At 71.1% G+C, this 56,989-nt stretch carries 49 protein-coding genes and 1 pseudogene (2 of these 50 only partly in view); 31 read left to right on the top strand and 19 right to left on the bottom strand.

All coding sequences use genetic code 11. The features are described 5' to 3' along the window. A protein-coding gene (locus O7616_RS23790) for a PepSY domain-containing protein (RefSeq protein WP_282304017.1) crosses the window boundary here: on the top strand, positions 1 to 319 show its 3' portion. The gene continues 197 nt to the left of window position 1, outside the view; only the last 319 of its 516 coding nucleotides appear in the window; its start codon lies off the left edge, out of view; it ends in the stop codon at positions 317 to 319. Between the two features lie 156 nt (positions 320 to 475). On the opposite strand, the gene O7616_RS23785 is transcribed toward O7616_RS23790, so the two are convergent. The 5 genes from O7616_RS23785 to O7616_RS23765 all read right to left on the bottom strand — a co-directional run bounded on the left by O7616_RS23785 (position 476) and on the right by O7616_RS23765 (position 6,204). After that, positions 476 to 2,362, bottom strand: coding sequence for an ABC transporter ATP-binding protein (locus tag O7616_RS23785; protein ID WP_282307709.1), 1,887 nt, complete (start codon positions 2,360 to 2,362; stop codon positions 476 to 478). 334 nt (positions 2,363 to 2,696) lie between these two features. Beyond that, positions 2,697 to 3,947, bottom strand: coding sequence for an HNH endonuclease signature motif containing protein (locus tag O7616_RS23780; protein WP_282304016.1), 1,251 nt, complete (start codon positions 3,945 to 3,947; stop codon positions 2,697 to 2,699). Between the two features lie 110 nt (positions 3,948 to 4,057). Further along, a complete protein-coding gene (gene trxA, locus O7616_RS23775; RefSeq protein ID WP_282304015.1) occupies positions 4,058 to 4,405 on the bottom strand; it encodes a thioredoxin in 348 nt (115 codons plus the stop codon). Further along, on the bottom strand, positions 4,375 to 4,767 hold the full coding sequence (locus O7616_RS23770) for a MerR family transcriptional regulator (protein ID WP_282304014.1): 393 nt from the start codon (positions 4,765 to 4,767) through the stop codon (positions 4,375 to 4,377). Before O7616_RS23770 ends, trxA begins: the two co-directional genes overlap by 31 nt. A 234-nt stretch (positions 4,768 to 5,001) precedes the next feature. Next, complete coding sequence (locus O7616_RS23765; RefSeq protein ID WP_282304013.1) at positions 5,002 to 6,204, bottom strand: chitosanase; 1,203 nt, start codon at positions 6,202 to 6,204, stop codon at positions 5,002 to 5,004. A 282-nt stretch (positions 6,205 to 6,486) separates the two neighbouring features. On the opposite strand from O7616_RS23765, the gene O7616_RS23760 reads away from it, so the two are divergent. Continuing rightward, positions 6,487 to 7,110 (top strand): hypothetical protein, encoded by a 624-nt coding sequence (locus O7616_RS23760; RefSeq protein WP_282304012.1) that lies wholly within the window; start codon positions 6,487 to 6,489, stop codon positions 7,108 to 7,110. A 45-nt stretch (positions 7,111 to 7,155) separates the two neighbouring features. On the opposite strand, the gene O7616_RS23755 is transcribed toward O7616_RS23760, so the two are convergent. Continuing rightward, the gene (locus O7616_RS23755) at positions 7,156 to 8,781 is read right to left on the bottom strand and encodes a glycoside hydrolase family 43 protein (protein WP_282304011.1); all 1,626 of its coding nucleotides are present in this window, start codon (positions 8,779 to 8,781) and stop codon (positions 7,156 to 7,158) included. A 255-nt stretch (positions 8,782 to 9,036) separates the two neighbouring features. Here O7616_RS23755 and O7616_RS23750 point away from each other — a divergent pair, with 255 nt between their 5' ends. The 4 genes from O7616_RS23750 to O7616_RS23735 are packed head-to-tail and all read left to right on the top strand — an operon-like array spanning position 9,037 to position 13,285. Then, complete coding sequence (locus tag O7616_RS23750) at positions 9,037 to 10,332, top strand: extracellular solute-binding protein (protein ID WP_282304010.1); 1,296 nt, start codon at positions 9,037 to 9,039, stop codon at positions 10,330 to 10,332. 52 nt (positions 10,333 to 10,384) lie between these two features. Beyond that, positions 10,385 to 11,383 carry a sugar ABC transporter permease gene (locus O7616_RS23745; protein WP_282258739.1) on the top strand — a complete coding sequence of 333 codons (999 nt, stop codon included), beginning with the start codon at positions 10,385 to 10,387 and terminating at the stop codon, positions 11,381 to 11,383. Next, the gene (locus O7616_RS23740; RefSeq protein WP_282258740.1) at positions 11,380 to 12,216 is read left to right on the top strand and encodes a carbohydrate ABC transporter permease; all 837 of its coding nucleotides are present in this window, start codon (positions 11,380 to 11,382) and stop codon (positions 12,214 to 12,216) included. The genes O7616_RS23745 and O7616_RS23740 overlap by 4 nt, the downstream gene beginning before the upstream one ends. 52 nt (positions 12,217 to 12,268) lie before the next feature. Then, positions 12,269 to 13,285, top strand: a complete 1,017-nt coding sequence (locus O7616_RS23735) for a LacI family DNA-binding transcriptional regulator (RefSeq protein WP_282304009.1) — start codon at positions 12,269 to 12,271, stop codon at positions 13,283 to 13,285. Positions 13,286 to 13,305: 20 nt separating this feature from the next. On the opposite strand, the gene O7616_RS23730 is transcribed toward O7616_RS23735, so the two are convergent. Beyond that, complete coding sequence (locus O7616_RS23730) at positions 13,306 to 14,013, bottom strand: ElyC/SanA/YdcF family protein (protein ID WP_282304008.1); 708 nt, start codon at positions 14,011 to 14,013, stop codon at positions 13,306 to 13,308. 221 nt (positions 14,014 to 14,234) lie between these two features. Between O7616_RS23730 and O7616_RS23725 the strand changes: the two genes are divergently transcribed. The 4 genes from O7616_RS23725 (at position 14,235) to O7616_RS23710 (ending at position 18,534) form a co-directional block, all read left to right on the top strand. Further along, positions 14,235 to 16,298, top strand: a complete 2,064-nt coding sequence (locus O7616_RS23725; protein ID WP_282304007.1) for a cellulose binding domain-containing protein — start codon at positions 14,235 to 14,237, stop codon at positions 16,296 to 16,298. A gap of 114 nt (positions 16,299 to 16,412) precedes the next feature. Further along, entirely contained in the window at positions 16,413 to 17,213 is an 801-nt protein-coding gene (locus O7616_RS23720; protein WP_282304006.1) for an SAM-dependent methyltransferase, read from the top strand. A 338-nt stretch (positions 17,214 to 17,551) separates the two neighbouring features. Beyond that, entirely contained in the window at positions 17,552 to 18,352 is an 801-nt protein-coding gene (locus O7616_RS23715; RefSeq protein ID WP_282304005.1) for a helix-turn-helix transcriptional regulator, read from the top strand. Next, entirely contained in the window at positions 18,343 to 18,534 is a 192-nt protein-coding gene (locus O7616_RS23710) for a DUF397 domain-containing protein (protein WP_282304004.1), read from the top strand. The genes O7616_RS23715 and O7616_RS23710 overlap by 10 nt, the downstream gene beginning before the upstream one ends. A gap of 68 nt (positions 18,535 to 18,602) precedes the next feature. Here the strand turns inward: O7616_RS23710 and O7616_RS23705 are convergent, their stop codons facing one another. Further along, entirely contained in the window at positions 18,603 to 21,407 is a 2,805-nt protein-coding gene (locus tag O7616_RS23705; protein WP_282304003.1) for a M14 family zinc carboxypeptidase, read from the bottom strand. Positions 21,408 to 21,549: 142 nt separating this feature from the next. Here O7616_RS23705 and O7616_RS23700 point away from each other — a divergent pair, with 142 nt between their 5' ends. Continuing rightward, entirely contained in the window at positions 21,550 to 21,945 is a 396-nt protein-coding gene (locus O7616_RS23700; protein WP_282264874.1) for a hypothetical protein, read from the top strand. A 66-nt stretch (positions 21,946 to 22,011) separates the two neighbouring features. Here the strand turns inward: O7616_RS23700 and O7616_RS23695 are convergent, their stop codons facing one another. Continuing rightward, positions 22,012 to 23,337, bottom strand: a complete 1,326-nt coding sequence (locus O7616_RS23695; protein WP_282304002.1) for a glycoside hydrolase family 18 protein — start codon at positions 23,335 to 23,337, stop codon at positions 22,012 to 22,014. 143 nt (positions 23,338 to 23,480) lie between these two features. Here O7616_RS23695 and O7616_RS23690 point away from each other — a divergent pair, with 143 nt between their 5' ends. Beyond that, the gene (locus tag O7616_RS23690; protein WP_282304001.1) at positions 23,481 to 24,365 is read left to right on the top strand and encodes a bile acid:sodium symporter family protein; all 885 of its coding nucleotides are present in this window, start codon (positions 23,481 to 23,483) and stop codon (positions 24,363 to 24,365) included. Positions 24,366 to 24,421: 56 nt separating this feature from the next. Here O7616_RS23690 and O7616_RS23685 read toward each other — a convergent pair whose 3' ends face one another. Both O7616_RS23685 and O7616_RS23680 read right to left on the bottom strand, forming a co-directional pair. Next, positions 24,422 to 24,841: a PPOX class F420-dependent oxidoreductase gene (locus tag O7616_RS23685; protein ID WP_282304000.1), complete on the bottom strand. Its 420-nt coding sequence runs from the start codon at positions 24,839 to 24,841 to the stop codon at positions 24,422 to 24,424. An 89-nt stretch (positions 24,842 to 24,930) separates the two neighbouring features. Further along, positions 24,931 to 25,428: a pyridoxamine 5'-phosphate oxidase family protein gene (locus tag O7616_RS23680; protein ID WP_282307707.1), complete on the bottom strand. Its 498-nt coding sequence runs from the start codon at positions 25,426 to 25,428 to the stop codon at positions 24,931 to 24,933. 127 nt (positions 25,429 to 25,555) lie between these two features. Here O7616_RS23680 and O7616_RS23675 point away from each other — a divergent pair, with 127 nt between their 5' ends. Further along, complete coding sequence (locus tag O7616_RS23675) at positions 25,556 to 26,455, top strand: NAD(P)-dependent oxidoreductase (protein ID WP_282303999.1); 900 nt, start codon at positions 25,556 to 25,558, stop codon at positions 26,453 to 26,455. Here O7616_RS23675 and O7616_RS23670 read toward each other — a convergent pair. Beyond that, positions 26,420 to 27,334: an NAD(P)-binding domain-containing protein gene (locus O7616_RS23670; protein ID WP_282303998.1), complete on the bottom strand. Its 915-nt coding sequence runs from the start codon at positions 27,332 to 27,334 to the stop codon at positions 26,420 to 26,422. The two genes, O7616_RS23675 and O7616_RS23670, sit on opposite strands and share 36 nt — an antisense overlap. A gap of 141 nt (positions 27,335 to 27,475) precedes the next feature. On the opposite strand from O7616_RS23670, the gene O7616_RS23665 reads away from it, so the two are divergent. Continuing rightward, the gene (locus tag O7616_RS23665) at positions 27,476 to 27,811 is read left to right on the top strand and encodes a helix-turn-helix domain-containing protein (protein WP_282303997.1); all 336 of its coding nucleotides are present in this window, start codon (positions 27,476 to 27,478) and stop codon (positions 27,809 to 27,811) included. A gap of 16 nt (positions 27,812 to 27,827) precedes the next feature. On the opposite strand, the gene O7616_RS23660 is transcribed toward O7616_RS23665, so the two are convergent. Beyond that, complete coding sequence (locus O7616_RS23660) at positions 27,828 to 28,931, bottom strand: glycosyl hydrolase (protein WP_282303996.1); 1,104 nt, start codon at positions 28,929 to 28,931, stop codon at positions 27,828 to 27,830. A gap of 361 nt (positions 28,932 to 29,292) precedes the next feature. Between O7616_RS23660 and O7616_RS23655 the strand changes: the two genes are divergently transcribed. From O7616_RS23655 to O7616_RS23645, 3 genes are all read left to right on the top strand, one after another. Next, on the top strand, positions 29,293 to 30,489 hold the full coding sequence (locus O7616_RS23655) for a low temperature requirement protein A (RefSeq protein ID WP_282303995.1): 1,197 nt from the start codon (positions 29,293 to 29,295) through the stop codon (positions 30,487 to 30,489). 158 nt (positions 30,490 to 30,647) lie between these two features. Continuing rightward, complete coding sequence (locus O7616_RS23650) at positions 30,648 to 31,544, top strand: acetyltransferase (protein WP_282303994.1); 897 nt, start codon at positions 30,648 to 30,650, stop codon at positions 31,542 to 31,544. Positions 31,545 to 31,619: 75 nt separating this feature from the next. Then, positions 31,620 to 32,585, top strand: coding sequence for an alpha/beta fold hydrolase (locus O7616_RS23645; RefSeq protein WP_282303993.1), 966 nt, complete (start codon positions 31,620 to 31,622; stop codon positions 32,583 to 32,585). A 148-nt stretch (positions 32,586 to 32,733) separates the two neighbouring features. Here O7616_RS23645 and O7616_RS23640 read toward each other — a convergent pair whose 3' ends face one another. Then, a complete protein-coding gene (locus tag O7616_RS23640) occupies positions 32,734 to 33,837 on the bottom strand; it encodes an aldo/keto reductase (protein ID WP_282303992.1) in 1,104 nt (367 codons plus the stop codon). A gap of 142 nt (positions 33,838 to 33,979) precedes the next feature. Here O7616_RS23640 and O7616_RS23635 point away from each other — a divergent pair, with 142 nt between their 5' ends. From O7616_RS23635 to O7616_RS23575, 13 genes and pseudogenes are all read left to right on the top strand, one after another. Beyond that, positions 33,980 to 34,582, top strand: a complete 603-nt coding sequence (locus O7616_RS23635) for a TetR/AcrR family transcriptional regulator (RefSeq protein ID WP_282303991.1) — start codon at positions 33,980 to 33,982, stop codon at positions 34,580 to 34,582. Continuing rightward, on the top strand, positions 34,579 to 35,331 hold the full coding sequence (locus O7616_RS23630) for an alpha/beta fold hydrolase (RefSeq protein ID WP_282303990.1): 753 nt from the start codon (positions 34,579 to 34,581) through the stop codon (positions 35,329 to 35,331). Before O7616_RS23635 ends, O7616_RS23630 begins: the two co-directional genes overlap by 4 nt. 113 nt (positions 35,332 to 35,444) lie before the next feature. After that, positions 35,445 to 35,720: pseudogene (locus O7616_RS23625) on the top strand (ATP-binding cassette domain-containing protein); the annotation flags it as partial. A gap of 244 nt (positions 35,721 to 35,964) precedes the next feature. After that, on the top strand, positions 35,965 to 37,065 hold the full coding sequence (locus tag O7616_RS23620; RefSeq protein ID WP_282303989.1) for a LacI family DNA-binding transcriptional regulator: 1,101 nt from the start codon (positions 35,965 to 35,967) through the stop codon (positions 37,063 to 37,065). Then, entirely contained in the window at positions 37,062 to 37,997 is a 936-nt protein-coding gene (locus O7616_RS23615) for a sugar ABC transporter permease (protein ID WP_278140039.1), read from the top strand. Before O7616_RS23620 ends, O7616_RS23615 begins: the two co-directional genes overlap by 4 nt. Position 37,998: 1 nt before the next feature. Beyond that, positions 37,999 to 38,838 carry a carbohydrate ABC transporter permease gene (locus O7616_RS23610; protein WP_088989072.1) on the top strand — a complete coding sequence of 280 codons (840 nt, stop codon included), beginning with the start codon at positions 37,999 to 38,001 and terminating at the stop codon, positions 38,836 to 38,838. A 39-nt stretch (positions 38,839 to 38,877) separates the two neighbouring features. Beyond that, positions 38,878 to 40,170, top strand: coding sequence for a sugar ABC transporter substrate-binding protein (locus tag O7616_RS23605; protein ID WP_282303988.1), 1,293 nt, complete (start codon positions 38,878 to 38,880; stop codon positions 40,168 to 40,170). A gap of 4 nt (positions 40,171 to 40,174) precedes the next feature. Then, positions 40,175 to 41,323, top strand: a complete 1,149-nt coding sequence (locus tag O7616_RS23600) for an ADP-ribosylglycohydrolase family protein (RefSeq protein ID WP_282303987.1) — start codon at positions 40,175 to 40,177, stop codon at positions 41,321 to 41,323. Further along, positions 41,320 to 42,684, top strand: a complete 1,365-nt coding sequence (locus tag O7616_RS23595) for an ADP-ribosylglycohydrolase family protein (RefSeq protein WP_282303986.1) — start codon at positions 41,320 to 41,322, stop codon at positions 42,682 to 42,684. The genes O7616_RS23600 and O7616_RS23595 overlap by 4 nt, the downstream gene beginning before the upstream one ends. Then, positions 42,681 to 43,619 (top strand): ribokinase, encoded by a 939-nt coding sequence (locus O7616_RS23590; RefSeq protein WP_282303985.1) that lies wholly within the window; start codon positions 42,681 to 42,683, stop codon positions 43,617 to 43,619. The genes O7616_RS23595 and O7616_RS23590 overlap by 4 nt, the downstream gene beginning before the upstream one ends. Then, a complete protein-coding gene (locus O7616_RS23585; protein ID WP_282303984.1) occupies positions 43,616 to 45,610 on the top strand; it encodes an SUMF1/EgtB/PvdO family nonheme iron enzyme in 1,995 nt (664 codons plus the stop codon). The genes O7616_RS23590 and O7616_RS23585 overlap by 4 nt, the downstream gene beginning before the upstream one ends. Further along, positions 45,607 to 46,794, top strand: a complete 1,188-nt coding sequence (locus O7616_RS23580; protein ID WP_282303983.1) for a CoA transferase — start codon at positions 45,607 to 45,609, stop codon at positions 46,792 to 46,794. Before O7616_RS23585 ends, O7616_RS23580 begins: the two co-directional genes overlap by 4 nt. Continuing rightward, positions 46,794 to 47,615 carry a CoA ester lyase gene (locus O7616_RS23575; protein ID WP_282258769.1) on the top strand — a complete coding sequence of 274 codons (822 nt, stop codon included), beginning with the start codon at positions 46,794 to 46,796 and terminating at the stop codon, positions 47,613 to 47,615. The genes O7616_RS23580 and O7616_RS23575 overlap by 1 nt, the downstream gene beginning before the upstream one ends. Before the next feature lie 107 nt (positions 47,616 to 47,722). Here the strand turns inward: O7616_RS23575 and O7616_RS23570 are convergent, their stop codons facing one another. The 4 genes from O7616_RS23570 to O7616_RS23555 all read right to left on the bottom strand — a co-directional run bounded on the left by O7616_RS23570 (position 47,723) and on the right by O7616_RS23555 (position 52,924). After that, positions 47,723 to 48,403 (bottom strand): DUF305 domain-containing protein, encoded by a 681-nt coding sequence (locus O7616_RS23570; protein WP_282303982.1) that lies wholly within the window; start codon positions 48,401 to 48,403, stop codon positions 47,723 to 47,725. A gap of 68 nt (positions 48,404 to 48,471) precedes the next feature. Next, positions 48,472 to 49,407, bottom strand: coding sequence for a DUF1996 domain-containing protein (locus O7616_RS23565; RefSeq protein ID WP_282303981.1), 936 nt, complete (start codon positions 49,405 to 49,407; stop codon positions 48,472 to 48,474). A 238-nt stretch (positions 49,408 to 49,645) separates the two neighbouring features. Further along, positions 49,646 to 50,308, bottom strand: coding sequence for a C39 family peptidase (locus O7616_RS23560; RefSeq protein ID WP_282303980.1), 663 nt, complete (start codon positions 50,306 to 50,308; stop codon positions 49,646 to 49,648). Between the two features lie 732 nt (positions 50,309 to 51,040). Continuing rightward, positions 51,041 to 52,924, bottom strand: coding sequence for a Xaa-Pro dipeptidyl-peptidase (locus O7616_RS23555; RefSeq protein WP_282303979.1), 1,884 nt, complete (start codon positions 52,922 to 52,924; stop codon positions 51,041 to 51,043). A 366-nt stretch (positions 52,925 to 53,290) separates the two neighbouring features. On the opposite strand from O7616_RS23555, the gene O7616_RS23550 reads away from it, so the two are divergent. After that, a complete protein-coding gene (locus O7616_RS23550) occupies positions 53,291 to 56,635 on the top strand; it encodes a S8 family serine peptidase (protein ID WP_282303978.1) in 3,345 nt (1,114 codons plus the stop codon). A 44-nt stretch (positions 56,636 to 56,679) separates the two neighbouring features. Here the strand turns inward: O7616_RS23550 and O7616_RS23545 are convergent, their stop codons facing one another. Further along, positions 56,680 to 56,989, bottom strand: partial view of a DUF2231 domain-containing protein gene (locus O7616_RS23545; protein ID WP_282303977.1) — the 3' portion only. The gene runs 185 nt beyond the window's last position; 310 of the gene's 495 nt are visible here — the last part of the coding sequence; the start codon falls outside the window, past its right edge; its stop codon occupies positions 56,680 to 56,682.

Here is a 56,989-nt window from a genome sequence, read left to right as displayed (position 1 = left end):
CGGCACCCCATCGGGTACGCCGTCGAGCGGCGCTCCGTCCACGGGCGGCGCTCCGGCGGGCAGTGCGGTCGACCAGCAGCGCGCCGGTGAGATCGCGCTCGCCGAGGCCGGTGGCGGTCAGATCGTCGAGGTCGAGGCCGAGGACGAGAACGGCCGTCCGGTGTGGAGCGTCGAGATCGTCGCGGGCGACACCGAGCACGAGGTGGACGTCGACCGGGACAACGGCTCGGTGGTCAAGGCCGAGCAGGAGCCGGTCGACGACGACGATGACGACGATGACAAGGACGACGAAGCGGACGACAAGGACGACGACGACTGATCGTCCGCTGCCGCCCGCTCGGGTCTCCTTCGGGCGGGCGGCTGATCGTCCGGTGCCGCCCCGGCCGGGGTTCCTGCGGGTAGGCGCCTGATCGTTTGGTGCCGCCGCCCGTCCGGGCTTTCTCCGGGCGGGCGGCGGCAGGGTTTCGGGGCCGACTCAGACGGCGACGCGTTGCTCCTGGACGGCTGGCTGGTCCTGGGCGGATGGCTGGTCCTGGGCGAACTGCGTGCGGTACAGCTCCTCGTACCGGCCACCGGCGGCGAGCAGATCACTGTGCCGCCCGCGTTCGACGATGCGCCCGTCCTCGACGACGAGGATCTGATCGGCCGCCCGGATGGTGGAGAGCCGGTGTGCGATGACCACGCTCGTCCGGCCGGTCAGGGCTTCGGCGAGAGCGTCCTGGACCGCCGCCTCAGAGGTGGAGTCGAGATGCGCGGTCGCCTCGTCGAGGATGACCACGCGCGGGCGGGCCAGCAACAGTCGCGCGATGGTGAGCCGTTGCCGCTCCCCGCCCGACAGTCGGTAACCGCGTTCCCCGACGACGGTGTCGAGCCCGTCCGGGAGTGAGCGGATCAGCTCGTCGAGCCGGGCCCGGCCCAGCACGTCCCACATCTCGTCCTCGGTCGCGTCCGGGCGGGCGAACGCCAGGTTGGCGCGGATGCTCTCGTGGAAGAGGTGCCCGTCCTGGGTCACCACACCCAACGCCGTCCGGATCGACTCGGACGACAGGTCGCGCACGTCGACGTCGGCGAGTTTCACCGCTCCGTCCTCGACGTCGTACAGGCGTGGCACGAGCTGCGCGATGGTCGACTTGCCCGCCCCGGAGGACCCGACGAGCGCGACCATCTGCCCCGCCTCGGCGCGGAACGACACACCGTGCAGCACGTCCTCGCCGCCACGCGTGTCGAGCTTCGCCACGTCCTCCAGGGACGCGAGCGACACCTTGTCCGCCGAGGGGTAGCCGAACCGTACGCCCTCGAACTCCACGGCGACCGGCCCGTCCGGGAGGGGCCGGGCGTCGGCCTTGTCGAGGATCAACGGCTTGAGGTCGAGGACCTCGAACACCCGCTCGAAGCTCACCAGCGCGCTCATCACCTCGACCCGGGCGCTGGCCAGCGACGTCAACGGCGCGTAGAGGCGCGACAGGAGCAGCGCGAGGGCGACCACGGTGCCGGCTTCGAGGCTGCCCCGCAGGGCGAAGAGGCCGCCCAGCCCGTAGACCAGGGCCAGCGCCAGCGAGCCGACGACGGTGAGCGCGGTGATGAAGACCCACTGGAGCATCGCGGTACGGATGCCGATGTCGCGGACCCGTCGGGCCCGTGCCGCGAACTCGGCGGACTCCTCGGCCGGCCGCCCGTACAGCTTGACCAGCGTGGCCCCGGGCGCGGAGAAGCGTTCCGTCATGCGGGTGCTCATGGCCGCGTTGTGCTCGGCCGCCTCCCGCTGCAACCGGGCGAGCTTCGACCCCATCCGCCTGGCGGGAAGCACGAAGATGGGCAGCAGGACGAGCGCCAGCACCGTGATCTGCCACGAGAAGGTGAGCATCACAGCCAACGTCAGGATCAGCGTGACGGTGTTGCCGACCACGCTCGACAGCGTGTCGCTGAAGGCCCGCTGCGCGCCGATCACGTCGTTGTTCAGACGGCTGACCAGCGCACCGGTGCGGGTGCGGGTGAAGAACGCCACCGGCATGCGCTGGACGTGGTCGAAGACCGCCGTCCGGAGCTGCACGATCAGTCCCTCGCCGATGCTCGCGGAGAGGAACCGCGTCACCAGACCCAGGCCGGCCTCGGCGAGCGCGATCAGGGCGATCAGCACCGCCAGCCGGATCACGACACCGCTGTCGGCGCCGTCCACTATCGCGTCGACCACCCGCCCGGCGAGGACCGGCGCCGCGACCGTGAGCACCGCCGTCACCACACTCAACAGCAGGAACCTGACGATCAACCCACGGTGTGGTCGCGCGAACCGCGCGATGCGCTTCAACGTCGCGCGGGACAGCGGACGCTCGTCCTGCGCGTTCATCGCGTGGTGCAGAGACATCCACGCGGTAACTTCCATGCTCATGCATTACCTCCGATGTCGAAGGCTAGGACCTCACCCGAGCTTCAGGTCAAGCCACCGCGCCGGTTTCTCCAGCTCGACGCGGATCTGGCCGAACACCCCATGCGCGGCGTCCGTACGGGCGCGACGCTGAGCCCGACAGTCCCGTGCGCCCGATCGGGCCCATCCCCGCCTCGTGTCCGGCGCGCAAGGTATCGCACACCACCGACAGGCGAGGGCGGCGTGTTGCGACGCAGGGGCGCATCCCACCACGAGCGGGTAGCCGGGACGGGGACTCTGCTCGTCGGCCGCTCGGATCTTGTGCTCGTCGCCGCTATCTGCGCCGGTGGTAGTGGTTGCGGCGTGGTAGTTGGTCGGGGTCGAGCCAGGCGGGCGGGATGAACTCGGGGTGCCCGTCGTCACCGAGGCGGACTGTCCAGTGGCTGTGGTGGATATGTCGGTGATGGTGGCCGCAGAGCAACACCGCGTTGTCGAGGTTGGTGGGGCCGCCGTCGGCCCAGTGGTGGATGTGGTGGGCGGCGCACCAGCGGGGTGGTCGGTCGCAGCCGGGGAAGGCGCATCCCCCGTCGCGGAGCACCAGTGCCCGCCGCAGTGGGCCGGTGATGAGTCGGCGTTGTCGACCGACGTCGAGGACCTGACCGGCGCTGCTGAGGACGGCGGGCAGGATGGTGGCGTCGCAGGCCAGCCGGCGCACGGTGGCGGGGGTGAGCCGCACACCGATGTCGAGCGTCCCGGAGCCTAGTTGCCGGGTCAGGGTGTCGTAGTCGGTGGTGACGACGATCTGGGCGGGGTCGCCGCCGTGCTCGGGTAGGTCGCCGGTGCGCAGGGCGAGGCGGCACACGTCGGTGAGGGCGTCGTGGCGGCGTTGCCCGGGGGATCGCCCGTCGTCGGGCCCGGTGGGTGCGCTGAGTGGGTCGATGGCGGCGCGTAGCAGACCGGCGGTTTCGGCGTCGAGGGTGCCGGTGAGCCGCAGCCGCCCGTCGGTTTGCGCGGACAGGGTGAGGTTTCGGTCGCGGGTGGCTCGGGCGTCCTCGGCGGCGAGGGCGGCTGCGGCGGCGGCGTCGGCGAGATCGGGCGCGACGTGGTCGAGGATCCGGCTGCCGATGCGACGCAGCAGGGTGGGGTCGAACTGCCCGGCCCACTCGACCAGCACGCCGACGGCCTTCTCGGCCACCTCGGCGCCCACGGACGCCGTCACGGTGGTGGCCGTGTCGGCGATGACGCGGGCCTGGTCCTGGGTGATGGTGCCGTCGGCCAGCGCGTGTCGGATGCCGGGGTTGCCGGTGTCCAGGGCGGTGGCGAGGTCGACCAGGCGGCGGGCGGCGGGAACGGTCATCCGCAGTCGTTCCCGTAGCCACACGGCGGTGGTGGAGGCGCCGTGCGCGCGGGCGGTGCCGCGGCCGTCGATCTCACGGACCAGGGTCAGGGTGACGGCGGCGAGGCGTTGCTGCAGGCGGTGTGCGGCGTCGAGCGCCGCGACCAGGTCGTGCTCCGGCAGGGCCCAGACGGCCGCGTTGACGCAGGCGGCGACCGCGTCGTCCGCCTGCGCCAACTCCTCGACCATGACCAGAGACTAGAACAGGTGTACGACAAATTCAGCCACCATGATCGATTGCCGTCAGGCGGAGCGTGGAGGTTCTTTGAGGTGCTGAAGTGCGTGGCCGGCGGTGACGGTCACAGGCCGGCGTGCATGGTCAGGCTCTGCCGCAGGTGAAGTTTCGGCCTGGACCCGACGATCGAGCCGACGACCTCGCCCCCACGGAACACCAGCAGCGTCGGCAGGGACATGACGCCGTAGCGCCGGGTGGCCTGCGGGTTGTCGTCGGAGTTGAGCTTGGCGATGACCATCCGGTCGCCGAACTCCTGTGCCAGCTCGACGAGGCTCTTCTCGATCATCTTGCACGGCGGGCACCATTCCGCCCAGAAGTCGACCACGACGGGCCGGTCGCTGGCCAGCACCAGCTCGGCGAACCTGTCGTCGGTGACGGTGATCAGGGAGCTGACGCTCGTTTCCTGGGGCATGTGTCCTCCCGGTGCGCGATGGCGTGGGTGAGCTGGGTGTGCAACTGCTGACGGACCGCTCCGAGTCGATCGAGATAGTCGTCGACCTCGGCGAGCTTGCGTCGCAGCACCAGCACGGAATCGGGGCAGACGTCGCCGGACGCGTTGCCCGCTCGCAGGCAGGCGACGAACGGACGGACGTCGTCGAGGCCGAAGCCGACGTCGAGCAGCGCCCGGATCTCCCGCACGACCCGCAGCTCCGCCTCGTCGTAGACGCGGTAGCCGTTCGCCGAGCGCCGCGGGTGTACCAACCCGTGCGCTTCGTAGTAGCGAAGCGTTCGGGTGCTCGTGCCGGCCCGTTCCGCCAGCTCGCCGATCAGCATCAGACCTCCTCGACCAGCCTGCCGCGACCAGGCTAAACCTTGTCGTCAGCGTCAAGGCAAGACTGCTCCCGGCCTCGACGGCGCCGACGGAGTGGCGCCCCGAACACCGAGCACGACGCAGGGCGCCGTCGAGCCGGCACCCCGGACACGACTCAGGGCGCCGCCGAAGCGGCGCCCCCAAGGAACGAACACCGCTCGGGGCACCGACGAGCCGGAGCCCCGAGCGTGCGCGCGCTAACCGATGCGGAACTGGTCGCCGTAGACGGCGAAGACCAGCGGCGTGTTCAGGTTGAAGTTGCCGTTGTTGAGGAACACCCGCTGGGCGGTGTCGACGCGGGAGGTGTCCGAGTGGGCCTCCTCCTTCTTCATCTCGATGACCCGCTCGTCGAGGAACGCGTTGAGCCAGGTCCGCTCGTCGCCGCCCTGGGCCGGGGGCTTCGCCCGGGCGAGGGCGCGGTTGCGGATCTGACGCATGCCCTCGTACCCGTGCATGACGGCCGCGTCGTAGTAGGCGAACTGGCCGAGCGCCCGGACCTGGTCGTTCTTGCCGTCACGGACCGACGGGTTGAAGTAGACGCGGTCCCGCTCGGCCTCCTGGGCGGCCCGGAAGACCGAGTCGTCGGCCGCCGTGCGCCAGTCGCGGGGGAAGTTCGGGTCGAGGCCCGAGTGCGAGGGGGTGCCGTTGACGGCGCGCAGCGCGGGCAGGTAGCCGGCCAGCACGTTGCCCGGCTTGGCGTTCGTGTACGCCTGGACCAGTTCGAGCATGTCGCCGGTGCCGGAGCAGAAGCCGATGATGCCGGCGGTGTAGCCGCGTCCGTCGCCGATGTCCTCGATGTAGGAGAACTGGGCACGCCAGTCGAGGGAGGAGTTCTCCGCAGCCGAGACGAGCTGCATGGCGACGTCCTTCTTCGTCGGGTCGTCGAGGTTGGTCCCGGCCGGGGTGGTGGGCGGAGGGGTGCTGCCGCCGCCGGGCAGGGTCCACTGCTGGTTGGAGGTGCCGCCGCAGGTCCAGATCTGCAACCGGGCGCCGTTGGCGGTGCTGCGGTCGGTGACGTCGAGGCACTTACCGGAGCCGGAGTTGACGAGAGCGCCGTTGCTGGCGGTCCACTTCTGCGCGGCGGTGCCGTTGCAGTCGTACAGCTGGATCTTGGCACCGTTGGCGGTCGACGCGGCGGTGACGTCGAGGCACTTGCCGAGCGCGCGGATCGAGGTGTCGGTGTTGCCGACGGTCCACGTCTGGGCCGCGCTGCCGTTGCAGTCGTAGAGCTGGACGGCCGTGCCGTTGGCCGGGTTGGCGCCGGCCACGTCGACGCACTTGCCGGCGAGGCCGGTGATCGGGCCGGCGGTGGCGGCGCTCGCCGACGGCAGGCCGTAGCCGACGGCGGCGACGCCGATCAGCAGGGTGCCGGCGACGTAGGCGGCTGTTCTTCTGTGCACCATGGGGGTCCTCGGGGAAGGGGCGGCGCGCCGCCGGCCGGTCGGTGGCCCGGCGCGGCCCATCGGCCCCGGCGGGCACCGCGAGCAACAGGAAACTGTATTAACAGATATCAGTACGTCGGTGGGCCGTCAATCGACGTCAGCCGTCCGTGACGAGGCATGTTCACCTCGTTGACGGCTACCCGAGAACTCGATGCCCGGACCCCACAGTTAGATGTCGTCAGCAGTGCCGCGTCCCGAGCGAACCGACCTGGGACGGCACCGAGACGCAAGGAGTGCTCCATGGCAGTCGACCCCCGCCGTACCCGGCCGCTCCGGGCCACGGCCGCCGCCGTGCTCGCCGTGGCGGCGCTGTCCGCCTGCGGCGGCCCTGACGGCGCCGACCCGGTCGGCGCGCCCGCCGCGAGCAGCGCCGCCGCGCCGACCGCCGCCGCGCCGACGGACGCGGCGGCCCCACCGGTCAAGGGCAAGCTGCGCGGGTACGGCACGGTCCGGCAACTCACCGAGACCGCGGACCTGGTGGTACGGGGTGAGGTCGAGCCGACCGGTTTCCGGGTCGACGAGGTGCTGCGCGCGGCCGCCGGATCGACCGTGCGGGCCGGGGCGCACATCACGCTCGCCGGCCTGCCCGGAGGCGTGCCGGACATGGCCCACATGTCCGCGCTGGAACCGGGTCAGGTCGCGGTGCTCTACCTCGCCGAGGACCCGGCCGCCCCGACGTTCCGCACGCTCAGCGGGGACTTCGGCGTGTTCGACGTGACCGGGGCCGGTGACGACGCGGTCGCGGCGTCCCGCTCGCAGGCCATGGCCGTCAGCGGCCTGGTCACCGAGGACCCGGCCGCGTCGGGCCACGGCTTCCGCACCACCCTCGGCCAACTCCGCGCCGTCGCCGCCCAGGTCGAATAGCACTGCTGGAACGCGGACGGCACCCGCCGGGTGCCGTCCGCGTGCTCACTGCTCCCGGTAGGTGGCCAGGTCGAAGTCGGCGTACGCGCCGTCGCCGCCGAGATCCTGCACCCACAGGCCGAGGAACGACCCGGTGAAGCCCCACGCCGCCGGCTCACCGTCGATGATCAGCGCGGCGTGCTCGTCGGACAGGATCGTCGCGTCCAGGTCGACGCCCGCGGGCTGCCAACCGGCGCCGAGGTCGTAGTCGAAACGCACCACCGGCCCGTCGAACACGGCCCGCAGGCCGACCCGGGTGACGCCGCCGACGTCGACGGTCAGATCCGGGTACGGGGTGCGCCTCCCGTTGTCGGAGCTGAGCAACTCCAGCACCGTCCGCCCGTCGTCGTCGCGGGTCAGGTAGAGGTGGTGCCAGTTCAGGGTGTTGTAGTACGCCGTGATCCCGGCGAGCTGCCGGTGGTCGGCGGGGTCGAACTCCACCACGGTCTCCAGCGAGCAGTGCATCGCCTCGACGCGTCGCGCGACCAGGCTCGGGGCCTGCCGCCCGACCGGCGACTGCCCGCCGTGGATCCGCAGGTACGACGGGCGGGCGTGCAGGTCGACCCAGTCGGTGGTGGCCGGTCGGCGCAGCGTCGACCAGCACAGGCCCAGCTCGGGGGCGTCGAAGTGGTCGGTCTCGGGCTCCGCCGGCCACGGGTGCGCGGGCAGGTCGGGTGCGACGACCTCGTCCGCGGGGACCCCTCCGGCGATCTTCGGCCACTCACCCGACGGCCACTCGACCCGCTGGATCGCGGTCTCCCGGCCGAGCACGCAACTGCCCAGCGGGGAGTAGGGGCGGCCCACCAGGTGGGCCAGGTACCACTCGTCGGTCTGGGTGCGAACCAGGCTGCCGTGACCGGCCTTCTGCAACCGCAGGTCAGGGCGACCGACGGAGGTCAGGAGCGGCCCGTCCGGATCGACCTCGTACGGCCCGAACAGCTCCCGGGACCGCGCCACGGTCACCTGGTGCTCCCAACTGGTGCCGCCCTCGGCGGTGATCAGCCAGTACCACCCGTCGTGGCGGTAGATGTGCGGGCCCTCGGTGAGGCCGACCGCGGTGCCGGTGAACAGCATGCGCGGGCTGCCGACCAGCCGACGCTCGGCCCGGTCGTACTGCTGGATCTCGATGCCGCCGAAGCGGTCCCGGCCGGGCCGCCAGTCCGCGCTCATGCTCAGCAGCCAGCTGGTGCCGTCCTCGTCGTGGAACAGCGCCGCGTCGAAGCCACGCCCGTGCAGTTTCACCGGGTCCGACCAGGGGCCGGCGATGTCCTCGGCGGTGACCAGGAAGTTCTGGGGATCCCAGTAGCCGCTGGCGAAGCTGGCCACGTCGCTGTAGACGAGGTAGAACAGACCGTCGTGGTAGGTCAGGTCGGGTGCCCACACGCCGTTGGAGTCACCGCAGCCACGCAGGTCGAGCAGGCGGCGGTCGGTGATGACCCCGCTCAAAGTGCGCCAGTTCACGAGATCACGCGAATGGTGCACACGCACGCCCGGATACCACTCGAAGGTCGAGGTAGCCAGGTAGTAGTCGTCGTCGACCCGCAGGATCGACGGATCCGGGTGGAATCCGGCGAGGACGGGGTTGCGGATCGACCGGGTAGCGGTCGCCACGTTAGCGATGTCGGTCGACACGAAGGGCTCCTCTGGACGGGCTGTCTGGAACTTCCGGAAACTTGCGGTCCCGGATCGCTGAAAGTCCTGCCTACGCTAGCCGGTCTTTTCGCAATAGGACAGAGGGCTTGACCGTTGCGGAAACAGCTCGTAGCGTGCCCGCCATCGACCGGTAATACCGGCGAAGCTTTTTGAAAGTTCCGGAGATCCATAGGTTCCCACCACGCCGGCCCGGCCGGCAACCGAGCACCCCGTGAGTTACCGAAGGGATGGATCATGACCTCGCACCTTTCCCGCCGAACGCTGCTCGGCCTCGCCGGTGCCGGCGCCGGCGCGTACCTGCTGAGCGCCTGTAGCGGTGACGACGAGTCCAGCGACCCGAACGCCCCGCAGACCATCAACTGGTGGCACATCCAGAACACCGACCCGATGCTCCCGGTCTGGCAGGCGATGGCCAACGAGTACAAGTCCGCGCACAGCAACGTCACGTTCACCATCCAGCCCCTGGAGAACGAGGCGTTCAAGGCCAAGCTCACCACCGCCACCCAGGCGGGCGACCCGCCGGACCTCTTCCAGTCCTGGGGTGGCGGCGTGCTGAAGCAGCAGGTGGACGCGGGCCTGGTCAAGGACCTCACCGACGACGTCAAGGACCTGGTCAAGGGCATCCTGCCCGCGGCCATGGAGCCGTACACGATCGACGGCAAGATCTACGGCATTCCGTTCGACATCGGCATGGTCGGGTTCTGGTACAACAAGGAGCTCTTCACCCGCGCCGGCATCACCGAGACCCCCACCACCTGGACCGGCGTGCTCGACGCGGTCCGCAAGCTCAAGGCCGCCGGCATCACCCCGGTCGCGCTGGCCGGCAAGGACAAGTGGCCGGCCCACTTCTACTGGTCCTACCTCGCGATGCGCATCGGTGGTGTCGACGCGCTGCAGAAGGCCGTCGACAGCAAGAACTTCGACACCCCCGACCTCGTCGCCGCCGGTGAGCGGCTCAAGGAACTCGTCGACCTGCAGCCGTTCCAGAAGGGCTTCCTCGGCGCGGAGTTCGGTTCGCCCGACGGTCAGGCCGCCACCATGGGCAACGGCAACGCCGGTATGGAACTGATGGGGCAGTGGGCACCGGCGGTGCAGGCGTCCAGCTCCACCAGCAAGAAGGGCCTCGGCGACAAGCTCGGCTTCTTCCCGTTCCCCTCCGTGGACGGCGGTAAGGGTGCCGCGACCGAGGTGTTCGGCGGTGGCAACGGCTTCGCCGTCGGCAAGGACGCGCCGGCCGCCACCATCGACTTCCTGAAGTTCCTGCTCAGCGTCGAGAACCAGAAGCGCTCCGCGCAGACCGGCGCGGTGAACCCGACGGTCACCGAGGCCACCTCGGCCATCAGCGACCCCAACAACAAGGCCGTCGCGGAGGCCCTGGCCAAGAACACCGGCTTCCAGCTCTACCTCGACCAGGCGTACGCGCCCGCGCTCGGGCAGCAGATCAACGACAGCGTCGCGGAGATCATCGCCGGCAAGAAGTCCCCGGCGGCGATCGTCAAGGACATCACGCAGGTGGCGAAGACCGTCTGATCGTGACCCGTCACCCGTTCGTAGCCGGCCGTAGAACCCGAGTGGAGCAGGAATGACCAGGCCATCGACCGTGTCCGACCTGAGGCGCGGCGACACGGCGACCGATCCGCCGGCACCGGGGCCGGGCACCGCGCGCAAGCGTGGCCGCCAGCCCCGGCCGGGCCGGGGTGGCGTCCTCGCCGTGTTCCTGGCGCCTGCCCTGGCGCTGTTCGTGCTGCTGGTCCTCGCCCCCATCGTGGTGGCCGGGTACGCCAGCTTCTTCAAGTGGAACGGCTTCGGCCTGCCGGAGAACTTCATCGGGTTGGACAACTACACCCGTGCCTTCGGCGACCCGACGTTCCGCGGCGACCTGTGGCGTGGCCTGGTGCTCGTGGTGCTGTCCCTGGTCGTGCAGCTGCCCGTCGCGCTGGCCCTGGCCATGCTGCTCAACCAGCCACTTCGCGGGCGGGCCGTCTATCGGCTGATCTTCTTCGCCCCGTACGTGCTCTCCGAGGTCACCACGGCCGTCCTGTTCACCCTGGTGTTCTCACCCAACCGAGGGCTGGGCGAGGGGGTCGCCCGGTGGCTGGGCGCCGACGCGGGCACCATCTTCGCCGACCCGGACACCGTGCTGTACGCCGTCTTCCTGGTGGTGTCCTGGAAGTACTTCGGCCTCTACATGATGCTCTTCCTGGCGGCCCGGCAGGGCATCCCGAAGGAGCTGCACGAGGCGGCGGTCACCGACGGCGCCACCGGCTGGCAGGCGTTCCGACACGTCACCCTGCCACTGCTCGGCCCGACGATCCGCATCAGCATCTTCCTGTCGGTCATCGGCACCATCCAACTGTTCGACATGGTGTGGGTGCTCACCGGTGGTGGGCCGATCCACTCCTCGGAGACCCTCGCGGTCACGATGTACCAGTTCGGCTTCCGTCGCTTCGAGGTCGGGTACGCGAGCGCCATCAGCATCGTGATGTTCCTGCTGAGCCTCGTCTTCGCCCTGTTCTACCAACGCATCGTCCTGCGTCGTGACACGGCGGGTGCGATCACCACCCAGGGAGGCCAGCGATGACCGCCACGGCGAGTCGCGTCCAGCGGACCCGCAGCGTCGTGCTGCACCTCGTCTGCATCGCCGTCGGCGTGCTCATCGTCGTGCCGGTGTACTTCGGTGTGCTCGGCGGTTTCAAGGACAACGGCCAGTTGTCCACCAACCCGCTGGGCTGGCCCGACCCGTGGGTGCCGAACTACTTCGAGATCCTGGGCAACGGGGTGTTCTGGCGGCAGCTCGGCAACAGTCTCCTCATCGCCGTGAGCAGCACCCTGATCGTCGTCGGCGCGGCGGCGATGGCCGCGTTCGTCTTCGCTCGTTACGCCTTCCGGGGCCGCGAGTTCCTGGTGACGTTGTTCGCGATCGGCCTGATGTTCCCGTTCGCGGTGGCCATCCTGCCGCTGTTCGTGCTGCTGCGCGGCGTCGGCCTGCTGGACAACCCGCTCGGTGTCATCCTGCCCCAGGCCGCCTTCGGGCTGCCGATCACCATCATCATCCTGCGCCAGTTCTTCCGGACCATTCCGGCCGAGGTCGAGGAGGCAGCCGTCCTCGACGGGTGCAGCGCCTTCGGCTTCTTCTGGAAGGTCCTCCTGCCGATGGCGCGCCCCGCCCTGGCCACCGTCTCGGTGCTGGCGATCGTCACCAGCTGGAACAACTTCATGCTCCCGCTGGTCGTCTTCAGCGACCAGAGTTGGTGGACCCTCCCGGTCGGGGTCCAGGCGTTCCAGGGTCAGTACGCCGACGACACCGCACGGGTGCTCGCCTATGTCGTGCTGTCCATGCTGCCGGCCCTGGGCTTCTACGCGGTCGCCGAACGCCAACTCATCGGCGGCCTGACCGGCAGCGTCAAGGGATGACATCGCAGCACCGCGAGCAGACCTGAAGCTTCCGGCACGACGAGGGGGGACCGTGGGCGCGGAGAACGGCCGAAACGTCACCATCGCCATGATCGCGCGGTTGGCGGGTGTCTCCGTACCCACGGTCTCTCGGGTCATCAACGGCCGCTCCGACGTCGCTCCCGACACCCGGGAGCGCGTCGAGGCGCTGCTCAACCGGCACGGCTACCGCCGCCGGTCACCGGCCCGGCGTACCGACGCGGCCCTCATCGACCTGGTCTTCAACGACCTGGACAGCCCGTGGGCCGTGGAGATCATCCGCGGGGTGGAGGACGTCGGTCAGACCAGCGGCGTCGGCACCGTCGTCTCGGCCATCCACTGGCGCATCTCCTCGGCCAAACAGTGGCTCGACAACATGCGGACGCGCTCCACCGAGGGCGTCATCTTCGTGACCTCGATGGTGAACCCACCGTTGCAGGCCGAGTTGCGCCGGCTGCACCTGCCGGTCGTCATCATCGACCCGGCCGGCGTGGACCCGCAGGAGTCACCCACCATCGGCGCCACCAACTGGGCGGGCAGCCTGAGCGCCAACCAGTACCTGATCAGCCTGGGGCACCGGCGGATCGGTTTCATCGCCGGCCCACCGCACCTGATGTGCAGCCGGGCCCGGATGGACGGCTACCGGGCCGCGCTCGGCGCCGCCGACATCCCCGTCGACGACGCGCTCATCCGACCGGGCAACTTCTACCACGAGTCCGGTTTCAGCGCGGGTACGCAGTTGCTGGCCCTGCCCGACCCACCCACCGCCATCTTCGCCTCCAGCGACCAGATGGCACTGGGCGTCTACGAGGCGGTCCGCAAACGCGGCCTACGGGTGCCCGACGACGTCAGCGTGGTCGGTTTCGACGACCTGCCGGAGGTACGGTGGTGCTCCCCGCCGCTGACCACCGTCCGCCAGCCCCTCGCCGAGATGGGCATGCTGGCCGCCCGGACCGTCCTGCGCCTCGCCGGCGGCGAGAAGACCGAGAGCCCAAGGGTCGAACTCGCCACCGAGTTGATCGTCCGCGACAGCGCCGCGCCCCCTCGCTGACCGCGCGGCGGCCCACGAGGTCAGGCGTCGCGGAGCGCGTCCTCGACACCGCTCTCGCGGCGGCCGAGGTGCGCGGGCTCCCGGCCGGACAGCACGTCCAACGCGGCCTTCAGGCAGGCGCCGTTCTCGCGCACCGAGCCGAACCGCCAGGTCAGTGAATACTGTTTCGCGCTGTCGTCGCCCACCCCCTGGGCGTCGATGCCGAGCCGTCGACACAGTGCCACGGCCCGGGGCAGGTGGAACGACTGGGTCACGACCGTCGCCCGCCGCACCCCGAAGATCTGCCGAGCCCTCGCGCAGGAGTCGTAGGTGTCGAAACCGGCGTAGTCGAGCACCACCTTCCGCGCCGGCACGCCCCGGTCGACCAACCAGCCCTGCATCGCCTCGGGCTCGTTGTAGTCCGCGTTCATGTTGTCGCCGGACACCAGGATCGCGCTCACCCTCCCGGCGTCGAACAACCGCCGCGCGATCTCCAACCGGGCGGCGAGGACCGGTGACGGCGTACCGTCGGCGTCCACCTTCGTGCCCAGGACCAGGGCGACCGGTGCGGTGGGCACGTCGGCCTCACGGTAGAGGTGGCCGTCGGCGGTGTCGCGGACCCACCGCACGCTGGCGACCGTGCCACCGGCCAGCAGCACCGCGCCCACCACCACCGCGAGCAGAGTGCGGCGGACGAACCGCCGGTGCACCCCGTACCACCGTCTGAGCACACCGAGCCGTCCCCGCATCCCGAAAGCCTATTCGGGCCGCGCGCCGAGGCGGTCACCGACGCCCTTGAGATCCGCGATCCGCCCATGACATTCTTGTGCGTCGATGACATGACGTGCGCGCGGGGCTGACGACCGTCCGATGGGCAACCGGGGTCCGGTACGGATCCGGGGGGACGGGTGACACGAGCGGCGGACCACCGAGGTCCGTCGTCCCCTCAGTCCGTAAAGGATCCCAGCCCATGCGCATCCAACAGAAGAGACGCGCGTCGGTCCTGACGAGTCTGCTGCTCGCCGCGACCGTGCTGTCCGGCGTCACCGCCCCGACCGCCAGCGCGGCACCCGACCCGGTCGCCGTCACCGTCGACGCCCGCGCGGGCATGGCCACCGTGCCCGCCACCGCGCTGGGCGTCAACCACGCCATCTGGGACCAGAACCTCGGCACCGCCGAGACGTCCGACCTGCTCCGCGACGCCGGTGTGCAGATGATGCGCTACCCGGGCGGCTCGTACGCCGACATCTACCACTGGAAGGACCACACCGCGCCCGGCGGCTACGTCGCACCGGGGACCGACTTCGACACCTTCATGGCGGCCGTCCGGCGGGTCGGCGCGCAGCCGATGATCATCGCGAACTACGGCACCGGCACGCCTGCCGAAGCAGCCGACTGGGTGCGGTACGCGAACGTCACCAAGCGCTACGGCGCACGGTACTGGACGATCGGCAACGAGAACTACGGCAACGGCCACTACGGGTCCGCGTGGGAGGCGGACGACCACCCGGACAAGAGCGCGACGCAGTACGCGAGGCTGGTCGTCGAGTACGCCGACGCGATGAAGGCGGTCGACCCGAGCATCAAGGTCGGCGCGGTGCTGACCATGCCGGGCAACTGGCCGGACGGCATCACCGCCGGCAGTGACCCGGGCCCGTGGAACCAGACGGTGCTCTCCATCGCCGGTCCGAAGATCGATTTCGTGGACGTGCACTGGTACCCGGGTGGCTCCGCCGCCGATTCGCTGGCCCGCACCAATCACCTGCCCGACGCGACCTACCTGCTGCGACAGCAGCTCACCCGGTACGCGGGCCCGAACGCCGACCGCATCGGCATCAGCTTCACCGAGCTGAACGTCGACGCCGGACGGAACACGCAACCGGCCGCGCTCTTCCTGGCCGACGCGTACAGCGCGCTCCTGGCGAACGGCATCTTCACCGCCCACTGGTGGAACGTGCACAACGGGATCGGCGCGGTGTCGCAGGTAGCCGGGCAGACCGACTACAACGACTTCGGCATGCTCTCCAGCGGCACCTGCAGCGAGGACGGCTCGGTCTGCGAGCCGCCACTGAACACACCGTTCGCGCCGTACCACGGGCTCGCCATGATGAAGCTCTTCGCGAAGACCGGTGACCAGTTCGTCCGCGCGGGCACCGACGAGCCGCTGGTCACGGCCCACGCCGTCCGGCGGGGCAACGGCGACCTCGCGCTGCTGCTGCTCAACAAGGACCCGGACAACGCCCACCCGGTCACCATCGACTACGCCGGGTTCACCCCGTCCGCCGTCGCCCCGACGGTGTCCACCCTCACCAACGGCGCCACCGGCATCGCCACCAGCCAGAACGGCTCCGCGACCAGCCGGACGCTGCCGGCGTACTCGTTGACCACGCTCGTGTTGCGACCGGCCGACGCGACCGCCGGGCGGCCCTCGGCCCCCGGCCGGCCGACCGTCAGCGGCGTCACCGACCGTGCCGCGACGATCTCCTGGCCGGCGGCCACCCCGGGCCGCAGCCCGATCGCCAAGTACGAGGTCTACCGGCAGAACGGCGGAGTCAGCGAGCAGCTCGGCGAGACGCCGACCACCTCGTTCACGGTCGGGAACCTGGTGCCGGGCAGCAGGTACACCGTCAACGTGCTGGCCCGGGACACCGCCGGTCGGGTGTCCTGGGCCTCGCCGCCGCTGACCTTCGCCACCGGCAGCCCGACCACCAGCTCGTGCACCGTCCGCTTCACCGCCGCCAACGACTGGGGCAACGGTTACATCGGCGGCGTCGAGATCGTCAACAACGGCACCGGCCCGGTCGACGGCTGGACGCTCGCCTGGACCTGGCCCACCGGCTGGCAACAGGTGAGCAGTGGGTGGGGCGCCACCTGGGAACAGGTCGGCACCGCCGTGCGGGTCACGCCCACCGACGACAACCGGCAGATCGCCGCCGGTGGCAGCGTGAGCGCCGGGTTCGTCGGCGCGTACAGCGGGCCGAACGTGCCGCCCGCGGCGTTCACCCTCAACGGAACGGTGTGCGCCACCGGCTGACGCGACCGTCGGGCGCACCGGCTGACGCGTTGACCGCGCCAGCCGGTGCACCGCCGGTGACCGACCATGGTGGACGTTATGCTGCGGGGCCGGACGGGGGAGAGGTGGTCGATCATGACGCAGTCACAACCCGGGGCCGGCTGGCAGCCGGACAGGCCGAACGCGGCGAGGATGTTCGACTACTACCTCGGCGGCAAGGACAACTTCGCCGCCGACCGGGCGGCAGCCGAAATGGTGTTGCAGGTGGCGCCGTGGATGCCCGAGGCTGCCCGGCAGGGCCGCGAGCTGATCTCCCGAACGGTTCGACACCTCGTCGAGGAGAAGGGCATCCGACAGATCCTGGACCTCGGGTCCGGCCTGCCGACCCAGGACAACGTCCACGAGATCGCGCACCGCATCGATCCGGACGTGCGGGTCGTCTACGTCGACAACGACCCGGTGGTCTGCGCACACGGCCGCGCGCTGCTCGCCGACTCGAAGACGGTGTCGGTGGTCCAGGCCGACCTGACCGACCCGGAGCAGGTCCTCGGCCACCCGGCGATCGGCGACGCGATCGACCTCGGTAGCCCGGTCGCGGTGCTGATGATGTTCGTGCTCCACCTGGTGCCCGACGAGCAGGATCCACAGCGGATCCTCACTACCTACCGCGACGCGCTCGCCCCCGGCAGCTACCTGGCACTGTCGCACGCCAGCACCGACGTGCACCCCGACCTGATGGCCCGCATCTCGGCGATCTACGCGCGCGCGAACAGCCCGTTCGTGCCGCGGAACCACGCGGACATCTCTCGCTTCTTCGGTGACTTCGTCTTGGAGGCGCCGGGGCTGGTCAACATGTGGCCGCACGCCGAGCCGCCGGCTACCGCGGACCCGCAGGTCGCCCGCACCGGCTACAGCGGCGTCGCCCGCAAACCCTGAGGCCGCTCCGAGGCGGAGCGGCCGGTGGTGGACGAGAGCGGTACAACGTTCGAGCCGCGCCCCGGCGCGGCGTATCGGGCTCCGCGCGGCCGGGCGCGGCGTGTCGGGCTCCGCGCGGTTTTCGCGAGATCTTGGACAGTTTCCGTTCGCGCGTAACGGAAACTGTCCAAGATCTTCGCGGATCGGCGGTGCGGTGCTGCGATCAGCCGGCTCCGCGCGCCAGTGGTGACACTCCGCTGTGGAGATGACTACGCTCGGAAGGTGTCGCGCCGGTGCGAGACGCGCTGGCGACGTAGTCCGCGCCGGACAGCGGCGTGCGTGGTTGTTGGGAGCGTTGAATGGCCGACTTGCCGCACCCGCTCGCCGCGTTCATCGTGGGCGAGATCCGCCGCGCCCGAGGGGTCGCCGGGATGACCCAGGAATCCTTCGGTCGCGGCGCGGGTTTCAGCGCCTCCCATGTCAGCGCCGTGGAGAGCGAGACGCGGGCGTTGACGATGGACTTCATCAGGGGCGCCGACCGCGCATTCAAGAACGGCGGCCTGTTCGAACGCATGGTGGGCAAGCTCGGCGCGCCGTCCTGGTTCCTGCCATGGCTCGACGCGGAACGCACCGCGACGCAGCTCAGGTCCTTTCAGCCGAGCCTCGTCCCGGGTCTGTTGCAGACGGAGAGCTACGGCCGCGCCGTCATCCGCTGCAACGAGACGTTGAGCGACGACGAGGTCGAGAAGCGGCTGGCACACCGAATGGACCGACAGACGATCCTCACGAAGGCGAATGCCCCGCACTTCGTCGCAGTCATCGCCGAGGCAGTGCTCCGCCGCGCCAGCGCGGACTTCCGCGACATCATGACGGGGCAGATCAAGCAGTTGACCACCCTCGCCGAGCGACCGAACATCAGTGTGCACGTGTTGCCGGACGAGGTCAGCATGCACGTCGGCCTGACCGGGCCGTTCAGCTTGGCCCGGCTGCCTGATTACAAGTGGGTGGCGGAGATGGAGAACCAGCTCGGCGGGGTTGTCATCGACCGGGACGACGACGTGGATACCCTCATGTCGAGGTGGGAGATGGTTCGCAGCGAGGCGCTGCCCCGCCGTCAGTCACTCGATCTCATGCAGGAAGTGGAGACGTCATGGACCTGATCGGCGCTGTGTGGCGCAAGTCCACCCGCAGTGGTTCCGGCGGCGGAAACTGCGTCGAGGTCGCGGACAATCTGCCAGGCGTCGTCGGCGTGCGGGACTCGAAAGACCCGCAGGGGCCTGCACTCGTCTTCGGGCCGGTGGCCTGGCGGGCGTTCGTCGCCGAGGTTCCCCGGCGGTCGTAGTCAGCAGACGCCGAAGCGCCCGCCCCCACACCTGGGGACGGGCGCTTCGCCGTGCAGAGGGCTCTACGTCAGCCCACCACCGACCGCAACGGAACCCGCGCGTCGCGCAGTGCGCGTACCAGATCCTTCGCGAACGGGTGTTCGTCGGCCTGGAGTCCGCGCGGGTTCGGGATCACGACGTACGCCGAATCGTTCTTCGCGGACGCCTTCGCGTCGGTGGTGAAGCGTTCGACGATCGCCTGGACGCGCGGCAGGTCCGCCGCCGCGACCTCGATGGTGATCGGTCGCCAACCGCCGCCCAGGTCCGGTGTCACCGGCGCGGCGGCAGCGCTGGCGCGCGCCGCGTCGACGGCGGCCGTGCGCCGGGCGTCCGGCGTCGCGCCCGCCGGGTAGAGCAGCGCGTTGGCCACCAGGTGCAGACCATTCTCGTTGTACGCCCGGAAGAGCGGATTGAACGCGAACAGGACCGCCCGACCGGCCCCGGTCGGTTCGTCCACGACCGCCGCCGTGCCCTTGAGGGTGTCCGCGGCGACGGTGTAGCCGTTGGCCCAGAACGTGTCACCGGTCGGGTAGGTGAGCACGTTCGTCCCGGTGGTGCTCGGGGTGAGGATCGGGTCGCTGTTGTTGAACTCGAAGTCCTCCGCCGGGCGACCCGACGCCACCGGGCTGGAGCCGTCCACGTCGACGCGCAGGTGCGAGCCGATCACCAGGTAGTCGGCGGGCTTGGTCTTCTCGGTGGTCGAGGTGAGCCCAGCCGCGCGAGCCAGCCGAGTGCCCTCGTTGCGCAGCCCCACGTAGGTGTGGCCCTGGGCGATCCACTCGCGCAGGTTGGCCTGACCGGTGGCGGTCAGACCGCCGGTGGGGCTGCTGCCGTCCGGCACCACCAGCACGGTACGCCCGGTGAACGCGGCGGTGTTGTCGTTGATGTCGGCGGTGGTGACCGGCTTCAGGTCGAGCCCCCACCGCTTGCCGAGCACGTAGCGCGCCTCGCCGTGCGAGCCCGACGTGGTGGAGATGCCGGTGCCCTGGAAGAGCCCGACGTCGGGCAGGTCGAGGCGGTTGCCGGTCGGCCGACCGCCCGCTGTGAGCGTCACCCCGAGCGACCTGGCCAGTTCGTCGACGGTCCGGCTGACGGTGGCCGCCGGGATGGCGACCAGGCTGCTCGCCAGGTCACGGACCAGCGGGACACCGCGGTCGAGCAGGGTGAAGGTGAACTCGGCGGCGGCGGCCGAGTCCAGCGGGTACGTGTACGAGCCCCACGGCCAGGCCGGGCCGGTGCGACCACCGGCGATCTTCCGGACCAGCTCGGCGTTCGGCTTGACGGTGTCGCCGGTGTACATGGCCGAGACGCCCATCAGCAGCGGGTTGCTCCAGGACGACACGTCGTAGAAGTACGGGAACGGCACGTACGGGTCCTCGCCCATGACGGCCTGGATCCAGTGCTTCTGCGGCTGGTCCATCGGGATCCAGTACGCCCCCTTGGGCACCGTCACGTTCGTGGTGCTGCGCCCGCCGAAGACCCGTGCGGTGGGCACGCGGGTCGGTTTGCGTACCTCGTACACCTCGACGTCCATCCGGCGAAGCCGCTCCACGAGTCGGCGGACGTCGGCGAGCTGCCGGTCGGGCAGCAGGAAGTACGAGCGGATCGTGACGTCCGGCACCGGGAACTGGACCTCGTTGGTGGGCTGCACCACCTCGTTCGGTTCCAGCGTGCCCGCCCGGCCCTGGGCGAGCGCGTCGGTCCAGATGTCGTAGTAGCCGTCCAGCACCTCACGCTTGTTGGCGGCGGCCCAGCCCAGCGTCGACCACTGGGTGTGGAACTGCTGCTGCACGCGGTCGGCCACCGCCGAGGCGCTGCCCTTCTCGTACGTCATGCCGGCCGCACCGAAGCCGGTGGTCGGCACGGTGTCGCCGTACCCCATGAAGAACATGTCGTACGTGTCGTAGTTGAAGTAGCACTCGGTGATGACGGTGTCGTCGCAGGCGCCGTTGAAACCGAAGCCGGCCTTGTTGGCCTCGCCGATCCGGTTGATCCAGTCCACCGCCTCGCCGGCGATCTCGTGGTGGATCGGGTCGGCGTTGGGCGGGAAGAAGTACTGCCGGCCGCCCATCTCATGGGCGTCGACGAACACCTGTGGCGGGTAGCGACGCAGCAGATCGAGCTTGCCGTCGGTCTCCTGCTGGGTGCGGGCGAACCAGTCTCGGTTCAGGTCGAAGCCGAACTCGTTCTGCCGCCGCGTCGCGTCCCGGCCGTCCGGGTTCTGGGTGGGGACGATGATGGTGACCAGGTTGTCGTTGCGCCGCGCGACCTCGCAGGACAAGCCCGCCGCCAACTCGTACAGGGTCTTGAGCGCCGCGTCGGTGCCGCTCTTCTCGCCGCCGTGCACGTTGGCGGTGACCCAGACGATGGCCGGGCTGTCCTTCGCGGTACGGGCGGCCGTCCGCGCGGTGGTCCGGCGCGGGTCGCGCAGGTCCCGTACATCGTCGGCGATCTTCCGCAGGGCGGCGGGCCGCACGTTGCGCTCGTTGGACACCACCGCGTACGGCAGCGGTTGGTCGAGGACGCTGGTGGTCATCACTCCCGTGACGACCCGGTCAGAGGCGCTGTCGACGGCCCCGAGGTACGTCCGGATCTCGTCGTTGGTGACGACCCGTTCCTGCCCCGTGCCGAGGGGGAAGCCGAGCACGGACTCCGGGCTCGGCACGGTGCCCAGCCGGGCGTTCGGGTCACTGCCGCACCGCGACGAAGGGGCGGCGCTCGCTGTCGACGTGCCGCTGACCAGGGGAGCCATGCCGAGCAGGAGCGCGACGGTGGCGGCACCTGCCAGCCGTTTCGGAGGGACCGTCCAGAACGGACGCGACGATGGGGCCATGTCTCGGGTTCCCTTCTCGGGAAGAGCCTCGCAGTGGCCGGAGCCTATGAACCGGCCGACACCATGGTCAAGGTCTGATCGACTCCGACGACCGGCCGGGATGCCGACGCGCTGACGGGCTGGCAGGATGAGAGCGTTGTCGATGCCTGGCTGGAAGGTGGAGACGTTGCCGCAGATGATCACACTCTCGGTCCATCCAGATTCCTCCTCCGCCGACGCGCGGCGCTCGCTGACGTCCTGGCTGCGCGCCGATGACCGGCTCCGCGAGGCGGTGACCACCACGCCTGCCGACGGGACGTCGACCGACGGCGCCGATGTGCTGCGGGTGGCGGTCGGCGGCGCGGGCCCCGCCATGGTGCTGGTGCAGGCGATCGCCGACTGGCTGGCCCACCGTCGCGAGGACGTGACGGTCCAGCTCGGCCGTCCGGGCTGGTCGGCCGAGCTGGACGTGCACCAGGCTCGGGACATGGACCAGGTGACCGCGTTCGTCGAGGCGACGGTGCGCGCGGTCACCACGCAGGAGGAGCGGCTCCCCTGAGCACGTGAGCCGAGGTCCTGACGCAGGTCCTCGCCACATGATCAAGGGAGCCGCCGGAGAAGTCGCCTACCAGGTGGTCAGGCCGAGGTCGATCGTCCTGGTCAGCGTGGCGTTGTCGTCGTCGCCGTCGAGCGACCAGACCATCGCGCCGCCCAGACCGGCCCGGCGGATGTAGAGCGTCTTCTGCAACACGACAGCCGGGTCGTCGTACGTCCACAGGGTCGTACCGTCGAACAACCAGGCGTGCCCGGCGCGGAGGTCGCGGTGCACGGCGAAGCCGTTACCGGCGAGGGTCTTGAGCTTCTTGTAGTCCTCGTTGCCGGCCTCGAAGGTGGCCGGCGCGGGCCCGGTGGCCGGCTGGAAGAGACCGTTGCCGCCGCCGGTGATGCCGGTCCAACCGCGACCGTAGTACGGGATGCCGAGCACCAGCTTGTCCCGGGGAGCGCCCCGGGCGATCCACCCGTCGACCGCCACCTCGACGGAGAAGTCCGGGTTGTCCGGCGAGCCGGTCGGCACGCGCAGCGCGGACTGCTGGTTGGCCTTCGCGTCCCAGCCGCCGTGGAAGTCGTACCCCTGCACGGTGGCGAAGTCCAGGTACTTGAAGATCTTGCGACCCTCGTAGCCGGCGTCCATCGTCGCCGGGTTGGCCGGCAGGAAGGCGGTCAGCGGGTGGTGCGTGCGGGTCTTGCGTCCGTGGGCGTCGAGTTGCCGGCGGAACTCGGCGAGCAGCTTGGTGAAGTTCTCCCGGTCCTCCGGGCGGATCACGTTGCCCGGCTCACCGTCCCAGTTGGGCCACTCCCAGTCGAGGTCGATGCCGTCGAACACGCCGGCCCCGGCGCCCGGGCTGCCGGGGAGGTTCCCCTTGAGGTAGAGGTCGATGCAGGACGCCACGAACGCCTTGCGGGAGGCGTCGGTGCGGGCGGCGTTCGAGAAGTACGTCGACCAGCTCCAGCCACCGAGCGAGATCAGCACCTGGAGTTTCGGGTGCTTGGCCTTGAGCTTGGCGAGCTGGTTGAAGTTGCCGTTGAGGGCCTGACCCGGTGCGTCAGCGACGCCGTCGACGCTCTCCTCGGCGGGAACCGGTCGCTGGTAGTCGGCCCAGGCGTCGCCCTCGCCCGGCCCGCCGTCGACGTAGCAGCGGCCGTCCTCGCTGACGTTGCCGAAGGCGTAGTTGATGTGGGTGAGGCGGCTCGCCGCCCCGGAGGTGTCGAGCTTCTTCACCGGGAACGCCCGGCCGTAGATGCCCCACTGGGTGAAGTAGCCGACCCGGTGGTAGCCGCTGCGGTGCTGCTTGTCGTCGCCCGCGCTGGCGGCGGCGGGCGGTGCGGCGGTGATCAGCAGAGCCGCCAGTGTGACGACGGCGGTGAGACGGCGGTGGCGGAATGGTCGCATCGGCACACTCCCACGAAATCAAACAGAATAGTAAAGAGACTTATCTGATCGATGAAGTTAAGCCGGTCACCGTCCACGGTCAAGAGCCGTCCAGCCACATGGGGGATTGTGACGTCGTTACCCGGTGGTAACGATGTTGTGCCATGGACTCCGCCCTGACATTGATCGGACTGCCCATCGCTCTCGGCGTCATCATGCTCGGTCTGGGTCTCGGACTGACCATCGCCGACTTCCGCCGGGTGGCTCGGCACCCGCGAGCCGCCGTCATCGCCCTGGTGTGTCAGGTGCTGGTGCTGCCGGCGCTCTGCTTCTGCCTCGTCCTCGCGTTCGACCTGGCACCGGAGTTGGCCGTCGGCATGATGCTGCTGGCCGCCTCGCCGGGCGGCACGACGGCCAACCTCTACAGTCACCTGTTCGGTGGGCACGTGGCCCTGAACATCACCCTGACCGCCATCAACTCGGTGCTCGCCGTGTTCACCCTGCCGATCCTGGTCAACCTGTCGGCGGCGTACTTCCTACCCGACGGGCGAAGCCTCGGACTCCAGTTCGACAAGGTGGTGCAGGTCTTCGCCATCGTGCTCGTCCCGGTCGCGATCGGCATGCTGATCCGCGCCCGCATGCCGCACGTCGCCGAACGGCTGAACCGCCCGGTGCGGGTCCTCTCCGTCGTGGTGCTCGTCGCCGTCATCGCCGGGGCGGTGCTCGGCGAACGGGAGAACATCGCCGACTACTTCGTCGCGGTCGGCCTGGCCGTGCTCGCGTTCAACCTGCTCAGCCTCGCCATCGGGTACGGGGTGCCGCGGCTCGCCGGGGTCGACCGGAGCGCCGCGACGGCCGCCGGGTTCGAGATCGGCATCCACAACAGCACCCTGGCCATCACCATCGCGCTCAGCCCGGCGTTGCTCGACAGCACCCAGATGGCGATCCCGGGGGCCGTCTACGGCATCGTCATGTTCTTCACCGCGGCGGCCTTCGGCTACCTGGTGACCCGCGCCCGCACCCGGTCCGCCGCGACGCTGACCCCCTGACCACCGGTGCCCTGTCGCCGCCGACGGCTGCGGTCGGCGGCGACAGGGGGCGGACGTCAGCCGATCTGGCTGTTGTCCTTCAGCGAGCCCCAGCCGTGCCAGCGGTCGATCTCGATCAGGGCGCTGACCCGGCCACGGTCACGCCGGGGGTACGCGTTGCCGGTGTAGTGCTTGGCCAGCCGGTCGATGTCCGCGAAGTCCTCGTCGGCGCGCAGCTCGGAAACGTGCCCGATGATGCTGACGTGGGTGTACCAGCCGGCCTCGTCCAGGACGGTGAGCGAGACCCGGGGGTCGTTGCGGACGTGCTCCAACCGGCGGCGGCTCTCGTCCATGTTCACCAGGATCCGGCCGTCCTCCCACAGGTACCAGGTGGCGGCGGAGACCGGCTGACCACCGTTGCGAAGCGTGGTCATGACGGCCGGGTTCGGCTTGCGCAGCATCTCGACCGCGGCCTCGGGAAGCGGTGGCTTGGACATGAGGTCTCCTCGTCGCGACAACGTCTACCCCCTGCACGTTACGCACCCGACGGCCCGATCATGGTGGTACGCGCGGGTACCTCGCGCGGTCAGCCGAGCCAGCGGCCGTCGCGCATGAGGAGGCGTCCCTTCAGCTCATTCGCCTCCCGCCAGGCCTGGATGCGCTGCGGTCGGATCAGAAAGTACTGGTAGGGCTCGTCGAGGGCGCTCGGGTCGAAGCCCGTCTTGGTCGCGAACGCGTCACCCGTCTGGTCGCCGAGGTCGGCGATGTCCACCGGCTCAGCGATGCCCTCGACGATGACGACGTCGCGCGTCGGCCCGAGGCTGAGTCGTACCCGGCCATCCGCCACCAGGTTGCGGCCGGTGACCGAGGCGCGCGGCGTCGAGATGAGCAAGGCGGTCCCGTCCCAGAGGAACGACAGTGGGATGAGGTGTACGCCCCCCGGGGAACCCGCCGTCGCGACCCAGAGGTCGACATCGTTCTCCAGCCTGGCGCGGGTGTCCCGAAGTCTCTGCTCAAGCCCGCGCGGCGGAACCTCCGTCATGCTTCCCCCGGTCACTTCGCGGTCGCCGGCGATGGATGTCATGGCGATCACGCTAGGTGCCGCCCCACGACCGGCGCTTCTCAAATCCAGACCGGTCGCGTCCGCTGTCTCGAACGGTGCACCTGTACCCGCGTGTGGGTCCGCGTTTGCCCCCGGTGAAGATGGAGTCATGAGCAACCCCGCACTGCCCAGGCGTGTCGTCGTCACCGGCGCCACCGGCAAGCTCGGCCGCGCCGTGGTCGCCCACCTACGCGCGGTCGGCGTCGACGTGCTGGCGGTGGACCGCGCCGGTGGCCGCGACCCCCGCGACGTGAACGGCGAGTTCCTCCTGGTCGACCTGACCGACTACGGGCAGGTGGTGGAGGCGTTCACCGGGGGCGCCGACGAACACGCGGGTGGCGTCGACGCGATCGTGCACCTGGCGGCCGTCCCGGCCCCCGGGCTGATGTCGAACGCCACCACGTTCGCCAACAACTCCGCCGCCACGTACAACGTGTTCGCCGCGGCCCGGGCGGCCGGGATCAAGCGGGTCGTCTGGGCGTCCAGCGAGACGGTGCTCGGGCTGCCGTTCGACACCCCGCCGCCGTACGCGCCTGTCGACGAGGAGTACGCGCCGCGCCCCGAGTCGACGTACTCCCTGAACAAGGCCCTTGAGGAGGAGATGGCCCGGCACTTCTGCCGCTGGGACCCGGAGTTGGTCATGGTGGGCCTGCGCTTCTCCAACGTGATGGATGTCGAGGACTACGCCCCGTTCCCCTCGTTCGACGCGGACCCGCAGCTGCGCCGGTGGAACCTGTGGGGCTACATCGACGCCCGCGACGGCGCGCAGGCGGTCGAACGGGCGCTCGCCCACGACCGGCCCGGCGCCGACGTGTTCGTCATCGCCAACGCCGACACCGTGATGAGCCGGTCCAGTGCCAGCCTGATGGCCGAGGTCTACCCGGGTGTGGAGATCCGGAAGGATCTCGGCGAGCACGAGACCCTGCTCAGCATCGACAAGGCGCGACGGGTGCTCGGTTACGAGCCGCAGCACTCATGGCGCGACCACGTCGACACCCGGGCTCGTTGACGCCCCGACCGCGTACGCCTGGGGCATCCGGGAGAAGTCGTCCGCGCCGTGCCCGGCGCTGATCGCCCGCAGGGCCGCCGCGTGGGCCGCCCGTACCGCGCCGACATCGAGGTGGTGTTCCACGGCGGCCTCGATGATGTGGGCCATGCTGGTGGCGGCCGAGGCGATGGCGGACACGTCGGCGGTGTGCTCGTCCGTGTCCAGCCGACGGGCCATGTCGTCGACCAGGTCCGGCAGCAGCTCCGCGATGCCTCTGGCGTACGGCGCGAGGACGGTCGGGCTGATCCGTTCGGCCTGGGCCAGTGCGAAGGCGTGGGCGACACCGCTCATCGCCGACCAGAAGACGTCGAGCAGTGCGATGTCGTAGGCGGCGGCCCGGCCGGGTTCCGGTCCGAGCCAGTCGGCGGATCCGCCGAGGTGAGCCAGCGTCGGCCGGTGTGTCTGCCAGCTGTCCTCGGGGCCGCTGTAGAGCACGAGCGCGGAAGGCCCGCCGATGGTGGGGGCGGGGGTCATGATCGCGCCGTCGAGGTAGTCGACGCCGTGCGAGCCCGCCCACTCGCTCATGGTCCGAGCGCGGCGTGGCGTGTCGGCCGTGAGGTTCACCAGGGTGCGGCCCTTCAACGCGACGGCCGCCGGTTCGACGATCTGGCGGACCGCCGCGTTGTCGATGACGCAGGCGAGCGTCAGCGGGCTGGCTCGTACCGCCTCGTCCACGGTGGTCGCCAGCCGTGCCCCGCGGGCGACGAGTGGGTCGGCCCGTGCCGCAGTCCGGTTCCAGACGGTGGTGGGGTGCCCGGCGGCCAGCAGCGCGGCGGCCAGCGCCTGACCCATCGGCCCGAGTCCGAGAACGGTGACCGGGGGACGGACGTGATCGGGCATGGAGGTGCTCCTCGGAAAGACGGAATGGAGTGGCGCCGCAACGGATGTTCGACGGGCCGATCCCATCCTCGGTCTGCCCTGTGGGAGGCATCAAGTACCTACTATTTCCTCAGGTACCTACCTTTCGGTGAGCGGAGAGGCATGAAGAAGCGCACCTACTCGTGTGGTCTCGATGCGGCGGTGGACATGGTGGGCGGCAAGTGGAAGGCGCTGATCCTGTGGGAGCTGCACCAGGGCCCTCGTCGCTTCGCCGAGGTGCGGCGGGGGATCACCGGGATCAGCGAGAAGATGCTGATCGAGCAGCTACGGGACATGGTCACGTACGGACTGGTGCACCGGGAGGTCTACCACCAGGTTCCGCCGAAGGTCGAATACTCGCTGACCGGCTTCGGTCAGTCCCTGAACGAGGCCCTGATCCCGCTCGGTGACTGGGGTGAGCGGCACCTGGCGACGATCGAGGCGATCCCGCGGGAGTGACGACGCCTCGGCAGGCTCAGCGAGCCGCCTGGTAGGCACGGCCGACGGCGGTCGCCTCGCTGCCGGTGCGGAACAGCCCGGTCTGGTCCTTGTCCGTGGCGGGCAGGCCGAACCACGCGTACCGCTGTAGCCAGGACAGGCCGCCCAGCATCTTCGTCGCCGCGGTGAGGAACGCGGCCTGCTGCGCCTGGGTCGGGAAGCGGACGCCGTTGGAGAAGTCGATCAGGGCGAACTCGGTGAGCCAGATCGGCAGCCGGTAGCGGTCGTGTACGCCCTGGAGGTACGACTTGAGCTGGTTGACGGCGTTGGCGGTGGTGAAGTCGCCGCCGTACCAGTGCAGGGCGATGAAGTCGACACGGTAGCCGCGCTGCTTCGCCCCGGCCATGAAGCGGTCGAGCCACTCGCCCGGCCGGTCACCACCCCAGGCCACCGCCGGGCTGCCCAGCGGAAGGCCGGTGGCCTGCAACTGCGGCCACAGGTCCAACGCCTGCTCCACGGTCATCTCCGCCTGACCCTTCAGGTCCGGCTCGTTGAACCCGAGCAGGTACTTGCCGTTCTGCTTGGCCTGTTGCAGGTTGGTGGCGGTGACGCTCTTCGCCCCCCAGATCATCGGGACGAACTCGGCGCCCTTCGGGCTGGTGACGCCCTGGTGCTTCACGTCCCAGGTGTAATACCAACTCGCGCCGGAGTTGGCGAGCGCCTGGCTGACCCCGTCGAAGGTCCACACCCCGACACCCTTGCGCTTCGAGGTCACCGCCGATGCCGCCGGGGCGACCGGACGCCCGGTCGTCGGCTTCACCGACGGCGTCGCCGACGGGCTCACCGCCGTCGGGCTCGCCGTGGCGGAGGGCGTGGTCCCGGTGGACGAGTCGGGCTCCGGGCCGGTGGACGGCGGGGCGTCGACCGCCTGCGTCGCGGCCGGGGCGGGCGTCGGCCCGGTCGGTTGCATCACGACGACCACACCACTGACCAGTACGGCGACCACGGCGGCCACGGCGAGCGGCCACAGCAGACGCCGTACACCGATCGGAAGGCGGCCGGGTGACCCGCGTCGGGGTTCCGCGTGGACGCCCCGACCGCCCCTCGCGGCGTCCGCTTCTCCCGGGCCGGTTGCGCGCATCGTCTCGACTCCTTCGTGTGCTCGCATCGCTACTCGATGCCGCGTCGGCGGGAGGATCCCGCCAACGCCCCACATCAGGAGACTCGCCAGCCGTACCCGGATAACAGTTTCGCCGGAACCGCGACGCCGACGAACCGGTCAGCGATCGGTGCCGCCCGAGCGGTCTGACCGCACCTCCGATACCTGTCCGGCCATAAGCCCTGAAATCGGATCAAAAATAGATAACATGCTCACAGTGGTCAGGTGGGACCGGTCGGGGAGGAGACCCGGAGCGATGGCAGCGGGGCGGATCACCGAGCACCGTCGTCACCTCGGTGTGCCCGTGTCGGCGGCTCCGGCCGGCTGAGCGGTCCCGCCGTCCGTGTCGACGCGTGCCGTGTTCCGGGGGCTCGGGGACAGCAAGAGCCCGAACTCGGCGACGGTCCTGGAGCTGCTGTTCGACATCGTCTACGTCTTCGCGCTCGCCCGCCTCGCCGGGCGGGTCGCGGACGACCTCACCATCGTCCGGCACACCCTGCTGTCCGAGGCGGGCCAGACGGTCCTCTTCTTCACGGCGATGTGGATGATCTGGTCACTCAACGCGCTGCTGTCCAGCACCTACGACCCGCGCCGTCCCGAACTCCAGGCATTCCTGCTGGTGACGATGTTCGGCACGCTGGTGCTGGCGGTCTCGCTGCCGCAGGCCTTCGGACAACGCGGCGTCGTCTTCTCCGTCACCTATGTGATCATCCAGGTCGGTCGACCGCTCTTCCTGGCGTTCGCCCTACGGGGTCACCCGGTGCAGGGGTTCTCGATCCGGATCCTGACCTGGCATATGGCCTCGGGTGTGCTCTGGATCAGCGGTGGCATCAGCGGCGGTCTCGGCCGGGGCGTCTTCTGGACCATCGCGCTCGCCATCGAGTTGATCGGCGCCGCCGCCACCTACCCGCTGCCCCGGGTGGGCGGACGGCAGCTCAACTCCCTGGGCGTCACCGTCTCGCAGACGCACCTCGCCGAGCGCTACAACCAGTTCTTCATGATCGCGCTTGCCGAGGTGGTGCTCGAAGCCGGTGCCGCGGTCAGCTTCCCGGGCTTCTCCCGAGACGGGACCATCACCCTCGTCGCCTCGTTCGTGGCGGTCGTCGCGTTCTGGCGGATCTACTTCTACCACGTCAGTTCCGGTCCCGCCTCGACCTCCAGCGGGGAGGGGATCAACCTGTCCCGGTGGGCCAGCTACAGCCTGCTGCTCATCGTCGGTGGCATCATCTGCACCGCCGTCGGCTTCGGGCAGATCATCGAGGACCCCCACCCGCCGATCGACTGGGCCCTGGTGGTCATCATCTTCGGTGGCCCGGTGCTGTTCCTGATCGGGCGCAGCTTCCTGGAGGAGGAGAGTCGGCTCGCCCCGCGCTGTCGGGCGTTGTATCTCGGCGTGGCGGCGCTGGTCGTGGGGGCGCTGCCCATGGTGTTGCTCCCGCCGGTCGCCGTCGGGGTCAGCGTGGCGGTGATCCTGGCCGGCATCACCGTCTTCGACCAGCGAGCCCACAAGCGTCGGGCGCAGACCAACCCGACACTGTGACAATCCCTTGCGGGCAGCCGACCGTCACCCGTAGGGTCGTCGGCACGCCGTCGAGCCGGAAGGAGGTCAGAACGATGTCCGATGTTCTGCGCCCCCTCCGCGCTCCGGCGTCCGCGCGGATCTGACCCGGGGGCGCTCGCTTCCCGAAGGACCACGCCATGACAGATCTGGTCATCCGTCCGCTCGTCGCGGGCGAGGAACACGTCTTCGACTCCATGCCCGACCCGCTGCCCCAACTGCGCCAGGTCGCCTACGCCGACGGGGTCGCCGGCGGCGGCTACCGGCCCGAGACCACCTGGGTCGCGCTGCGCGCCGACCGGGTGGTCGGTCGGGCGGCCTGGCTCCTCCCACCGGGCGCCGTCGGCGCCCCCTGGCTGGACCGGTTCGATCTGGACGCCGAACCGGAGGTGGGGGCGGAGCTGTTGCGCGCCGCCCACGAAGCACTCGGCGGTCCCGGTCTGTACTACGCCGCCCTGCCGGCGCACTGGCGGCGTCGACCCGAGGTGCTGGCCGTGGTGCGGGCACCGATGGCCGCCGCCCAGCTCGCCGGGCTGGTCGAGCGGGAGGAACGAATCAGGTGCTCCTGGGCAGGCACGCCCCTGCCGGCGTCCTCCGGACGCTACGACTTCCGCGCCCCCGCCGACGCGGCGGAGATCAACGCCCTGGTCGCCCGGGTCGCCGAGCCGGACGTGCTGACCGGCGTCGAGATCGCACGGGTGGTCGGCGGCGTCGACCTGGCCACCGACCCCCTCGGGTGGCTGGGGGACGCGGTGCGGGGATGGCGGGTCGCGATGGAGGCCGACCGACCGGTGGGCCTGGTCGGCACCGCCGGCGACGCCTGCTACCCGCTCCTGGCCTATCTCGGCCTGCTCGACGAGGCGGCCCGTCCCGAACTGCTGGCCGAGGCGGTCCGCATGCTCGTCGCCGACGGTGCCCGGGAGGTCATCGCCGACGTCGCGGCACACCGGGTGGCGGTGCTGGCGGAGCTGGAACGGACCGGGTTCCGGCAACTGCGCGCCCGGGTCACCTTCGCACCGCCGAACTCCCCGGAATAGCCGGACGGGGTGCGCCCTGTCACCGGGGCGCACCCCTGGGCCGCCGTCGGCCGCCGTCCCTGCCACCATCTGCCCATGCCCGAGATCATCGCGTTCGTCGTCGGCGGATCGGCGCTGGTCGTGGCGGCCGTCGCCGGGCTCTGGCTCTGGCCCGTACGGCGTCCGGGTCGCCGTCTCGCGCCCGCGCAGCCGCTCGACTTCGACACCGCGGTCCGGGCCGCCGAGGCCCACGTCGCGGACGAGACGACGGACCCGGCGGTCCGCCCGGAGTCGCGCAGCCGTCTGCTCAGCCACGGCTCGCGTACCGACCGGGCGGTCCTGCTGCTGCACGGATACACCCTCGCGCCGGAGCAGTACGACGACCTGTCCCAGGAGTTCTTCGACCGGGGCTACAACGTCTGGGTGCCGCGCGCCCCGCAGCACGGGACCGTCGACCGGCAGGCCCACCACCGGGTCCAGGCCGAGGAGCTGACGACGTACGCCGCGCGGGCCTGGGCCATCGCCGCGGCCCTGGGCGACGAGGTCGGCGTCGTGGGGATCTCCGGCGGTGCCGTGCTCGCCACCTGGCTGGCCCAGGTGCCCGGCGCCGCCGTACGCCGACTGCTCCTGCTGTCGCCGTTCTTCGGTCCGAGTCCGCGACAGGCGCCGGCGTACCTGGTCCGACCCCTCCTCCTGCTGTACGGGCGTCGCGTCCTGCGCGACCGCGTCACGTCGCGCGGATACTCCCTCGCCGCCGTCACCCAGTACCTGACGATCGCCCGCACCCTGCCGCGTCCGCCTCGACGGGGCGCGCTGCGGAGCGTGGCGGTGGCGATCAGCCCACTCGACGGCGTGGTGGACCTCGCCGCCGCGGTCGACGTGCCGCGCCGGATCGCCGACGCGAACGCGGTGCCGCTGCGGGTGTGCACCCTGCCCGACGCGCTGGGCGTCGCACACAACACCCTCAACCTCGGTGCCGACGGCGACGAGTGGCGACGGCGGTACGTCGCGCTCTACGAAGGCGCGACGGCTCCGGCGACGGACGTGTCACTCGGTCGGTGACGCCGTCGCCGGAGCGGTCGCGGTGATCTGGGTGAGTGGTCCCTGGTCCTGGCCCTGGCTCGGCCGGCGGCCCGGGGGCTGATGCGCCAACGAGCGGTATACCTCACAGTCATACTTATGACTCTGAGGTATACCGCTCAACGGCACGTCACTCGGCGGGCTGGGCGGCGGCGTTGAGCACCGGTGGCGCGTAGCCGGCCGGCTTGTCGCCGATGCCGAGGCCAGGGCTGACCACCCAGGACTGGTACTGCGGGGTGAACATGCCGTACGGCAGCCCGAGGTTCGGGGCGCTGGCCTCGTCGAGCCGGCGGCGGGCGTCGGCCGGGATCTCGAAGTCGAGCGCCTCGAAGTTGCTGGAGACCTGCTCGGCGCTGCTCGCCCCGATGATCACCGAGGCGACCGCGGGCTGGGTGGCGACCCAGTTGATCGCGACCTGGGCCATGCTGCGACCCAGGTCGGCGGCGACGTCCTCCAGCGCCTCGATGACGTTCCAGTCGTTGGGGCTGATCTCCCGGCCCGCGGCGTTGGGGGTGGTCAGCCGGCCGCTCCCGGTCAGGCCCTCGCTGGTGCGTTGGTACTTGCCGCTGAGCAGGCCGCCGCCGATCGGGCTGAACGCGGTGACGCCCATGCCCAGGGTCTGGGCCATCGCCACGTACTCCGCCTCGATGTCCCGCATGACCAGGGAGTACGGCAGCTGCAGATTGATCATCGGGGCCAGTCCGTGCGCCTCGGCGTAGCTCTGTGCGCGGGCCGCGTACCAGGCCGGTACGTCGGAGAGGCCGGCGTAGCGGATCTTGCCAGCGCGGACCAGGTCGTCGAGGGTGTGCACGACCTCCTCGATCGGAGTGATCCGGTCCCAGGTGTGCAGCAGGTACAGGTCGATGTAGTCGGTGCCGAGTCGGCTCAGCGACGCCTCCACGGCCCGCATGATGTGCTTACGGCCGTTGCCGCTCGCGTTCGGGTCGCTCGGGTCGACGGTGTTGGTGAACTTGCTGGTCAGCACGAGTCGTTCGCGGACACCGGCCCGGTCGATCAGCCGACCGAGGATCTTCTCGCTCTGCCCGGCGGTGTAGAAGTCCGCCGTGTCGATGAAGTTCCCGCCCGACTCCAGATACCGGCGGAAGATCGGCTCCGACTCCTCCTCGGTCTTGCCGTACGCGGCGTGGAAGCCGTCGACGCCGAAGTTCATGGTGCCCAGCGCCAGCCGGCTGACCCGCAGACCGGACCGACCGAGCAGGTAGTAGTGGTTCATCGTTGCGTCCTTCCGATCATGTGTCGGCCCCCGATCGGACCGCTTGCCAGACCTTTGCTCGACAAAAATGGACCTGCAAGTCCAAACCTGCGGCTAGGGTTGGACCGGCAAGTCGGGGGCGGATGCTGGTGACGGAGGTCTCATGACACGCGCGTTGACCCGCAAGGGCGAGGCGACCCGCTCGCGGATCGTCGCGGGCGCGGCCGCGGAGATCCGCGAGCGCGGCGTCGACGAGGTACGCCTCGAGGACGTGATGGCGCACACCGGCACCAGCAAGGGTCAACTCTTCCACTACTTCCCGGACGGCAAGGAGGAGTTGCTGCTCGCGGTGGCCCAGCACGAGGCCGACCAGGTGCTCACCGACCAGGAGCCGATGCTCAGCAACCTGACCTCCTGGCCGACCTGGATGGCGTGGCGCGACCGGCTGATCGAGCGCTACCTCGCCCAGGGCGTGAAGTGCCCGCTCAACGGTCTGCTCGGTCAGACCGGCCGACGCGCGCCGGGAGCGCAGGCGATCGTGACCGGGCTCATGTGGCGGTGGCAGGACAAGATCGCCGAGGGCGTCCGGCACATGCAGTCGACCGGGGACATCGCCCCCGAGGTGGACGCCGACCGCGCGGCGGCGGCGCTGCTGGCCGGCATCCAGGGCGGCGTACTGCTGCTGCTCTCCACCGGCAAGATCGACCACCTGGAGGCGGCCCTCGACCTCACCATCGACTCGCTGCGAGGCAGGCCACTGCGATGACCACGACCCGGGGAAACGACGACGACCGGCCACCGCTGGTCCTGTTGCACGGCCTCACGTACGACAGTCGGCAGTGGGGCCCGGTCCGGCGTCAGCTCGCCGCGATCGAACCGGACCGGCGGGTCCTCGCCCTCGACCTGCCCGGTCACGGCGACTCACCCCGGCGGGCGTCCTACCGGATGGCCGAGGTCGCCGAGGTCGTGCACGCCCAGGTGACCGAGGCGGGCCTCGCCACACCGATCGTGGTGGGGCACTCGGTCGGCGCGGTGGTCGCCACCACCTACGCGGCGCGCCACCCGGTGCGTGGCGTGGTGAACCTGGACCAGATCCTGCTGCCCGGCCCGTTCGGCGTCGCCGTACGCCAGGCCGAACCGACGCTGCGCGGCCCGGACTGGCGGCGGGTGTGGGACGCCCAGTTGGCCAGGATGGGCATCGAGTCGCTGCCGGCCGAGGCGCGTGAGATCGTCACCACCGCCACCGACCCCCGGCCGGACCTGCTGCTGGGCTACTGGGGCGAGATCCTGCACGGGTCCGACGAGGGCATCGCCGCCGAGCGGTCCCGCGATCTGCGGTCGATCGGCGAGCGGGGAGTTCCCTACCGCTGGGTGACCTCGTCCGAGCCGCCGGCCCGCTACCTGGCCTGGCTGACCGAAGCCCTGCCGGAGGTCGAGGTCACCGTGCTGCCCGGCGGCCATTTCCCGCACCTCGCGGAACCGGCGATGATCGCCCGCCTACTGGTGACCGGCTGAGCGCGAGCGGCACCGGGCAGGGGCGGCCATCGACTCTGCTCGCCGTCCTCGCCGTCCTCGCCGTCCTCGCCGGCTGGCTGCCCGGCGACGGAACCCTGTGGCGACGGCCGAATCTGCGCGTCGGGCTGCTCACGGAGGACACCGTCTTCGACCGTCCACAGCGGAGGGCTCGCGACATCTACGCCGACGTCGTCGGGGCGGAACGGGCCGAGATCGTGCCACTGTCGTCGCTCGGGCTGCTCGCGTCGCCGGACCTCGACCGCCCCGTCGCCGACCTGTCGGTGGGTCAGCGTCGGCGGCTCGCCCTCGCGGTGCTCGTCGCCGACCCGCCGGATCTGCTCCTGTTGGACGAGCCCACCAACCACCTCTCGCCGACGCTCTGTGACGAGCCTGCCCCCCACGCCCGCGCCCCCGTCCCCGCCTCGGTGATCAAGACGTTTGCGTCATCCCGCCCGGCGTGTCGTGACGCAAACCTCTTGATCACCGGAGCTGACGGCGGGAGTCCCGGGGTGGGGTGAGGGGGTGCTGGTCCGGGGGGTTGGAAACGTTTTCGTAACGAGGGGTTGACCTCTCCGCCATCGGCGGAGCAGACTCCCCGGAAACGTTTACAGCTATCGGGTGGAGGTGCCGGACGTGGGTCGTAAACGTTTACAGGAACCGGCTGACGGCCGGCCCACGGTGCACACCGTCGCCGCCCGCGCCGGCGTGTCCATCGCGTCCGCCTCGCGGGTGCTCAACGGCGTCGGTGGCAGCCCGGAGACGATCCGCAAGGTCCGTGCGGCGGCGGCCGAGGTGGGCTACGTGCCCAACGCGATCGCCCGTTCGTTGCAGTCGCAGCGCACCGGCCTGATCGCGCTCGCCGTCGAGGACATCGGCAACCCGGTGTACGTGGAGATGATGCGCGCCATCGAGGCGGTGGTCGCGTCCTCCGGACGTCAGTTGCTGGTGCACGCCACCGGCGGGCGGATCGACAACGAGACCGCCCTGCTGCGGCGGCTGGCCAACCGCTACGTGGACGGGATGATCGTCTCGCCGATCCGGGTCACCGGCGACCACCTGACCGCGCTGGTGGACAGCCCGGTGCCGGTGGTGGTCGTCGGACAGCTCGGCGCGGACGCCGCTGTGGACAACGTGCGTACCGACTCCCGGCAGGGTGTGGCGCTGGCCGTGGACCATCTCGTCGCCACCGGCCGACGTCGCATCGGCTTCGTCAACGGCCCACTCGACACCGTCCCCGGCGCCGCGCGTGACGCCGGGTTCCGGGCCGCCCTGGCCGGGCACGGCATCGTGCTCGACGAGGAACTGGTCGAGGTCGGTGACTTCCAGTACGCCGCAGGCCGGGCGGCCACCGAACGGCTTCTCGCCCGCACCGACCCGGACGCGCTGGTGTGCGCCAACGACCTGATCGCGGTCGGTGCGCTGCACGCCCTGCTGGCTGCCGGTCGCCGGGTGCCGCAGGACGTCGCGGTGGTCGGCATGGACGACACCGAACTGGCCCGCATGATGTTCCCCCAGCTCTCCAGCGTCTCGCTCGGTTCGGCCGAGCGTGGTCGCCGCGCCGCCGAACTCCTCCTGCAACGCATCGCCGACGCGACCCTGCCGCCGCGCCGCGAGCAGGTGCCACCCAGTCTCACCGTCCGCGCGTCCAGCGCCGCGTCGCTGCCGGCACCCCGTTCCGCCGCGCCGGGCACCCCACCGACCACCCACCCGTCCAGCGAAGGGGTGACCGCATGACCACCCTGACCGAACGGCCGGACGTCGAGCGGGCCGAGCCGGCCCGCCGGCCGAACCGGTTCCGGTCCGACCGCACCACCATCTACCTACTGCTCCTGCCGTCGCTGCTGCCGATCCTGGTGCTGTCGGTGTTCCCGCTGCTGCGGGGCATCTACCTCGGCTTCACCGACGCCCGGGCCGGGCGCAACGTCGAGGTCAGCTTCACCGGCCTCGCCAACTACCGGGAACTGCTCGGCGACGAGCTGTTCTGGAACTCGTTCAAGATCGGCCTGCTCTGGGCGGTCGGGGTGACCGTCCTGCAGTTCCTGCTCGCCCTCGGGCTGGCCCTGCTGCTCAACCAACAACTGCGGTTCCGCGGTGTGGCCCGGGTGCTGGCCGTCGTGCCGTGGGCGATGCCGCCGGTGGTCGTGGGCATCCTCTGGAAGCTCGTCTACCACCCCGACGCCGGCCTGATCAACGAGTTCTTCCACCGCGTCGGCGCGGACGGGCTGCGGACCAACTGGCTCGGCGACTTCAGCACCGCGCTTCCCGCGGTGATCATCGTCGGGGTCTGGGCGGGCATGCCGCAGACCACCGTCGTCCTGCTCGCCGGCCTGCAGGGCGTGGGTCGTGAGCTGCACGAGGCGGCGGCGGTGGACGGGGCCAGCACCTGGCACCGGTTCCGGCACGTCACGCTGCCCGCCCTGGCGCCGGTGATCGTGGCCATCACCTCGCTGGACTTCATCTGGAACTTCAACTCGTTCGGCCTGGTCTACGTGCTCACCGCCGGTGGGCCGGGCGGCAAGACGATGCTGCCGATGCTCTTCGCCTACGAGGAGGCGTTCCGCTACGGCAACTACGGCTACGCCGCCGCGCTCGGCAACGTGATGGTCGTGCTCATCATCGCGCTGCTCGCCGTCTATCTCCGTCGTCGGCTCAGGGAGGCGAACTGACATGTTCGGAAAACCGAGCCGCACCAGCCGGACGTTGCAGTACCTGGCTCTCGCCGGCTACCTGATCTTCCTCGGGTTCCCGCTGGTCTGGCTGCTCTCCACGGCGTTCAAACCGCCACGTGAGCTGGTCCGCCTGCACCCGACGCTGATCCCGGACAACCCGACACTGCAGAACTTCGTCCAGGCCTTCACCGAGCAGGAGCTGGGCCGGGCGGCGCTCAACAGCCTCCAGGTCTCGCTCGCCTCGGCGGTGCTGACCGTGCTGGTCGCCATGCCGGCGTCGTACGCGCTGGCCCGGTTCCGCTCGAAGCTCGGCACCGCCGCGCTGGGCTGGGTGCTGCTGTCCCAGCTCTTCCCGTTCGTGCTGCTGATCATCCCGATCTTCCTGGTGCTGCGGCAGGTCGGCCTGGCCAACACACACGCCGGCCTGGTGCTGATCTACGTGGTCTGGGCGCTGCCGTTCGCGCTGTGGATGTTGCAGGGCTTCGTCCGCAACATCCCCCGCGAGTTGGAGGAGGCCGCCTCGGTCGACGGCGCGAGCCGGGTGCAGGTCCTGCGGCGGGTGGTCTTCCCGCTGCTCGCCCCGGGCCTGGTCGCGACCGCGCTGTTCTCCTTCATCTCGGCCTGGAACGAGTTCTTCTTCGCCCTGGTGCTGATCAAGACCCCGGAGTTGGCCACCCTGCCGGTGGCGTTGGCCCGGTTCGTCGGCATCGAGGGCACCGCCCGACTGGGACCACTGGCCGCCGGTTCACTGCTCGCCACACTGCCCAGCCTGATCTTCTTCGCGTTCATGCAGCGCCGGCTCTCGTCCGGGTCGCTCGCCGGCGCGGTCAAGGGCTGAGACGTCCCCCCACCCACCATCACCAAGGAGGTAACCCCCATGCTCCGTACCCGATTCCGCCGACTCGCGGCGGCTGCCGCGGTCGCGGTCGTCGGCCTCGGCGCGCTCACCGCGTGCGGCGACGGCGGCGGCGACGAGGACGCGTCCGGTCCAGCCAAGCTGCGGTTCCTCAGCCTCGCCTGGCAGAAGGAGTCGCTCCAGGTCAACAAGGACCTGGTCGCCAAGTGGAACGCCGAACACCCGGACATCCAGGTGGAGTACGTCCAGGGTGACTGGAACTCGGTGCACGACCAGCTCCTCACGTCGTTCGAGGGGGGCGACGCGCCGGACATCGTGCACTACGAGGCGTCCTCGATCGGCGAGTTCAGCAAGCAGGGCTACCTGGCCGACCTGTCCGACCTGGTCTCCGACGACCTGAAGGGCCAGATCGACAAGGGCATCTGGGACACCGTCACCACCGACGGCAAGGTCACCGGTGTGCCGTTCCTGCTGGAGTCGCAGGTCGTCATCGCCAACAAGAAGCTGCTCGACGCCGCCGGTGTCGCGGTGCCGCCGGCCGACGGCGGATGGACCTGGGACGAGTTCCAGACCAACGCGCAGAAGCTCACCAAGCCCGGCCAGTACGGCGCGGCCTGGGCGCTGAAGTCGCCGACCAACCGGGTGCTCAACCTGGCGCTCAACTACGACGGCAAGTTCTTCTACGGCGACGGCCGGCGCGCCGAGGTCAAGGTCGGTGACGGGGAGAAGGAGGTCCCGAAGCGGATCCACGACATGCTCTACACCGCCAAGTCGGCCTCCCCGGAGGCGCTGGGCATGAGCGGAGCGGACACCCTGCCCGGCTTCTTCGGCGGCAAGTACGCGATGCTGCCCGGCTCGGTGTCGCTGCGTCAGCAGATGGTCGAGCAGGCGCCGGCCGGGTTCGAGTGGGTCACCCTGCCGCCCCTCAAGGGGCTCTCCGCCAAGCAGGCCGCCAACCCGCAGACGCTGTCGGTCGCCGCGGACAGCAAGCACAAGAAGCAGGCCGCGCAGTTCCTCGAGTACTTCCTGAACCCGACCAACATGGCCGCGCTGGCCAAGGGTGACTGGCTGGTGCCGACCGGCAAGCAGGCCAACGAGGAGCTGGTGAAGCTGACCGCCGGCAAGCAGGGCTGGGACGTCGCGGCGGCCAGCGCCAAGGACCTGACCGTCGCCCCGTTCCAGCAGGCCGACGGCTACCCGGAGTGGAAGACCAAGTACGCCACCCCGGCCCTCCAGCAGTACTTCGCCAACAAGATCACCATCGATCAGCTCGGCACTCAGCTGGTCGACGGTGGCAAGCAGGTTTCGAGGTAACGACATGTCACTCTTGCTCGACACATCGGTCGGTTGCCTGGTCGGCGCCGCGGTCGGAGACGCCCTGGGTGGGGCCACCGAGACGGCGTTGCCGGAGCAGATCCGCGCCCGCTTCGGCGGCTGGGTCGAGGGCATCGTGCCCCCGTACCACGCCGACTGGGCCACCGCGCGACCGCTCGCGCCGTACCACAAGGGCGACGGGCACCTCACCGACGACACGTTGATGACCCACGCCCTGGTCCGCGCGTACGCGGCCAAACGGGACCACCTCGACGCGTACGACGTGGTGGATCTGCTGGTTCCCGACCTGATCGAGCGGGTGGTGTACATCCCCGACCTGGAGCGCGACGGGGTGACCTTCCACCGGCTCGCCGCCGCCGAGCGGTGGTTGGTCACCCGTCTGCACCACGCCCACGCGGACCCGCGTGAGGCCGGGGTCGGCAACATCGTGAACTGCGGCGCGGCCATGTACATGGCGCCGGTCGGCATCGTCAACGCGGGCGACCCCGCCGGGGCGTACGCCGAGGCGGTGGAGATCGCCGGCGCGCACCAGCACAGCTACGGGCGGGAGGCCGCCGCCGTCTTCGCGGCAGCGGTCGCGGCGGCGGCGACCCCCGGCGCGGGCGTCGAGGACGTCGTCGCCGCGGCGCTGGACCTGGCCCGCGACGGCACCCGCGCGGCCGTCGACGCGGTGGTCAAGGAGGCCCGCGGCCACAGCGACTGGAAGCAGGCCATCCCGGCGCTGCGGGCCGCGGTCGCCCCCTTCGACACGGTGGGGGAGGAGTACCGCAGCCCCGGACTGGGCGCACGGCGGCCCAGCCGCCTGCACGCCATCGAGGAACTGCCGGTGGCCCTCGGCATGCTCGTGGTGGCGGGCGGCGACTTCCGGGCGGCGGTGCTCGGGTCGGTCAACTACGGCCGGGACGCCGACTCGACAGCCACCATGGCCGCCGCCATCGCCGGGGCGCTGGGCGGTGCGGACGCGGTGCCGACGGAGTGGTCCGAGGTGGTCGCGACCGCGTCGAAGACCGACCTGGTGGAGCCCGCCCGGGTCCTCGCGGCGGTGGCCGGTGAGGTCTTCGAGCGCGACCAGGCGCGGTTCGCCCGGCGGGCCGACCGCTTCGCCGCGCTGGCGGGGGAGTCGACCCGGTGAGGATCACCTGGGTGCAGCCGGAGGACCTGTTGCCGCACGAGTTGGCGGCCAGCCGGGACGAGGGACGCGACGTGACCGCGCTCGCCGCGCGCTGGGCGGCGGCCGGCGGGGACCTGACCCCGCCGGTCAGCGGGGCGTCGCCGACCTCGGCGGCGCCGGAGCTGCGGGCGCTCGCGGTGGAGTTGCTGGACGCCGCCGACGCGCTGCCCGGCGTCGACGCCGCCGACGAGCCGGACGACCTGGCCACGCTGCGGGCGGGCTGGCCGACCGGCTGGTCGCTGCCGACCGAGGTCGACCACGACCGGCTGCACGGCGCCTGGCTGGGCCGCGCGGCCGGCTGCCTGCTCGGCAAGCCGGTGGAGAAGATCCCGCGCGACGGGATTCGGGAGATCCTGGTCGCGACCGACAGGTGGCCGCTGCGCGACTGGTTCACCGCGAAGGGCCTCCCGGCCGAGGTCGCCGCCCGCTGGCCGTGGAACCGGCGCAGCGCGCCGACCAGCCTCGCCGAGAACATCGACGGGATGCCCGAGGACGACGACCTGAACTACCCGCTGCTGGCGCTTCGGGTGCTGGAGACGCACGGCCGGGGCTTCACCAGCGCCGACGTGGCGCAGGCGTGGCTGGACTGGCTGCCCGGCGGGCGGGTCTTCACCGCCGAGCGGGTCGCGTACCGCAACCTGCTCCTCGGGTACGCGCCGCCGTCCAGCGCCCGCCGGCACAACCCGTTCCGGGAGTGGATCGGGGCGCAGATCCGCACCGACGTGTACGGCTGGGTCAACCCCGGTCGGCCGGACCACGCCGCCGAGCTGGCGTTGCGCGACGCGGCGGTCAGTCACGTCCGGGGCGGGGTGCACGGGGCGATCTGGGCCGCCGCCCTGGCCGCGGCCGCCCCGGTCGCGGACAGCGTGGACGAGGTGCTGGACGCCGCCGAGTCGGTCCTGCCGCCGCGCAGCCGGTTCGCGGCCACGGTCCGTGAGGCCCGCGCCCTCGGCGCGGGGGCCGACGACTGGGAGGCCGTGGTGGACGAGCTGTACGCGCGGCACGGCCACCTGCACTGGGTGCACGTGCGCAACAACGCCGCGCTGGTGGCGGCCGCGTTGGCGTACGGCCGGGGTGATCTGGAGCGGTCCATCACGGCGGTGGTCAGCGGCGGCTGGGACACCGACTCGACCGGCGCCACGGTCGGTGCGGTGACCGGTGCCCTCACCGGCGCGTCCGGACTGCCGGCCCGCTGGATCGCGCCGCTGCGCAACCGGCTGGCCAGCAGCATCGGCGGCTTCGACGGGATCGGCTTCGACGAGCTGGCCCAGCGGACCCTCGCCCTGGCACGGCAGCGTGGACCGGAAGGGAGCGCGGCATGAGCGCGCGCGTGGCGGTGGTGGGCAGCAGCAACCTGGACCTGGTGGTCACGACGTCGCGGCTGCCCCGCCCCGGCGAGACGGTGCTCGGCGAGGACTTCCGAACCGTGCCCGGCGGCAAGGGCGCCAACCAGGCGGTCGCCGCCGCGCGGGCCGGTGCGGCCTGCGACTTCGTGGGCGCGGTCGGCGACGACGAGTTCGGTACGCAGCTGCGGACGAGCCTCGTCGGCGCGGGCGTGGGCGTCGGTGGTCTGCGGACCGTCGCCGGCCCCTCCGGTGTCGCGCTGATCGGCGTCGACCGGGAGGCGGAGAACTTCATCATCGTCGCGCCCGGGGCCAACGGCACACTTACCGAGCTGGACGCGGACGACCGGGCCACCATCGCGGCGGCGGACGTGCTGCTGCTGCAACTGGAGGTGCCGCTGACCGCAGTGACCCAGGCGGCACAGTGGGCGCGGGCCGACGGCACCACAGTGGTGCTGAACGCCGCCCCGGCCGCGGCGCTGCCCACCGAACTGCTCGACCTGGTCGACGTGCTGGTGGTCAACGAACACGAGGCCGCTGTCGTCGCCGGGATCTCCTCCGACGACCCGCCGGTGCTGCTCGACGCGCTGCTGAAGCTGGTGCCCCGGGTGGTGCTGACCCTCGGCGCACGCGGTGCCGCGTACGCCGACCGGCGCGGGCTGCGTCTCGCGGTCCCGGCGCCACAGATCGACGCGGTGGACACCACCGCCTCGGGGGACGCGTTCACCGGCGCGCTCGCCGTGGGCTGGGCCGAGCGTGGCGGCGCCGTCAGCGAGGACACCGTCACGGCGAGCCTGCGCTGGGCCTGCGCCGCGGGCGCGGCCTGCGCCCAGCGGCCCGGGGCGTCCACCGCCCTGCCCGACCGGCCGGCCATCGACGCCCTCTACGACGCGACCTACCGAGGTGCCACGTGAGCTTCAACCCGTACGTCCCGCGCCCGATCGACCGGCCCACCGAGGTGCCGTTGGGCGGGCACGCCGACCTGAGCACCCTGGACGAGGCGAAGATCTTCGCCGCGCCGGGCGACCCGGGGGACTGGCCGGCCTGGCGGGAGCAGATCACCCGCTGGCGGGCCGACGCCCGGGACCGGATCGGCTACGTCGGCGAGCACTACGACGAGATCACCGGCGACTGCTTCAGCGTCTGCCTGGCCTGGCTCTGGGACGAGGCGCTCTACGACCACGAGCGCGGCGTCTTCACCGTCGACGGGTTCCTCGACGCGGCCGGACGGGACTTCGGCGGTTTCGACGGGGTGGTGCTCTGGCACGCGTACCCGGTGATCGGCCTGGACGACCGCAACCAGTTCGACTGGTACCGGGACGTGCCGGAGCTGCCCGAGGTGGTGCGCGCGTTCCAGGAGCGGGGGGTGCGGGTCTTCGTCGACTACAACCCGTGGGACACCGGCACCCGGCGCGAGGCGGGCACCGACGCCGAGGAGGTCGCCGCGCTGGCCGGCAAGCTCGGCGTCGACGGGGTCTTCCTGGACACCCTCAAGGAGGGCGCCGGGGAGCTGCGCGCCGCGCTGGACGCGGTCCGCCCCGGCATGATCCTGGAGGGCGAGAGCCGGGTGCCGTTGGCCCGCATCGCCGACCACGCGATGTCCTGGGCGCAGTGGTTCGCCGACTCCGAGGTGCCCGGTGTGCTGCGGGCCAAGTGGTTCGAGCGGCGGCACGTGCTGCACCACACCCGGCGCTGGCACCGCGACCACCTGGACGAGCTGCACTCCGCCTGGCTCAACGGCGTCGGCGTACTGGTGTGGGAGAGCGTCTTCGGCGTCTGGGTCGGCTGGAACGAGCGGGACCGGGCGGTCCTGCGGGCGATGCGCCGGGTGCAGAGCAGCCACGCCGCGTGGTTGCGCGCCGAAGACTGGGTGCCGCTCGCCGACCACCCCGGCCACGGCCAGGTGTACGCGTCCCGCTGGACGCACGACGACCGACCCCTGTGGACCGTGGTGAACCGGGGCGCCGACCACGACGGTCCCTGGCTGGTCGTCGACCCGGACGCCGGGCGACGTTTCGTCGACCTGGTCACCGGTGTCGAGCTGACCGTCACCGAGACCGCCGACGGTCGGCTCGCGGTGGGCGGTCCACTGCCGGCCGGCGCGATAGCGGCCGTGACGCCCGGTGTCGCCGCCGGGCACCAGCACGAGCCGCCGACCGGCGACCCGGCCTTCCCGGCCCGCGAGGCGGTACGCGTGCGCACCCCGTGGGCGCCCCGGTCGCAGGTGCCGCCGGGCATGGTCGCCGTCGAGGACGGCCGACGGGACCTCGTCGTCCGGCACCGGGTGCGGGAGACCGGGCTGTACGGCGAGGCGCCCTACGTCGACGAGTGGAAGCCGTTGCCGCCCCGACTGCACCACCCCGGCACACTGCGGCGCAGCGTGCGACTCGGCCGGTTCGCCATCGCCGTCCGCGAGGTCACCCACTCCGAGTACGCCGAGTTCCTGCGCGCCAGCGGCTACCGCCCGGTGCGCCCCGAACGGTTCACGGCGGGGAGCGGACCGGCCGACGCCCCGGTGACCGGGGTGGAGCTGGCCGACGCGCGGGCGTACGCCCAGTGGGCCGGGCTGCGGCTGCCCACCGAGGATGAATGGCAGGTCGCCGCCGAGGCGGGGCTGCTCGTCAGGGGTGAGCCGTTGGTGTGGAACCTGACCGACAGCGAGCACTCCGACGGTCGTACCCGTTTCGCCATCCTCAAGGGTGGTGCCGCCTACCGGGCGGAGGGCTCCGACTGGTATCTCGACGGCGGCCCGCAACCGGCGGACGTCTCGGTGAAGTTGCTGCTCACCGGCGCCGGTCTCACCCGCTCCGACCAGGTCGGTTTCCGCTGCGCGGCCGACCTGCCCGAGACCACGGATCTGGCCGGGAGCACGGATCTGCCGGGGAGCACGGAGGTGATCCGGTGACCGCGCCACTGGACGGGGTGAAGGTCGTCGACCTGGCGACCCTCTTCGCCGGGCCGCTCGCGGCGGCGTTCCTCGGCGACTTCGGCGCCGACGTGATCAAGGTGGAGCACCCGGTCAAGCCGGACCCGTCCCGGGGGCACGGCCCGGCCCGGGACGGCGTGGGGCTCTGGTGGAAGGTCCTCGGCCGCAACAAGCGCACCGTCACCCTGAACCTGTCCGACCCGGACGGTGCCGCGTTGCTGCGTCGACTGCTCGCCGACGCCGACGTGCTGGTGGAGAACTTCCGCCCGGGCACCCTGGAGCGGTGGGGGCTCGGCCCGGCCGAGCTGCACGCCGTCAACCCCCGCCTGGTCATCACCCGGATCAGCGGGTTCGGACAGGTCGGCCCGTACGCCCGCCGACCCGGGTTCGGCACACTCGCCGAGGCGATGAGCGGCTTCGCGGCGGCCACCGGGGAACCGGACGGCCCGCCCACCCTGCCACCGTTCGGCCTGGCCGACTCGGTGACCGCGCTCGCCGCCGCGTACGCGGTGATGCTCGCCCTGCGCGCCCGGGACGTCACCGGCACCGGGCAGGTCGTGGACCTCGCCATCATCGAGCCGATCATGGCGATGCTCGGGCCGCAGATCACCTGGTACGACCAGATCGGCTACGTCCAGCCCCGGCTGGGCAACCGGTCCAACAACAACGCCCCGCGCAACACCTACCGCTGCGCGGACGGGCGCTGGGTGGCGGTCTCCACCAGCGCGCAGAGCATCGCCGAGCGGGTACTGCGGCTGGTGGGACGACCCGAGCTGGTCGACGAGCCGTGGTTCGCCACCGGCAGCGGCCGGGCCGCGCACGCCGACGAGTTGGACGCCGCGGTGGGCGCCTGGGTGGCACAGCGCGACCGCGACGAGGTGGTGGCCGCCTTCGAGGAGGCACAGGCGGCCGTCGCGCCCGTCTACGACGTACGCGACATCCTCGCCGACCCGCAGTACGCGGCACTCGGCACCGTGCGCACAGTGCCGGACGAGGAGTTGGGCGAGGTGCGCATGCAGAACGTGCCGTTCCGGCTCACCGACACCCCGGGTGGGATCCGGCACGCCGGACGGCGACACGGTCAGGACACCGACGCGGTGTTCGGGGCGCTCGGCCTGACCGACGAGGAGTTGACCGCGCTACGCGAACGGGGTGTGCTCTGATGCTGCTGAGCTGGCTCTACGTGCCCGGAGACCGCCCGGACCGGTTCGCCAAGGCGGTCGCCTCGGGCGCCGACGCCGTCATCCTCGACCTGGAGGACGCCGTGGTCGCCGGGCGCAAGGCGTACGCCCGCGAGGCCGTCGCCGAGTTCCTCGCCGACCCGCATCCGGTGCCGGTGCAGGTCCGGGTCAACGAGCTGACCGGCCCGGACGTCGACGCCGACCTGACGGCGGTGGCCGACCGGCCCGGGTTGAGCGGGCTACGGCTGCCGAAGGTCGAGTCGGCCGCGACGGTGACCGCCCTCGCCGAGCGCGTCGACGTACCAGTGCACCCGCTGATCGAGTCGGCGCTCGGGCTGGAGTCCGCGTACCCCATCGCCGTGGCCCACCCGGCGGTGGCCTCGATCGGCCTCGGTGAGGCCGACCTGCGCTCGGACCTCGGGGTGAGCGACGACGACGGTCTGCTCTGGGCGCGCGGCCGGGTGGTGGTCGCGGCCCGCGCGGCCGGTCTGACCCCACCGGCGATGTCGGTGTACGCCGACGTGGTGGACCTCGCCGGTCTGGCCGCGTCGTGCGCGGTCGGGCGGCGGCTCGGATTCCTCGGCCGCACGGCGATCCACCCGCGCCAGCTTCCGGTGATCGTGGAGGCGTTCCGTCCGGCCGAGCGGGAGGTGGCCCGCGCCGCCGAGCTGCTGGCCGCGGTGGCGGACGCGGAACTGCGGGACTCGGGGACCGTGGTCCTGCCCGACGGCCGGTTCGCGGACCGGGCGATGGTGGCCGCCGCCCAGCGTGTCGTCGACCTGGCCGCCCGCTACGCCGTCTGAGCGCACCGGTCGCAGGTCACCGAGCGCGCGCCGTCGCGTGGGCTGGTGGTGCCCTCGGAGGTCACCGGGCTGGTCGCAGTCGCGTGGGCTGGTGGTGCCCTCGGAGGTCAGCGGGCGGTCGCGGTCGCCGGTGCGCCGGCCGACGTCGTCCGGTCGAGCCGGTCGAGCCGCGCGAGGTGGGCGTTGCCGTCCCGGGCCACGGCCTGGGCCATCGCCGTGGCCGCCGGGTGGGCCCCGGCGCGTTGCTCCGCCACGGCGACCCGGGCCGTCTGCGTCAGGTGCGCGCGCAGGTGCCCGGCGAGCAGCCGGTGGAACGGTGTCCCGGTGGCCGCCCGCAGTGCGGTCACCTGCTCGGCGGTGACCATGCCCGGCATGTCGTGACCCTCGTGCGGGTTGGTCGTCGGCGCGCCGGCATCGTCCAACAGCCGGAGAGCCCGGTGCAGGTCGGCGCGCTCGGTGGCCTCGACCTGAGCGGCCAGATGTCGCCAACCCGGGTCCGTGGTCCGGGCCGGCACGAGTTCGAGCACGGGCAGCAGGCGTTCGGCCATCGCCGCCGTCAACTGGAGCCAGGCGATGTCGGTGGGGCTGAACGGTCCCGTCGGTGCCGGCGCGACCGTCGCCGGTGGCCGGGTCGGTGCGAGGTCGACCGCCGGTGGCTCGGTCGATGTCGGCGTGACCGCCGGTGGCGGGGTCGGTGCGGTGGTGCTGGACGGGCCGGGTGGCCCGGCGGCGCAGCCGGCGACGAGCAGGACGCCGACGAGCACCGTGGACGCTGTCGACCGGAGCATTCGACCTCCTTCCGCCAGGGCGGCGGGCCCGCGTCACCGGGCCCGCCGTCGTGGTGTGGACCTGTCGCTCAGATCGGTCGGCCGTCGTGACCGCACTTGATGACGGGGCGAATGCAGTCCTGGACCCGGCGGGCCATCTCCGCCACCGGCCACGCGTTGAAGAAGTCACCGTGCATCGTGTAACCCGGCCCGGAAGCCAGCCGGAACCGCGACGGGTCGCCGGTGACCGGGTAGCGCAGCACCTGCCGCAACTTCGGCACGTGCACCGGGTGGGTGCTCGGGCAGGCCTGGTTCACCGGGTACGCGAGGTGGCTCTTGTGGTCCGGCGAGTCCAGGTCCCGGCCGTTCCAACACTGCGGGAAGTCCAGGTACGACTCCAGCATCGTGCCGGACGGGCAGTTCACGAAGTCCTTCGACGGTGGCACGTGCCCGGCGTGCAGGCACGACCAACGGGCGATGCTGTCGTTCGGCCCGGTGGCCTTCGCGTTGCCGGCGACCAGACGCAGCCCCAGCGGGAACGGTTGGGTGTTCGCGACGACGTCGGAGCGTACGCCCTCGCCCAGGTAGTAGAACGTGGCGATCGCCGGCTCCACCGGCACGTTGTCCCGGTACAGGGTCGGCACCCAGTAGGACGAGACGTCCACTCGCGGGTTGCAGGTGGTGGGGGAGTTGACCAGGTCGGGGAGCGTGGTACCGGCGTTCGTCACCGTGCTGCCGAAGAAGCTGTGCATGTGCGAGGCTCCGGGCAGCCCGGGGAAGATGATCGGGTCGTCCGGCAGTCGGTGGCTGTAGGTGCAGTCGGCGGGGAACTCGGCGACCCGGATGACGTTGGTGCCGAAGTCGCCACCGGCCTGCCCGGGTGCGGCGTCGGCTCTGGCCGGGGCGGCGTCGGCCCGGTCGGTGGCGGAGACCAGGTACGTGCCGAGGAGCACCAGCAGGGCGCCGATCGCCGTGACGAGGCGCAGTCGGCGGGGCATGCCGGAGAGGGGTGCGGCCCTGTCCATCGTGTGACTCCTGTCGAGAGAACGGGTCAGGGACAGCTCCGGCGCCGCCGCCGAAGACAGCGGAGTGTGTCCTGGCCAGACATGGTGGTGGCTTGGTGAGCCCGAGAAGAGAGAGCGCTCTCTTGGTCCCAGCGTCACCTATATGTCGACTCTTGTCAATGCGTCCGGCAACTGATGGAAAAGACACCGAAGGGCCGGGCCCCGTGGTGGGGTCCGGCCCTTCAGCGTCGGGTGGTGCTCAGCTGGCGGCGTAGCCGCGGGTGGCGATCCAGTCGGCGAGGTGCTCGACGGTGACCTCGTACGAGGCGGTGTTCGGGTCGGCGGAGTCGGCGATGGTGACGATGTCGCCGTTGTCGCGGTAGCCGACCACGCTGATGTAGTGCCCACCCTCGAAGGAGTGGATACCACCGTCGGTGTCAGTGGTGGTGCCGGCGATGTTGGCGACCACGGCCCGGCCGTCGTCGACGGTGCGGACGATGTCGGCGCGCAGCTTGTCGGTCTGCTTGTCGTCGGCCTTCGGGGTGCTGATCTCGACGGAGTGGTAGGCGTCGTTCTTGCCGGTCTCCTTGTTCAGCACCGGGGTGATGTCGTTGATGGAGTTGGTGCCGGCCTCGGTGGTGCCCATCTCCTTGGCCATGGCGTCCACGCTGATGTCCTTGCCCTGCACGCTCAGGGCGTTACGGGCGGCGGCGGGGCCGCAGTAGTAGAAGTTCGGCTGGGCCTCGTAGCGCACGCCCAGCTGACGCTCACCGTGACCCTTGCGGTCGGTCTGCGCCTGCGACGTCGGCTTGCTGGTGTTCGGGGCGGCGAAGGCGGTGGTGACGGGTCCGGCGATGGCGCCACCGGTGAACGCGAGACCGGCGGCGGTCAGGGCGGTCTTACGAATCAGATCGGTACGCATGATGGCGTGCTCCTCTGCTTCATCGGGGGATACCGCACGACGCACGGGGGACGGCCATGCGGGGGAAGTTCAGTGCCCGGCGACCCGGTGGGGTCGGCGTCGGGACCAGGTGTGTAACCAGGTGGGGCGGCGGATCATTCCACCGGTGGTCGGCCGGATGGTGCTCGACCGAGCCAGGGACGGTGACCGCGTGCGTCGGCGGAATCGTTCCGCCGAGCCAGGGGACGGTCACCGGATCGGGCGGCACATTCATTCCGCCGGGCTTCCGACCCGTGGCGCTCGGGGGTGTAACCGTGGCGGGCTGGCCGGTGTTCCCGGCGGCTGCCGCTCACCACGACCGAACTCGCGGCCGTGCCAGGTACAACGCCCCCGGGCCGGCCCGGATTCCGCCGCCCGGGTGGCCCCAGCCACCGGACAAACCTCGCATAGTGGGCAATTTAGCCGGCTGGCGGCGGTGCCCCCGCCTCGATCCACTCGGGTTCGGCGAAATCGCGGTATCCGAGTGCCGGGGATACCCCGACTTCGGCGAAACGGAGTGGATCAAGCCCGGTGCGTGGCGCGCGGGTGCGGGGCGCGGGCGCGGTGCGTGGGGCGCGGGCGTGGTGTGGTGCGCGGGCGTGGCGTGGGGCGCGGGCGTGGTGCGTGGCGCAGGCGGTGCGGCCCGGGTCTGACGTGCCGGTGGGGCGGTCCGAGACGCTCGGACTGCCCCACCGGCGTGCGTAAGCGACGTGATCAGAAGCCGAGGACGCCCCGCCCGCCGACCACGGGGAGCCGCAGTTCGCTGTCGTTCGGCGCGACCCGCAGCTCGGTGCCGCCCAACGGCAGCAGGGTGTACTCCTGGTCGCTGGAGAACACGACCACGCCGATCCGGTGACCCGCCGGGAAGATGTAGTCCTTCGGTTCCATGGTCCACCGGTAGTCGTACATCTTGCCCTGCTTGACCGGCGTCGTCCGGGCGTCGCTGGTGCGGTTCTGCGGATCCATCCAACCCCGGGTCACCACCGTCGGGGCGGCGGTGGAGCCGGCCGGACCGTAGTCGACCAGGTACGCGGTCAGGTTGGCGTCCGGCTTGTTGTCGATCGCCATCCGCAGTCGCATCTCCGGCCGCCCGGAGATGCGTACGCTCTGCGTCAGCTCGGGGGAGCGGTACGCGAGCCGGTTCGCGCTCGCGGTGTCCGGGTTGGACACCAGGGTGTCCGGGTGGATGGTCCGGCCCTGGTCGACGAAGCTCTGCTCGATCTTGGCCTTCGGCGGCTTACCGGTGGTGAGGGCACCCGGGGCGGTGGCGTCGGTGGCGGCGAACCGCAGGCCCACCTCACGGGCGGCGGGGTCGGGCCAGTTGGCGTACGTGGTGTAGGCCCGGTCCTCGCGCTGGAGCACGGCGGTCGGCTCGTCCATGATGCCGTTGCGCACGTTCCACAGCCAGTAGTCGAACCAGCGGTTCTCGGTCTGCTTGTACGTCCAGGTCTGCCCGCTGGGCAGGGTCACCGAGGCGCTGCTGCCGGGGCCGCCGTGCCCGCCCTGGTGCAGCCAGATCTTGCGGGGTACGTCGCGCTTGGCGAGCTGGTCCCACCAGCCGGCGAAGTGCTCGGTCTTCACGTTCCAGTCGTTGAGGCCGTGCACGACGAAGACGCTGGCCTTGACGTTGCGGGCGTCGAGGTAGTCGCGGTCCTGCCAGAACGTCGAGTAGTCGCCGGTGATCCGGTCCTGCTCCTCGGTGATCGTCGCGAGTTCGTCGGCGCACTGCCCTTCGGCGCGTGCCTGCCCGGCGGTGTACTGGGCCAGGATGTCGAGGTCCTCGCCCTGGAACGTGCCGGGCGCGACCACCAGACCGTTGGCCCGGTAGTAGTCGTACCAGCTGCTGATCGCGGAGACCGGGACGATGGTCTTGAGCCCCTTGACCCCGGTGGTGGCCACCTGGTTGGGCAGGGTGCCGTTGTAGGAGACGCCGGTCATGCCGACCGCGCCGGTGGTCCAGCCGGCGGTGACCGGGGCGCCGTCGGCGTCGTACCCCTTGGCCCGGCCGTTGAGCCAGTCGATGACCGCTTTGGTGCCGAGCGTCTCGGCCTGGTCGCCGCTGGTCGGGCAGCCGTCCGAGTCGCCGGTACCGACGCTCTGGCCGAGCACCACCGCGTACCCGCGTGGCACGTAGTAGTCGTCCAGCGAGCCGGGCAGGTTGGCCTTGGCCTGGGCCCGCTGGACGCTCGCGTCGAGCGCGCGGCGTCCGGAGCGGTCGGTCAGACCGTTCTGCGGCAGGTCGTCGACGAGCACGCTCGGGTACGGCACGTCACCCCAGGTGCCCTTGCGGTACGGGCTGTGCTCGAAGATGACCGGCACCTTGAAGCCGGTGGTCGCGGTCTCGCGGGGTCGGGAGATGTCGATCGCGACCCGGTCGAGCCGGCCGTCGTGGTCGGTGTCCACCGGCGTCTGGACGAACACCCGCTCCTCGATCGCGTCGGCGAGTGAGAACACCGGTTGGGTCATGCCGTCGCTGACCACGATGCCGGTGGGCGTGGTGGCGGTCGGCGGTGCAGCCGTCGCGGTGGGGGCTGCGCTGAGCACCAGTGCGCCGGACACACCGATGCTCAGGAGCGCTAGATGACGGGGTCGACGCACGCGCGTCTCCCTTCGGTTGGGCCGGGTTGCCGGGGTCGGCACCGACCGATCTCGAAGATCCATTCGTCGACATGCTAGGACCGTGCCGACGTTCCGTCGATCCCCTCCGGTGTCCGCCGTGGCCGGTCAGGGGGGTCGGCGGCGTCACCGCGATGATCAGGTGGGCGCGTTCGTCGCCGGCATTGCGGTAGAGGTGCGCCAGGCGCGAGTCGAAGGTGACCGACTCGACCTGTTCGCCTTCTGCTCCCTTTGTTACGGCGGTGAAAACCCCTCGTCACGGGTCTCAAAAGATCGCCTACCCGTGCTTATGATCTTGAAGGAAGTCGCCCGATGAGGCACTTTCGTCCACATCAGACGAGGAGCACCATGCTCAGGAGAACGCGGTGGCTGATGGCGGTTGCCGTCACGGCCACGACGCTGACCGCCCTACCGGGCGGCTCGGCCACAGCCGGCGGCATCGACCGGCCCGGCGCACCCGCCGCCTCGACCGACGGCAGGACGCACACCGTCACCCTGCTGACCGGCGACGTGGTGACCGTCCGCAGCACCGGCTCGGGGTGCCCGCAGGCCACGATCCGGCCGGTCGACCAGAACGCGGTGATCAGCCAGAGCTGCGGCCCGGACGGTCACCTGCACGTCGTCCCCGCCCGGGTCGCGTCCCAGGTCGGCTCGGTCCTCGACCCCGACCTGTTCGACGTCACCACGCTGATCGCCGACGGGTACGACGACGACAACTCCGCCGAGTTGCCGCTCATCGTTCAGCCCGCCACGGCGTCCGCCCGGGTCGCCGCGCTCGGCGACGTGCTGCCGCTGCCCAGCATCGGCGCGGTCGCCGGCCGCGTACCCAAGAAGAACCCGGCCACCGCGAAGCTGGCGACCACGTCGCTGCTCGCCGGCGCGAAGAAGGTCTGGCTCGACCGCAAGGTCCGCGCGACCGCGCTGACCGGCGGCGGACAGCACGCCGACCTGGACCGCAACCTGGGCCAGATCGCCGCGCCGGACGCCTGGAAGGCCGGCTACACCGGCAAGGGGACCACCGTCGCGGTGCTCGACACCGGCGCCGACTTCACCCACCCGGACCTGGTCGGGCGGATCGCCGACCGGGCCGACTTCACCGTCGAGGGCGGCGACGCCGTCGACCACAACGGCCACGGTACGCACGTCGCGTCGACGATCGCCGGGACCGGCGCCGCCGCACACGGCCGGCGTCGTGGTGTCGCGCCCGACGCCAAGCTGCTGATCGGCAAGGTCCTCGACGACCACGGCTACGGCGACGACTCCGGGATCATCGCGGCCATGGAATGGGCTGCCCCCCGAGCCGACGTCATCAACATGAGCCTCGGTGGCAGCGACGCCGACGACGGCAACGACCCGCTCTCGCTCGCCGTCGACGGCCTGAGCAAGTCCACCGGCGCACTCTTCGTCATCGCCGCCGGCAACAACGGCGCGCAGATCTCCTCGCCCGGATCGGCCGCCACCGCGCTCACCGTCGGCGCCGTCGACCGTGACGACAAGCTCGCCGACTTCTCCAGCCGCGGACCGCTGATCAACAACCACGCGGCCAAGCCGGAGCTGGTCGCGCCCGGCGTCGACATCGTCGCCGCACGCGCCGCCGGCACGAACCTGCAGGACCCGATCGACGAGCACTACGAGGCGATCAGCGGCACCTCGATGGCCAGCCCGCACGCGGCGGGCGCCGCCGCGCTGCTCGCCCAGCGCCACCCGGACTGGACCGGCGCGCAGCTCAAGGCCGCACTCGTCGGCGCGGCCGACCCGCTGACCGGCGTCGACGCGTACGCCGTCGGAGCCGGGCGGCTCAACGCGGCCCGGGCCCTCGGCGGCCCGACCAGCGACCAGCCGGTGGTCAACCTCGGCACGTTCGCGTACCCGCAGTCCGGGACCAGCGAGACGAAGCTGAGCTGGACCGGCGGGTCCACCCCGGCCACGGCGGTCCTCGACCTCGACGTGTCGATCGTCAACCACGACGGCCAGAGCGTGCCGCGCGGCGCGGCGTCGTTGTCGACGAGCCGGGTGACCCTCAAGCGGGGGGCCACCGGGGCGGCGACCCTGCGGATCAACCGCAAGGCGCTGGCCAGCCGGCCGGGCCTCTACCTGGCCACCGTCACCGCCCGCACCGGCCGCACCGTGGTCGCCTCCACGCCGGTGAGCTTCTACGTCGAGCCGCCCAGCTACGACCTGACGATCCACACGAAGCCGATGCCCGGCCTGCGGGAGGGCGCGGACGCCTGGATCAACCTCATGGTCGCCAACCTCACCGACCCCCTGCTGTTCTACGGCGGGGGCGGCGGCACGCCCGGGGACACCTTCACCCTGCGGGTGCCGGCCGGCCGGTACTCGGTGCTCGGCGCGTCCGTCGCCTACTACGTCGACAGCGACGTGCAGGAGAGCACCCTCACCGCGGCGGGTGACCTGGACGTGCACGCCGACCGGAGCGTCACCCTCGACCCGGCGCAGGCCCGGCCGGTCACGGCGACCGTCGACGGGGCGGCTACCACGACCACCCGGACCGACCTCACCACCTTCCAGACCGCGGTGAACGGCCTGCCGTGGTGGCACCAGATCAGCGGGTTCGGGGTGGCGACGGCGATCCGCAGCGTGGCGGTCCCGAAGCCCACCATCGGATCGCGGCGCACCTGGGCGGCCGTCAACATGGACTCGCCGGCCGGCACCGCGAAGCCGTACCGCTACAACATCGTGCACGAGTACGCCGACGGCGTGCCGGCCGACCCGTCGTTCCGGGTGACCAGGGCGGAGCAGGCCAGGCTGGCCCGCATCGACGAGCGGTTCCACCAGACCGACTCGCCGGAGATGTACACCACGTTCGTCCGCTTCGGCGAGACTCCCGACGGGGTGCCGGTGACCCAGACCTTCGAGGGCGTCATGCCGCCGAGCCGGACGTCGTACCTCTCACCGGAGATCGTCTGGGCCGACCAGGGTGTCTACGGCGGACTGGGGGCCATGGAGGCGCCGCGCCAGTACCGGCCGGGCAGCCGGCAGTCCAAGGTCTGGGCACGGCAGCCGCTGCACTCCGACTGGTACGACGACCCGGCCGGTGACGGCTGGAGCTGCGCCACCCCGCCGTCGCGGACCCGGGGCAACCTGCACCTGGACATGGTGACGCTCACCGACCAGCACCAGCGGGCCGACTGCCTGCAGGGCGAGGCGATCGGCGTGAAGCGCAAGCTGTCGCTGTACCGCAACGGCAAGCTGGTCGACGAGCGGTCAGGCCCGGTCGGCGATTTCACCGTTCCGCAGTCGATGGCCGAATACCGGGCGACGCTCGACGTCGACACCAGCCTCATCCTGCCGATCTCCACCAGGGTCAACACCTCGTGGACGTTCCGGTCGGCCGGTCCAGACGGGACCGGGAGCGTGCCGGTGCCGCTGCTCGCCGTCGACTACGCCCTGCCGATGGACCACGACAACCACCCGGTCGACGGAACGGCCGAGCTGGCCGTCCGGCAGGCGCACGGTGTGAAGACGCAGAAGGTGACCTCGTTCCAGGTCTGGACCTCGACCGACGACGGCGGCACCTGGAAGACCGCCCGGGTCACCGAAAGCGGCGACACCTACCGCGTCGCGCTGCCGAAGGCCACCGCCGGGCAGGCCGTATCGCTGCGGGTGAAGGCCACCGCCAACGGCGGTAGCGGGATCGACCAGACCATCATCCGGGCGTACCGCGCCGGCTGACGGTCGGGTGTCGGCCCGGCTCCGGCCGGGCCGACACCACACCGTCACTGGCCCTCCCAGACCGCCTTCGCGCCGGAGTCGCCGGTGCGGATCACGTAGTACACGGCGATGCCGGCGGCGATCACCGACAGCACCTGCAACGCGAGGGTCAGCGGTCGAGAGGGCCGCCCGTCGGCGCTCGCCTCGGCGGCCCTCGGCGCGACGAACCAGACCAGCGCCAGCGCCACGATCCCCAACAGGATCGCGGCCCAGAGCGTGATGTCACCGAACTCCTGGTGCGCCTCCAACTTCGGCAGGAACTCGGGGGTCACCCGGTTGCCGGCGCGCATGCGCTCGAAGAAGGCGTCGCCGGAG

Origin of the sequence: Micromonospora sp. WMMD964 (genome assembly GCF_029581455.1) — a bacterium.
Lineage (GTDB): Bacteria > Actinomycetota > Actinomycetes > Mycobacteriales > Micromonosporaceae > Micromonospora.
Note: the sequence above shows the minus strand (reverse complement) of the source record. Positions and strands in the feature narration are given on the sequence as shown.

Bases quoted from the DNA above. Each gene is read 5' to 3' on its own strand.
- O7616_RS23680 (WP_282307707.1), bottom strand. From the start codon at position 25,428: ATGACATCCATCGCCGGCGACCGCGAAGTGACCGGGGGAAGCATGACG.
- O7616_RS23700 (WP_282264874.1), top strand. From the start codon at position 21,550: ATGCCTGGCTGGAAGGTGGAGACGTTGCCGCAGATGATCACACTCTCG.
- O7616_RS23565 (WP_282303981.1), bottom strand. From the start codon at position 49,407: ATGGACAGGGCCGCACCCCTCTCCGGCATGCCCCGCCGACTGCGCCTC.
- O7616_RS23710 (WP_282304004.1), top strand. From the start codon at position 18,343: ATGGACCTGATCGGCGCTGTGTGGCGCAAGTCCACCCGCAGTGGTTCC.
- O7616_RS23665 (WP_282303997.1), top strand. From the start codon at position 27,476: ATGAAGAAGCGCACCTACTCGTGTGGTCTCGATGCGGCGGTGGACATG.
- O7616_RS23695 (WP_282304002.1), bottom strand. From the start codon at position 23,337: ATGCGACCATTCCGCCACCGCCGTCTCACCGCCGTCGTCACACTGGCG.
- trxA (WP_282304015.1), bottom strand. From the start codon at position 4,405: ATGCCCCAGGAAACGAGCGTCAGCTCCCTGATCACCGTCACCGACGAC.
- O7616_RS23570 (WP_282303982.1), bottom strand. From the start codon at position 48,403: ATGCTCCGGTCGACAGCGTCCACGGTGCTCGTCGGCGTCCTGCTCGTC.
- O7616_RS23720 (WP_282304006.1), top strand. From the start codon at position 16,413: ATGACGCAGTCACAACCCGGGGCCGGCTGGCAGCCGGACAGGCCGAAC.
- O7616_RS23575 (WP_282258769.1), top strand. From the start codon at position 46,794: ATGCTGCTGAGCTGGCTCTACGTGCCCGGAGACCGCCCGGACCGGTTC.
- O7616_RS23685 (WP_282304000.1), bottom strand. From the start codon at position 24,841: ATGTCCAAGCCACCGCTTCCCGAGGCCGCGGTCGAGATGCTGCGCAAG.
- O7616_RS23675 (WP_282303999.1), top strand. From the start codon at position 25,556: ATGAGCAACCCCGCACTGCCCAGGCGTGTCGTCGTCACCGGCGCCACC.
- O7616_RS23630 (WP_282303990.1), top strand. From the start codon at position 34,579: ATGACCACGACCCGGGGAAACGACGACGACCGGCCACCGCTGGTCCTG.
- O7616_RS23605 (WP_282303988.1), top strand. From the start codon at position 38,878: ATGCTCCGTACCCGATTCCGCCGACTCGCGGCGGCTGCCGCGGTCGCG.
- O7616_RS23600 (WP_282303987.1), top strand. From the start codon at position 40,175: ATGTCACTCTTGCTCGACACATCGGTCGGTTGCCTGGTCGGCGCCGCG.
- O7616_RS23750 (WP_282304010.1), top strand. From the start codon at position 9,037: ATGACCTCGCACCTTTCCCGCCGAACGCTGCTCGGCCTCGCCGGTGCC.
- O7616_RS23725 (WP_282304007.1), top strand. From the start codon at position 14,235: ATGCGCATCCAACAGAAGAGACGCGCGTCGGTCCTGACGAGTCTGCTG.
- O7616_RS23785 (WP_282307709.1), bottom strand. From the start codon at position 2,362: ATGTCTCTGCACCACGCGATGAACGCGCAGGACGAGCGTCCGCTGTCC.
- O7616_RS23690 (WP_282304001.1), top strand. From the start codon at position 23,481: ATGGACTCCGCCCTGACATTGATCGGACTGCCCATCGCTCTCGGCGTC.
- O7616_RS23560 (WP_282303980.1), bottom strand. From the start codon at position 50,308: ATGCGTACCGATCTGATTCGTAAGACCGCCCTGACCGCCGCCGGTCTC.
- O7616_RS23650 (WP_282303994.1), top strand. From the start codon at position 30,648: ATGACAGATCTGGTCATCCGTCCGCTCGTCGCGGGCGAGGAACACGTC.
- O7616_RS23740 (WP_282258740.1), top strand. From the start codon at position 11,380: ATGACCGCCACGGCGAGTCGCGTCCAGCGGACCCGCAGCGTCGTGCTG.
- O7616_RS23615 (WP_278140039.1), top strand. From the start codon at position 37,062: ATGACCACCCTGACCGAACGGCCGGACGTCGAGCGGGCCGAGCCGGCC.
- O7616_RS23705 (WP_282304003.1), bottom strand. From the start codon at position 21,407: ATGGCCCCATCGTCGCGTCCGTTCTGGACGGTCCCTCCGAAACGGCTG.
- O7616_RS23645 (WP_282303993.1), top strand. From the start codon at position 31,620: ATGCCCGAGATCATCGCGTTCGTCGTCGGCGGATCGGCGCTGGTCGTG.
- O7616_RS23730 (WP_282304008.1), bottom strand. From the start codon at position 14,013: ATGCGGGGACGGCTCGGTGTGCTCAGACGGTGGTACGGGGTGCACCGG.
- O7616_RS23610 (WP_088989072.1), top strand. From the start codon at position 37,999: ATGTTCGGAAAACCGAGCCGCACCAGCCGGACGTTGCAGTACCTGGCT.
- O7616_RS23770 (WP_282304014.1), bottom strand. From the start codon at position 4,767: ATGCTGATCGGCGAGCTGGCGGAACGGGCCGGCACGAGCACCCGAACG.
- O7616_RS23660 (WP_282303996.1), bottom strand. From the start codon at position 28,931: ATGCGCGCAACCGGCCCGGGAGAAGCGGACGCCGCGAGGGGCGGTCGG.
- O7616_RS23635 (WP_282303991.1), top strand. From the start codon at position 33,980: ATGACACGCGCGTTGACCCGCAAGGGCGAGGCGACCCGCTCGCGGATC.
- O7616_RS23760 (WP_282304012.1), top strand. From the start codon at position 6,487: ATGGCAGTCGACCCCCGCCGTACCCGGCCGCTCCGGGCCACGGCCGCC.
- O7616_RS23715 (WP_282304005.1), top strand. From the start codon at position 17,552: ATGGCCGACTTGCCGCACCCGCTCGCCGCGTTCATCGTGGGCGAGATC.
- O7616_RS23670 (WP_282303998.1), bottom strand. From the start codon at position 27,334: ATGCCCGATCACGTCCGTCCCCCGGTCACCGTTCTCGGACTCGGGCCG.
- O7616_RS23590 (WP_282303985.1), top strand. From the start codon at position 42,681: ATGAGCGCGCGCGTGGCGGTGGTGGGCAGCAGCAACCTGGACCTGGTG.
- O7616_RS23745 (WP_282258739.1), top strand. From the start codon at position 10,385: ATGACCAGGCCATCGACCGTGTCCGACCTGAGGCGCGGCGACACGGCG.
- O7616_RS23550 (WP_282303978.1), top strand. From the start codon at position 53,291: ATGCTCAGGAGAACGCGGTGGCTGATGGCGGTTGCCGTCACGGCCACG.
- O7616_RS23780 (WP_282304016.1), bottom strand. From the start codon at position 3,947: ATGGTCGAGGAGTTGGCGCAGGCGGACGACGCGGTCGCCGCCTGCGTC.
- O7616_RS23640 (WP_282303992.1), bottom strand. From the start codon at position 33,837: ATGAACCACTACTACCTGCTCGGTCGGTCCGGTCTGCGGGTCAGCCGG.